The sequence below is a fragment of the Chryseobacterium scophthalmum genome (assembly GCF_900143185.1).
Taxonomy (GTDB): Bacteria; Bacteroidota; Bacteroidia; order Flavobacteriales; family Weeksellaceae; genus Chryseobacterium; species Chryseobacterium scophthalmum.
In genome coordinates, this window is the sequence record NZ_FSRQ01000005.1 from 230,686 (window position 1) to 288,356 (window position 57,671).

Annotated in this window: 50 protein-coding genes (2 of these 50 only partly in view); 32 read left to right on the forward strand and 18 right to left on the reverse strand. The window is 33.3% G+C overall.

Annotation, left to right across the window (positions count from 1 at the left end):
* From tsf to BUR17_RS19320, 12 genes are all read left to right on the forward strand, one after another.
* Nucleotides 1-131, forward strand: the 3' end of a protein-coding gene (gene tsf / locus BUR17_RS19260) for a translation elongation factor Ts (protein ID WP_074232109.1). 694 nt of this gene lie to the left of the window's left edge; only the last 131 of its 825 coding nucleotides appear in the window; the start codon falls outside the window, past its left edge; it ends in the stop codon at nucleotides 129-131.
* A 200-nt stretch (nucleotides 132-331) separates the two neighbouring features.
* Nucleotides 332-4,234 (forward strand): T9SS type B sorting domain-containing protein, encoded by a 3,903-nt coding sequence (locus tag BUR17_RS19265; RefSeq protein WP_074232110.1) that lies wholly within the window; start codon nucleotides 332-334, stop codon nucleotides 4,232-4,234.
* A gap of 347 nt (nucleotides 4,235-4,581) precedes the next feature.
* Entirely contained in the window at nucleotides 4,582-7,638 is a 3,057-nt protein-coding gene (locus BUR17_RS19270; RefSeq protein WP_074232111.1) for a T9SS type B sorting domain-containing protein, read from the forward strand.
* Nucleotides 7,639-7,781: 143 nt separating this feature from the next.
* The gene (locus BUR17_RS19275) at nucleotides 7,782-10,619 is read left to right on the forward strand and encodes a T9SS type B sorting domain-containing protein (protein WP_074232112.1); all 2,838 of its coding nucleotides are present in this window, start codon (nucleotides 7,782-7,784) and stop codon (nucleotides 10,617-10,619) included.
* A gap of 114 nt (nucleotides 10,620-10,733) precedes the next feature.
* Complete coding sequence (locus BUR17_RS19280; protein ID WP_074232113.1) at nucleotides 10,734-14,153, forward strand: T9SS type B sorting domain-containing protein; 3,420 nt, start codon at nucleotides 10,734-10,736, stop codon at nucleotides 14,151-14,153.
* A 137-nt stretch (nucleotides 14,154-14,290) separates the two neighbouring features.
* Nucleotides 14,291-15,079 carry a hypothetical protein gene (locus BUR17_RS19285; RefSeq protein ID WP_074232114.1) on the forward strand — a complete coding sequence of 263 codons (789 nt, stop codon included), beginning with the start codon at nucleotides 14,291-14,293 and terminating at the stop codon, nucleotides 15,077-15,079.
* A 155-nt stretch (nucleotides 15,080-15,234) separates the two neighbouring features.
* Nucleotides 15,235-16,020, forward strand: a complete 786-nt coding sequence (locus BUR17_RS19290; RefSeq protein ID WP_074232115.1) for a DUF6759 domain-containing protein — start codon at nucleotides 15,235-15,237, stop codon at nucleotides 16,018-16,020.
* 119 nt (nucleotides 16,021-16,139) lie between these two features.
* Entirely contained in the window at nucleotides 16,140-16,955 is an 816-nt protein-coding gene (locus BUR17_RS19295; RefSeq protein WP_074232116.1) for a helix-turn-helix domain-containing protein, read from the forward strand.
* A 270-nt stretch (nucleotides 16,956-17,225) separates the two neighbouring features.
* Nucleotides 17,226-17,696 carry a hypothetical protein gene (locus BUR17_RS19300; protein WP_074232117.1) on the forward strand — a complete coding sequence of 157 codons (471 nt, stop codon included), beginning with the start codon at nucleotides 17,226-17,228 and terminating at the stop codon, nucleotides 17,694-17,696.
* Nucleotides 17,697-18,427: 731 nt separating this feature from the next.
* Nucleotides 18,428-19,105, forward strand: a complete 678-nt coding sequence (gene trmB / locus BUR17_RS19310) for a tRNA (guanosine(46)-N7)-methyltransferase TrmB (protein WP_074232119.1) — start codon at nucleotides 18,428-18,430, stop codon at nucleotides 19,103-19,105.
* A 104-nt stretch (nucleotides 19,106-19,209) separates the two neighbouring features.
* Nucleotides 19,210-19,665, forward strand: coding sequence for a DUF6759 domain-containing protein (locus tag BUR17_RS19315; RefSeq protein ID WP_074232168.1), 456 nt, complete (start codon nucleotides 19,210-19,212; stop codon nucleotides 19,663-19,665).
* 82 nt (nucleotides 19,666-19,747) lie between these two features.
* A complete protein-coding gene (locus BUR17_RS19320) occupies nucleotides 19,748-20,455 on the forward strand; it encodes a DUF6759 domain-containing protein (protein ID WP_074232120.1) in 708 nt (235 codons plus the stop codon).
* A gap of 75 nt (nucleotides 20,456-20,530) precedes the next feature.
* On the opposite strand, the gene rpsB is transcribed toward BUR17_RS19320, so the two are convergent.
* The 4 genes from rpsB to BUR17_RS19340 all read right to left on the reverse strand — a co-directional run bounded on the left by rpsB (nucleotide 20,531) and on the right by BUR17_RS19340 (nucleotide 22,902).
* Nucleotides 20,531-21,295 (reverse strand): 30S ribosomal protein S2, encoded by a 765-nt coding sequence (gene rpsB / locus BUR17_RS19325; protein WP_074232121.1) that lies wholly within the window; start codon nucleotides 21,293-21,295, stop codon nucleotides 20,531-20,533.
* 187 nt (nucleotides 21,296-21,482) lie between these two features.
* Nucleotides 21,483-21,869, reverse strand: coding sequence for a 30S ribosomal protein S9 (gene rpsI / locus BUR17_RS19330; RefSeq protein ID WP_034678948.1), 387 nt, complete (start codon nucleotides 21,867-21,869; stop codon nucleotides 21,483-21,485).
* Between the two features lie 6 nt (nucleotides 21,870-21,875).
* Complete coding sequence (gene rplM, locus BUR17_RS19335; protein WP_066674809.1) at nucleotides 21,876-22,331, reverse strand: 50S ribosomal protein L13; 456 nt, start codon at nucleotides 22,329-22,331, stop codon at nucleotides 21,876-21,878.
* A gap of 238 nt (nucleotides 22,332-22,569) precedes the next feature.
* Nucleotides 22,570-22,902: a hypothetical protein gene (locus tag BUR17_RS19340; protein WP_074232122.1), complete on the reverse strand. Its 333-nt coding sequence runs from the start codon at nucleotides 22,900-22,902 to the stop codon at nucleotides 22,570-22,572.
* A 288-nt stretch (nucleotides 22,903-23,190) separates the two neighbouring features.
* Here BUR17_RS19340 and BUR17_RS19345 point away from each other — a divergent pair, with 288 nt between their 5' ends.
* Both BUR17_RS19345 and BUR17_RS19355 read left to right on the forward strand, forming a co-directional pair.
* The gene (locus tag BUR17_RS19345) at nucleotides 23,191-26,538 is read left to right on the forward strand and encodes a methylmalonyl-CoA mutase family protein (protein WP_074232123.1); all 3,348 of its coding nucleotides are present in this window, start codon (nucleotides 23,191-23,193) and stop codon (nucleotides 26,536-26,538) included.
* A 407-nt stretch (nucleotides 26,539-26,945) separates the two neighbouring features.
* Nucleotides 26,946-27,659 carry a Dph6-related ATP pyrophosphatase gene (locus BUR17_RS19355; protein ID WP_074232125.1) on the forward strand — a complete coding sequence of 238 codons (714 nt, stop codon included), beginning with the start codon at nucleotides 26,946-26,948 and terminating at the stop codon, nucleotides 27,657-27,659.
* A 51-nt stretch (nucleotides 27,660-27,710) separates the two neighbouring features.
* Here the strand turns inward: BUR17_RS19355 and BUR17_RS19360 are convergent, their stop codons facing one another.
* Nucleotides 27,711-28,649 carry a LamG-like jellyroll fold domain-containing protein gene (locus BUR17_RS19360; protein WP_074232126.1) on the reverse strand — a complete coding sequence of 313 codons (939 nt, stop codon included), beginning with the start codon at nucleotides 28,647-28,649 and terminating at the stop codon, nucleotides 27,711-27,713.
* A 230-nt stretch (nucleotides 28,650-28,879) separates the two neighbouring features.
* On the opposite strand from BUR17_RS19360, the gene BUR17_RS19365 reads away from it, so the two are divergent.
* Nucleotides 28,880-29,971 carry a serine hydrolase domain-containing protein gene (locus tag BUR17_RS19365; protein ID WP_074232127.1) on the forward strand — a complete coding sequence of 364 codons (1,092 nt, stop codon included), beginning with the start codon at nucleotides 28,880-28,882 and terminating at the stop codon, nucleotides 29,969-29,971.
* Here BUR17_RS19365 and BUR17_RS19370 read toward each other — a convergent pair.
* Genes BUR17_RS19370 through BUR17_RS19385 form a run of 4 tightly spaced genes read right to left on the reverse strand, consistent with a single transcriptional unit; the run spans nucleotide 29,964 to nucleotide 32,324 of the window.
* A complete protein-coding gene (locus BUR17_RS19370) occupies nucleotides 29,964-30,668 on the reverse strand; it encodes a hypothetical protein (protein ID WP_074232128.1) in 705 nt (234 codons plus the stop codon). The genes BUR17_RS19365 and BUR17_RS19370 overlap by 8 nt on opposite strands.
* Entirely contained in the window at nucleotides 30,665-31,279 is a 615-nt protein-coding gene (locus BUR17_RS19375) for a hypothetical protein (RefSeq protein WP_074232129.1), read from the reverse strand. Before BUR17_RS19375 ends, BUR17_RS19370 begins: the two co-directional genes overlap by 4 nt.
* Before the next feature lie 5 nt (nucleotides 31,280-31,284).
* Complete coding sequence (locus BUR17_RS19380; protein ID WP_074232130.1) at nucleotides 31,285-32,004, reverse strand: hypothetical protein; 720 nt, start codon at nucleotides 32,002-32,004, stop codon at nucleotides 31,285-31,287.
* A complete protein-coding gene (locus BUR17_RS19385; RefSeq protein ID WP_074232131.1) occupies nucleotides 32,001-32,324 on the reverse strand; it encodes a PadR family transcriptional regulator in 324 nt (107 codons plus the stop codon). Before BUR17_RS19385 ends, BUR17_RS19380 begins: the two co-directional genes overlap by 4 nt.
* 90 nt (nucleotides 32,325-32,414) lie before the next feature.
* Here BUR17_RS19385 and BUR17_RS19390 point away from each other — a divergent pair, with 90 nt between their 5' ends.
* Nucleotides 32,415-32,942 carry a 2'-5' RNA ligase family protein gene (locus tag BUR17_RS19390; protein WP_074232132.1) on the forward strand — a complete coding sequence of 176 codons (528 nt, stop codon included), beginning with the start codon at nucleotides 32,415-32,417 and terminating at the stop codon, nucleotides 32,940-32,942.
* Between the two features lie 41 nt (nucleotides 32,943-32,983).
* A complete protein-coding gene (gene ruvC, locus BUR17_RS19395; RefSeq protein ID WP_074232133.1) occupies nucleotides 32,984-33,541 on the forward strand; it encodes a crossover junction endodeoxyribonuclease RuvC in 558 nt (185 codons plus the stop codon).
* Here ruvC and BUR17_RS19400 read toward each other — a convergent pair whose 3' ends face one another.
* Both BUR17_RS19400 and BUR17_RS19405 read right to left on the reverse strand, forming a co-directional pair.
* Complete coding sequence (locus tag BUR17_RS19400) at nucleotides 33,542-33,991, reverse strand: hypothetical protein (RefSeq protein WP_143747626.1); 450 nt, start codon at nucleotides 33,989-33,991, stop codon at nucleotides 33,542-33,544.
* Between the two features lie 53 nt (nucleotides 33,992-34,044).
* A complete protein-coding gene (locus BUR17_RS19405) occupies nucleotides 34,045-35,934 on the reverse strand; it encodes a zinc-dependent metalloprotease (protein ID WP_074232135.1) in 1,890 nt (629 codons plus the stop codon).
* 212 nt (nucleotides 35,935-36,146) lie between these two features.
* On the opposite strand from BUR17_RS19405, the gene BUR17_RS19410 reads away from it, so the two are divergent.
* Nucleotides 36,147-37,217, forward strand: coding sequence for a DUF4407 domain-containing protein (locus BUR17_RS19410; protein WP_074232136.1), 1,071 nt, complete (start codon nucleotides 36,147-36,149; stop codon nucleotides 37,215-37,217).
* Between the two features lie 638 nt (nucleotides 37,218-37,855).
* On the opposite strand, the gene guaB is transcribed toward BUR17_RS19410, so the two are convergent.
* The 7 genes from guaB to BUR17_RS19445 form a co-directional block, all read right to left on the reverse strand.
* Entirely contained in the window at nucleotides 37,856-39,316 is a 1,461-nt protein-coding gene (gene guaB / locus BUR17_RS19415) for an IMP dehydrogenase (protein ID WP_074232137.1), read from the reverse strand.
* Between the two features lie 147 nt (nucleotides 39,317-39,463).
* Complete coding sequence (locus BUR17_RS19420) at nucleotides 39,464-39,964, reverse strand: DUF4252 domain-containing protein (protein ID WP_074232138.1); 501 nt, start codon at nucleotides 39,962-39,964, stop codon at nucleotides 39,464-39,466.
* 12 nt (nucleotides 39,965-39,976) lie between these two features.
* Nucleotides 39,977-41,230: a DUF4252 domain-containing protein gene (locus BUR17_RS19425; RefSeq protein WP_074232139.1), complete on the reverse strand. Its 1,254-nt coding sequence runs from the start codon at nucleotides 41,228-41,230 to the stop codon at nucleotides 39,977-39,979.
* Between the two features lie 56 nt (nucleotides 41,231-41,286).
* Nucleotides 41,287-41,961: a hypothetical protein gene (locus tag BUR17_RS19430; protein ID WP_228418858.1), complete on the reverse strand. Its 675-nt coding sequence runs from the start codon at nucleotides 41,959-41,961 to the stop codon at nucleotides 41,287-41,289.
* Nucleotides 41,936-42,445 (reverse strand): RNA polymerase sigma factor, encoded by a 510-nt coding sequence (locus tag BUR17_RS19435; RefSeq protein ID WP_074232140.1) that lies wholly within the window; start codon nucleotides 42,443-42,445, stop codon nucleotides 41,936-41,938. The genes BUR17_RS19430 and BUR17_RS19435 overlap by 26 nt, the downstream gene beginning before the upstream one ends.
* Nucleotides 42,446-42,542: 97 nt before the next feature.
* A complete protein-coding gene (locus tag BUR17_RS19440) occupies nucleotides 42,543-43,703 on the reverse strand; it encodes a GlmU family protein (protein ID WP_074232141.1) in 1,161 nt (386 codons plus the stop codon).
* A gap of 239 nt (nucleotides 43,704-43,942) precedes the next feature.
* Nucleotides 43,943-44,194 (reverse strand): type B 50S ribosomal protein L31, encoded by a 252-nt coding sequence (locus BUR17_RS19445; protein ID WP_034678914.1) that lies wholly within the window; start codon nucleotides 44,192-44,194, stop codon nucleotides 43,943-43,945.
* A gap of 275 nt (nucleotides 44,195-44,469) precedes the next feature.
* Here BUR17_RS19445 and BUR17_RS19450 point away from each other — a divergent pair, with 275 nt between their 5' ends.
* The 14 genes from BUR17_RS19450 to BUR17_RS19510 all read left to right on the forward strand — a co-directional run.
* Nucleotides 44,470-45,873, forward strand: coding sequence for a hypothetical protein (locus tag BUR17_RS19450; protein WP_084550812.1), 1,404 nt, complete (start codon nucleotides 44,470-44,472; stop codon nucleotides 45,871-45,873).
* Nucleotides 45,874-45,953: 80 nt separating this feature from the next.
* The gene (locus BUR17_RS19455; protein ID WP_074232143.1) at nucleotides 45,954-46,280 is read left to right on the forward strand and encodes a nucleotide pyrophosphohydrolase; all 327 of its coding nucleotides are present in this window, start codon (nucleotides 45,954-45,956) and stop codon (nucleotides 46,278-46,280) included.
* Nucleotides 46,281-46,364: 84 nt separating this feature from the next.
* The gene (locus tag BUR17_RS19460; RefSeq protein WP_074232144.1) at nucleotides 46,365-47,585 is read left to right on the forward strand and encodes a 3-phosphoshikimate 1-carboxyvinyltransferase; all 1,221 of its coding nucleotides are present in this window, start codon (nucleotides 46,365-46,367) and stop codon (nucleotides 47,583-47,585) included.
* 6 nt (nucleotides 47,586-47,591) lie between these two features.
* Entirely contained in the window at nucleotides 47,592-48,086 is a 495-nt protein-coding gene (locus BUR17_RS19465; protein WP_074232145.1) for a hypothetical protein, read from the forward strand.
* Nucleotides 48,087-48,258: 172 nt separating this feature from the next.
* Entirely contained in the window at nucleotides 48,259-48,429 is a 171-nt protein-coding gene (locus tag BUR17_RS21300; RefSeq protein ID WP_407919825.1) for a bacteriocin-like protein, read from the forward strand.
* A 256-nt stretch (nucleotides 48,430-48,685) separates the two neighbouring features.
* Nucleotides 48,686-49,363 (forward strand): hypothetical protein, encoded by a 678-nt coding sequence (locus BUR17_RS19470; RefSeq protein ID WP_074232146.1) that lies wholly within the window; start codon nucleotides 48,686-48,688, stop codon nucleotides 49,361-49,363.
* Complete coding sequence (locus BUR17_RS19475) at nucleotides 49,364-50,158, forward strand: SDR family oxidoreductase (RefSeq protein WP_074232147.1); 795 nt, start codon at nucleotides 49,364-49,366, stop codon at nucleotides 50,156-50,158. It abuts the gene before it with no gap.
* 166 nt (nucleotides 50,159-50,324) lie between these two features.
* Nucleotides 50,325-51,929, forward strand: coding sequence for a BamA/TamA family outer membrane protein (locus tag BUR17_RS19480; RefSeq protein ID WP_228418861.1), 1,605 nt, complete (start codon nucleotides 50,325-50,327; stop codon nucleotides 51,927-51,929).
* A 249-nt stretch (nucleotides 51,930-52,178) separates the two neighbouring features.
* Nucleotides 52,179-52,706 carry a phospholipase domain-containing protein gene (locus BUR17_RS19485; protein ID WP_074232149.1) on the forward strand — a complete coding sequence of 176 codons (528 nt, stop codon included), beginning with the start codon at nucleotides 52,179-52,181 and terminating at the stop codon, nucleotides 52,704-52,706.
* Nucleotides 52,707-52,931: 225 nt separating this feature from the next.
* Nucleotides 52,932-53,510, forward strand: coding sequence for a hypothetical protein (locus tag BUR17_RS19490; protein WP_074232150.1), 579 nt, complete (start codon nucleotides 52,932-52,934; stop codon nucleotides 53,508-53,510).
* Between the two features lie 145 nt (nucleotides 53,511-53,655).
* Nucleotides 53,656-54,405, forward strand: coding sequence for a WxL protein host-binding domain-containing protein (locus tag BUR17_RS19495; RefSeq protein ID WP_228418864.1), 750 nt, complete (start codon nucleotides 53,656-53,658; stop codon nucleotides 54,403-54,405).
* Nucleotides 54,398-57,118: a COG1470 family protein gene (locus tag BUR17_RS19500; protein WP_074232152.1), complete on the forward strand. Its 2,721-nt coding sequence runs from the start codon at nucleotides 54,398-54,400 to the stop codon at nucleotides 57,116-57,118. The genes BUR17_RS19495 and BUR17_RS19500 overlap by 8 nt, the downstream gene beginning before the upstream one ends.
* Nucleotides 57,115-57,645 carry a hypothetical protein gene (locus BUR17_RS19505; RefSeq protein WP_074232153.1) on the forward strand — a complete coding sequence of 177 codons (531 nt, stop codon included), beginning with the start codon at nucleotides 57,115-57,117 and terminating at the stop codon, nucleotides 57,643-57,645. Before BUR17_RS19500 ends, BUR17_RS19505 begins: the two co-directional genes overlap by 4 nt.
* A 10-nt stretch (nucleotides 57,646-57,655) precedes the next feature.
* Nucleotides 57,656-57,671: the 5' portion of a hypothetical protein gene (locus tag BUR17_RS19510; protein ID WP_228418871.1), read on the forward strand. It continues 509 nt past the right edge of the window; only the first 16 of its 525 coding nucleotides appear in the window; its start codon is at nucleotides 57,656-57,658; its stop codon lies off the right edge, out of view.

Here is a 57,671-nt window from a genome sequence, read left to right on the forward strand (position 1 = left end):
AGAGATTCTACAAAGACAATACTTTGGTACACCAAGATTTCATCAAAGACAGCTCTATTTCTGTTGCTGATTACGTAAAATCTGTAAACGGAGATCTTAAAGTAACAGGATTTGTAAGAGTTAGCTTATAATAACTTTTCAAATTTAAAATAATAATCCCGATGATTCTTTCATCGGGATTTTTTTTGTGAAAACTTCAATTTACGATATTAATAATATATGAAATTAGTTTTAAGTTTTCCACATTTCGTTAAATATTAAAAAAGTGTTAAAAAAATACTGTAAAAAATTGATTATTAATACTTAAATTTGTCGCCCCTAAAACTGAGGCATGAAAAGATTTCTACTTATTATCTGTACATTTTGGTGTTTTATCCTTAATGCTCAACTTGATACAGAGCACTGGTTTGCTCCAATGTCTGCAAAGGCCGGAACCGGTGGTCTTGAAGGATATTTATATTTATCAACCAATGAAACAGTGCCTTTTTCGGTACAGATCTTCAACAATAACACATTGTATACAACGGTACAGGTAAGTAAGAATAATCCGACACAAGTAATTATTCCCAATAATTTTTTGATCGCTTCAGCTCAAAACCAGTTGTTTACCCCGAATAACATGGGATTGAATGTGAAAGGTCCTAAAAAATTCTTTGCCAATTATAGGTTTGCAATGTCGAATCATGCTGAAATTCTTACTTCAAAAGGAGCAGCAGGTTTAGGAACAACATTTTATGCGGGAGTAGCTCCTATTTCAGGATCTGAAAACCACATGAATGCTACAATCGGAGTTACTGCGACTGAAGACAATACGGTCGTTACAATTTCCGGCTACAATCCGAGTATTACTTTTTCAGACGGAATATCTTCACCCACAAGAACATTTACGCTTAATAAAGGTAAATCTTACATCTTAGATGTTGTAAGTTCTACTTCTAATATCAATAAAACAGGACTAGTAGGAGCAAAAATTGTTGCTACAAAAGCTATTTCAGTGACCAACGGAAACTTTAACGCAGCCTATACTTCTCAAAACCTTACCAACAATGATATTTTGATGGATCAGGCGGTTCCTGTAGATCGTTTAGGAAAAGATTTCGTAGTAGTAAAAGGAAATGGAACGGTAACTTCTGAAATGGAAACCGCTCTGATTATTGCTACAGAAAACAATACGCAGATCACATTTAACGGAAGCGGAGCTGTAATAACCCTTAATGAAGGTCAACATTATTTAGTACCAAGTACAAGATACCAACATCAGGGAAATGGTCATTATAATATGAATATTTCTTCAACTAAAAATGTATATGTTTACCAGCTTCTTTCGGGTGCTACCAACGGAAACGAATATGCTTCAGGAGGAATGAATTTCATCCCGCCATTAAGCTGTTTTATGCCAAATAAAATTGACGAAATTGGATTTATCAACAGAATCGGAGGACAGACTTTTGCGACAAGATTAAATATTATCACTCAAGTCGGAGCTACCGTAACCTTAAACGGAGGTAATATTGCAGCAGGAAACGGACCTTATCCTGTAACAGGAAATCCGAATTGGGTAAGTTATTCTATCCAAAATGTGACAGGAAATGTAACATTAAACTCTACGAAAGCAATGACTGCAGGAATTGCTGCAGGAAGTGGCGCTGTAGGATACGGAGGATATTTTGCTGGATTTTCATCAGTTCCGGCAATTACAAAAACCGGTGATTGCTACGCAGGAATTATTTTGCAGGTTGATAATAATTACGATGGTTATCAATGGTATTTAAATGGTGTTGCTATTCAAGGCGCAACTACTTTTTCCATTAATCCTGAACTATATGGAGCGGGAGCTTATACTTGTTCGGTAACAAAGAACAATTGTGAAACAAAATTGACTACAATATACAATTACACACTTTGTCCGCCAATTTCAACAACAACTTTTACCATCGGGTCTTGTAATACCAAAATGAGTACTCCGGCATTTACTAGTTCTACACAAACCATTGTTCCATCATTAACTGCGATTATTTCTCAGCCAACGAATGGAACCGCAACAGTAAACCCAACCACAGGACAAATTACTTACACCCCCAATGCAACGACTGTAAATACTACAGACCAATTTGTTTATTATATTCAGGGAAATGGAAATCCTTTTGCTTTTGAATATTTTAGAATCATCATTAATACAGATGTTCTTCAGGTAAACAATGCCTCAATAAGCATTTGTAATAGCGCTGCAGGAAATGGAACCTATAATTTAACGACTGCAAGTGTTACATCAGCTGTTGGAGCCAATATTACTTATTTTACCAATGCAAATTTAACAGGGCAAATTACTGATCCAACCAATTATACAGGACCTGCAGGAATTATTTATGCTAATGTAACTTCGGCTTACGGATGTTCTAAAGTTGCACAGATTACATTGACAATGAATCCGGCTCCAAACATCAATACAAGCACTTATAATGCAGAGTTTTGTGATGATAATTCTTCTGGAGTTATCAACATCAATTTTGCAACAGTTACTCCACAAATTGTTACCAATTCAGCGAATTTTACTGTAAAATATTATTTAAATCAAGCTGATGCAACTGCAGGAAATAACAATACATTGCCAACGAACTGGAGCTACTCTACAAATACTACAGTTTATGTAAGAGTTGAAAGCATAAACGGTTGCCCTCCTGCTTTTGGGCAAATTAATTTTGTTATTAAAAACAAAGTTCCTTTGCTAACTCCAACGCACGTTGTAGAAATTTGCGATACAGATATGAATGGATCTGAAACAGTGAATCTAAATACTTATAAAAACATTTTCACTACAGATCCTGGAACCAGTGTTACTTTCCACAATAGTTTGGCAGATGCACAATCTGGTGCAAACGCAATTCCAGCAACGCAAACAATCAATAACGGAGCAACGGGAACTTTTTATTTAAGATTTACAAATGCAACACAGTGTTTTAACACCGCAAGTTTAGCAATCAAAGTAAATGCTATTCCTAATATTAATATCTCAAATTTTAATGGTAATCTTTGTGATGATAATTTTGACGGAATTGTGAATGTAAATTTCAATACTATTACTCCGCAAGTTGTAACAAATTCTGCCAATTTTACGGTAAGATATTATTTAAGTCAAGCTGATGCAAATGCTGGAAATACGAACACACTTCCAACTAACTGGACTTATACATCAGCAACAACCGTTTATATAAGAGTAGACGGTACAAGTACAATTTGCCCGACTGCTTTTGGACAAATTAATTTTACCATAGGTAATAAAATCACCTTACTTACTACAAACTTCACTGCTGAAATTTGTGATAATGATTTAAATGGTTCGCAAAGTGTTAATCTAAATGATTATAGAAATCAATTTACTGCAGATCCTTCTGTAACATTAACTTACCACGCAACTTTGGCAGATGCGCAATCAGGAATCAACGGATTAGCAGTAAATCAAATCATTACAACTCCGGCTACATTTTATATTAGATTCACGAGTAATAACGGATGTCCGAATACAGCAACTTTAAAAATCAGTTTAAGATCTCCAAAAAAATCTGAAGTTTTGAAAGACCAGATTATTTGTTCAAATGACAAAGCAGTTTTAAATGCAGGAGACGGATTCACTTCTTATTTATGGAGTACAGGAGCCACTACTTCTACCATTACTGTTGGCGTAGGAACTTATTATGTAGATTTAGGCTTTAATGGTTGCACATACAGACAAACTGTAACGGTAACTGCTGCACAATCCCCAACTATTACGAGCATTGTTGTTACAGGAACTACTGCCACAATTAATGTTACGGGAGGTAATGCACCATACCAATATTCATTAAATGGTTCAGATTATCAAAACTCTAATGTATTTACAGGTTTATCGAGAGGACCTTACAAAGTTTATGTAATTGGAAGAGATGGTTGTCAACCAGTAATCAAAGATTTTTTAATTTTAAATTTAATTAATACCATCACTCCAAACGGAGACGGAAGAAATGATGTTTTAGATTATTCTGATTTAAGAATAAAAGATCAGGTAAGCATTGAAGTTGTTGACCGTTATGGTGCAGCAGTTTACAAATCCTCAGGCAACAACTACAAGTGGGACGGAAAATCTGGCGGAAGAAATCTTTCAACAGGAACTTATTGGTACATTATCAAATGGATTGAGCCTGACACAAAATTACCGGTTTCTAACTCTGGTTGGTTATTAATAAAGAATCGAGAATAGATTTCAATTTCGTTACTAATACATCATATCTTTTTATATATTAACCTACCAACTAATAACAAAAAAAAAAATAATCTTACAGTGGAGTTTTGTAAAAAAATACACAAAGTAAGTAATCAAATTTAAAAAAGGAGAATTCATAATGAATTTTCCTTTTTTATTCACACAATAATATCTAAAAAACATGTTTAAGTACGTTCTAAATGGTTTAATTTTAATATCATTAATTTGTAATTTCAACAGGTCACACAATAGAATCGAGAATAAATTTTAAATTTTGTTTATGATTTATTAACAATATATTAAATATTATTTTAATTTTGTAGAAATCCTAATTCCATAATTTTATGAAAAGATTTCTACTCAGCTTAGCATTAATACTCGGCATGTTTACGTCTCTGTTTGCACAGAGAGATACAGAACATTGGATCGCACCCTATTATGCTACCGCTGGAGGGTACACAAATAAATTATATTTGTCTACCGACAATGCAACACCTTTTGCAGTCACTGTCTATAGCAATAATGCAGTTATAGGAACGGTAACAATTAGCAAAAACAACCCAATGACCTTCGACATTCCGGTCACTACAATCTCAGCTAATCTTGCTGCGGATGCATTTAATGTTATTACTAAAGGAGTGTATCTACAAGGAAGTAAACCATTCTACTGTACGCTAAGAATGGGGCAGTTCTCACATGGAGAAATTGTTACCAGTAAAGGTAAAGCAGGCCTTGGAAAGGAGTTTTACGTAGCTAATACTCCATCTCTTGCAACATTTAATAACTTTACAGCGGGAGTTTTAGCAACAGAAAACAATACAGTAGTTACAGTAACCTGGAATGGTAGCGTCACATTTTTTGGAGCGCCTACAAACCCAGCACCAACAAACACCCATACTTTCACTTTAAACAAAGGGCAATCTTTTATTTTTGCAGGAAACACCTCAGGAACAGCACCTTTTATGGGAGCTAAAATTGTTTCAGATAAACCGATTACATTAACCAACGGAAACGTTAACGGAAATTTCGGAGCTACAGGAACTGCGGGCGGATCTGACGCCATTTTAGACCAATCTGTTCCCGTAGAAAGACTAGGTAGTACTTTTGCAATGGTGAGAACTAAATCTACCACCTCAGATTTAGAAGGTGGAATTGTAATCGCTACAGAAAATAATACAGACATATTTTTAAATGGTGCGGGAGCCGCCGTTGCCACTATCAATCAAGGGCAATGGTATAGAATTCCGGGAAGTGCTTATCAATTACAAGGGACTAATAACCATTACAATATGTTGGTTACAACTTCCAAAAATGCATATTTATATCAGTTGGTTTCTGTAAACGATAATAGTGCAACTTGTGGGTTTAACTATATTCCCCCATTGAACTGTTTTTTACCTAGAAAAATCGATGAAATTGGAAAAATCAACGAAATGCCTGGTTATACCGGTACGATTAATCTAAAATTAAATATCTTAACAGAAGCAGGAGCTACAGTATTAGTAAACAATGTCCCTCCAACTCCAGCACAAGGGCCTTATCCTCTCACAGGAAATACAACATGGGTAACCTATGCTATTGAAGGAATACCAGACAATTTAACCATTACATCGACCAAAGCCGTTACAGCAGGTATTAACGGCGGATATGAAACAGCTGGATACGGAGGATATTTTGCAGGATTCTCTTCAATTCCGGTAATTTCAAAACAGACGGGAGAATGTATTCCCGGAATTATTTTAGAAGTTGATGATGGTTATGACAGTTATCAATGGTTTTTGAACAACGTCGCAATTCCTGGAGCAACTGCTCACACAATAACTCCTGCGGTTGCCGGAAACTATACTGTTAAAGTAACGATGGGAACTTGCCCACCAGTGACAACACCAATATACAAGGTATTTACTTGTTTGGCGCAAACCACTCAAAACATAAATATCTGTGGTACAAAAGCAATTGTTCCTACATTTACAAACTCAACTCAAACACCAGTTCCAGGAACTGTTGTAATTGTTACAGCACCAACAAATGGAACTGCAACACCTAATCCAGCTACAGGAGTAATTACTTATGTTCCAAACCCTGGATACTTAGGACCAGATAAAATTGTTTATAAATTCTGTGGTAATGCTACCGAATTTGTAGATTGTGAACAGATAACTTTAAATTTAAATGTGGTTCCTTTTGTACTGACAGACAGAACTATTAAAGCTTGTCAATACGCAGGAAATGGATTTTTTGATTTAACAACAGCAAATGTAACAGACAATGCGGTACCAACAACAAAAAAATTCTATCCTACTCTAGCTGATTTAAATGCAAACACCAATCAGATTACTAATCCAACTAATTATTTCTCAGGATTAGGCTCAGTATATGTAAGAGTTTTAACGGCTGAAGGTTGTGTAGGAAATGCTAAAATTACTTTAGATTTCTTCCCTACTCCAGTAGTTAAGGAAGCAACTTTAACAGAATGTTTCATAGAAAACAATGAAACTAAAGGTAAATTTAATCTACTAAACGCAAATATAACGGCTGAAGCACCGGTTACAAAAAAATTCTATCCTACTTCCACGGATGCAAGTAACGGAACTAATGAAATTTTAGGAGTTGATGCATATATTTCAGGAAACGGAGCTGTATATGCAAGAGTTTTCAACTCAAATGGTTGTTATGCAATAGCAAAAATCAACCTTAAAGTAACTCCTCCGAAACGATCTCCGTTATTGGTTGATAAATACATCTGTATTGACGACAGAACTACTTTAGATGCAGGTCCTGGATATCAATCTTACCGTTGGAGCACTGGTGCAACTACCCAATCAATAGTAGGAGTGGCAGTAGGTGATTACTGGGTAATTCTTCAGGATTCAGGATGTTCTGTGAAACAGTTTGTAAGCGTGAAGAAAGCACAAGATCCTGTTATTACTTCAATTGAAATTTCTAACAATACAGCAACAGTAATTGTAACTGGAGGAATAGCACCATATAAATTCTCTGCAGACGGAGTAACTTGGCAAGACTCTAATGTGTTTACCAATCTTACAAGAGGACAGCAAACATTCTATGTAAAAGATTCTTTCAATTGTAATCCTATTTCAGTGGAGGTTACTATTCCTAATTTAGTAAATGCAATTACACCTAATGGAGATAACGTAAATGACTACATAGATTATAGAGAATTAGCTTATAAGGATAATCTTATCTTCGTAATTTATGACAGATATGGTAACAAAATATTCACAGGTGATAAGTCTAATAATTACAGATGGGATGGAACCCATTCTAATAAAAAGATTGTAACAGGAACATATTGGTATCACATCAACTGGAATGAACCCAACGCAACAAAAACTCCAATTAAATATACAGGTTGGATTCTTGTTAAAAACAGAGAATAAAACTCACTACTTAATACTAAGCCACAACTTAACGGTTGTGGCTTTTTTTAGCTATTCATTACTTATTTTTTAGTTATTTTTAATATTTTTTATAATACTTTTAAATTATTCTATTATTTTTGTACAAATCCTAATTCTATATTATGAGAAAACTTTTACTCACATTTTTATTGATGCTTTTTAGTAGCAATATACTCTTTGCACAAAGAGATACAGAGCACTGGATAGCACCCTATTATGCATCCACAGCTGTTACAGCACAATCACTTTATCTTTCTACAGATTCGGTAACACCTTTTATAGTAACTGTATACAGCAATAATGTTGCATTGGGAAATGTAACAATCAGCAAAGGAAGTCCTCAAACCTTTATTGTTCCTATCGCAAATGTTTCCGCTACTATGGTTTCGGAAGCTTTTACTGTAATTAATAAAGGATTATATATTAAGGCAGATAAACCTTTTTACTGTACCCTTCGATTAGTAAATTCAACTCAACATGCTGAAGTAGTAACCAGCAAAGGTAAAGCGGGCATTGGTACAGAGTTCTTTGTTGCAAGTACTCCTTCTACTCAGCTTGATTCCAATAATTTTACTGCGGGGGTTTTGGCAACAGAAGATAATACTATAGTTACTGCCACCTGGAGTGCTACAGCAGTTTTCACATTTTTTGGAGCTACTCCGACAACTAATACTCATACATTTGTTTTAAACAAAGGGCAATCTTTTATTTTTGCGGGTCCAATATCTGCTACTGTTCCATTCATGGGAGCAAAAATTGTTGCCAACAAGCCCATTACTCTTACCAACGGAAATGTAACTGCTAATTTTGGAATTAACACTGCTTCCGGAAGAGATATTATTTTAGACCAGTCAGTACCAACAAGCAGACTTGGAAGCACTTTTGCAATGGTAAGAACGAGATCAACCTTCCCAGATCTGGAAGGAGGAATAGTGATTGCCACTGAAAATAATACAGAAGTATATTTAAATGGATCTACAACTCCCGTTGCAACTTTATCCCAAGGACAATGGTACAGAATTTCTGGAAGCAGCTATATTGTACAGGCAGGAGGAACACATGCCAATATGCTAATCAGTACTTCAAAAAATGTTTATTTATATCAATTAGTTTCGGTAAATAATGACAGTGCTACTTGTGGTTTTAATTATATTCCACCTTTAAACTGCTTTTTACCAAGAAAAATTGATGAGATAGGTAAAGTGGGCGAAATGCCTACAGGTACAGGAGGAGCAAGTGTTGTCCCTACTGGTACCATTGTAAAGCTTAATATTTTAACTGAAGTGGGCGCTACGGTTACTTATACTGTTAATGGAGGAGCACCAATAACTCCAACAGCTGCGCAGGGACCATTTCCATTGACAGGAAATGCTAACTGGGTAACCTATGCAATACAGCCTATTGCTGGCAATATAGCTATACAATCTAATAAAGCAGTCACTGCCGGAATTAACGGGGGACATAGTACCTCAGGATACGGAGGATATTTCGCTGGATTTTCTTCAATCCCACTTATTGCAAAACAGACCGGAGATTGTATTCCGGGATTGGTTTTGGAAGTAGATGATAGTTATGATACATATCAGTGGTTTAGAAATGACGTTCCAATTCCTGGAGCAAATAGTAATTCTTATACACCAATCCAATCTGGAAATTATACCGTAAGAATTACCGTAGGATCTTGTATCCCGGTAACAACTCCTGTATATAAAGTATTCACTTGTCTTGAAGAAACTACTAAAGCAAAAACTGTATGTGAAGGATATTTAAATATCATTCCACAATTTACTACATCTCCGCAGACATTCTCGCCAAGCAGTGTTCAAATAATTACACCTCCTACAAATGGTACAGCCATCATCAACCCTATAACAGGTGTTATTGGATATACTCCAAACAATGGTTTTGTAGGTACAGATACTATCGTTTATAAATTCTGTGGAAACGATCCTGAATTTGTAGATTGTGAGCAGATTACTCTTACATTAACTGTAGCAGAAAGCCCGGTAGTAAATGATGCAATATTAAGAACTTGCTTCTTAGAAGAAAATATTGCGACAGGATTATTTAATCTTACCAATGCAATTGTAACTACTCAACCTGGTATTACTAAAAAATATTATCCTTCTGTAACTGATGCTCATAATCAAACAAATGAAATATTGGTTCCAGATAATTATATTGCTCCAAGTGGTGTTGCTTACGTGAGAGTCAGTAATGCAAATGGATGTTATCGTGTGGCAAAAATAACATTGGTTGTTTTAGCACCTGTAGAATCTGCTGTATTAGTAGACAAAGTAATATGTGTTGAAGACAAAACGGTATTAGATGCAGGACCAGGATTTGACGGATACGAATGGAGCACAGGAGCTACTACACAAACTATTTCTAATGTAGGAGTAGGAACTTATTGGGTAAAACTGAAAACAGGAGACTGTATTACTAAGCAAGCTGTAAAAGTTTATGCTTCTGAGCAGCCGGTTATTACAAACATTGAAGTTACAGGAACAAGCATTACAGTATTTGTTACCGGTGGTGTTGCACCTTATGAATATTCTATAAACAATATCAATTGGCAGTCTTCAAACGTATTTACAGATCTTCCGAGAGGTGATGTAAAAGTGTATGTAAGAGATACATTCAGTTGTGTACCAATTGAAGTAAAAATTACAATTCCTAATATTGTGAATGTAATTACTCCAAATGGAGACGGGGTAAATGATGTTTTAGATTATTCTGCTCTTGCCAATAAGCCAAATTTGGTATTAGGAATTTTTGATCGTTATGGAGTACAAATCTTCGAAGGAAACAAAGACACTGGTTACAAATGGGACGGAACAATAAATAAAACTAAAAAAGTTTCTACAGGAAATTACTGGTTCAGTATTACTTGGAATGAAGCAAAAACCAAAACTCCAATCAAATTCTCAGGCTGGATTTTAGTGAAAAACAGAGAATAATTAATTTTCAAATAAAATATTATTAAAACCACGATATCATTATCGTGGTTTTTGTTTATTTTTAAAACTATTAACGTATTTTATTATTAAATTTGTGGTAAAATCGAGTTCAAAATGAAGAAAATTTTATCTTTTTTCCTTATTTTTTATATATTCTCTACTTCGCTAGCTCAGCTGGATCGAGAACATTGGTTTGCTCCTATGGTAGATCGTACAGGAAACCCAAATCCTTATCAAAAACTTTATCTTTCCACAAACCGTACTACTCCATTTGCTGTTACTATTTACAATAACAATGTTGTGATTGGTACAGTTACGATTAGCAAAAACAATCCTCAAAAATTCGATGTTCTTCGGGATTATATTATTACAACTCAGCAGACAGATTTGTTTACACCAACCTCAAAAGGTTTATATTTAAAAGCTGACTTTCCTTTTTATGCCAACTTAAGATTTTCGGTATTTAACCATGCCGAAATTATTACTTCAAAAGGAATCGCTTCCACGGGTACAACTTTTCACGCAGCTTCTGCTCCTATTACGGTAAATAATGACATTCTCAATTTCATGACCAGTGTTTTGGCTACTGAAGATAATACAACAGTTACGATCTCCGGGTACAAAAATACCGTACAGTTCTCAAACGGAACATCAGGAGCGACAAATCCTACTCTAACTTTTACATTAAACAAGGGACAATCTTATATTATTGACGGTATTGGAAATATCACCGAAAATTTTGATGGATTTATTGGAGCTAAAATTGTCGCCACAAAACCTATAAACATTACCAACGGAAACTTCAACGGCCAATATGCAGGAAACAATCCTACCAGTTCTGATATTTTGATGGATCAGTCAATACCGGTAAGTCAACTTGGGACTACTTTTGCTCTTGTAAAAGGGAACGGAAATATCGGCAGCAATATGGAAGGCGCAATGGTAATTGCCACTCAAGATAACACAGCAGTCTACGTAAATAACGAATTGACACCTATTGCTAACCTGAATACCGGGCAATATTTTGTAATTCCTGACACAAAATATCAGCTTCAGGGGACCACTCATTATAATCTTTATTTGGTAACAAGCAAAAATGCTTACGTGTATCAAATATTGGCAGGTGCAGCAACTACAGGAAATGAAGTTGCAACGGGCGGTTTTAATTTTATTCCGGCACTTAATTGCTACCTTCCAAAGCAGATTGACGAGATTGGACTCATTAATGAAAACTTTGTACATACCAATAACAATCCTACAGGAATTCTTGCCATTCCAACCAAATTAAATCTTATTACAGAAAGAGGAGCAACCGTTTTTGTCAACGGAAACCCTCCTCCTCCAGGAACAGGACCGTTTGATATGACCGGTACAACCAACTGGGTGACATATGGCATTCCCAATACAACAGGAACAATTACGGTAACTTCAACAAAAGCAATCACTGCAGGAATTACTGCAGGAAGTGATGCTGTAGGATATGGTGGTTTTTTTGCAGGATTCTCTACGCAACCCGTTATTTTAAAATCTGGTGGAGACTGTGTTCCGGGAATTGTACTTACTGTAGACCCAGTTATCTACGACTCTTACCAATGGTATGTAGGCGGAGTTCTTATTCCAGGAGCTACGTCACCCACTTATACTCCTACCGGATCAGGAAATTATACCTGTTCAGTGACTATGGGGACTTGTGCACCACTTATAACAGCACCTTTCAAAGTTTTAAACTGTATGAAACAAACTGCTGTAACGTACAATATTTGTGATACTAAAGTGATTACTCCCGCATTTACAAGTTCTACGCAGACTCCGGTAGCTTCAACTGTTGCCATTACTACTGCTCCAACTTTGGGAACGGCAACTATTAATGTTGCAACAGGAGTTATCACCTATACAGCGACCAATCCTTCAGCTGGAGGAACCGACACGTTGGTATATACTTTCTGCGGAAATGATCCCAACTTTACAGATTGCGAAACCGTTACAGTAACTATTAATATTCACCCTGTAACCGTAAACAATGCTACTTTAAACGCTTGTAATATCAACGGCAACGGAACTTTTAATCTTACAACGGCTGTTGTTACTACAAACACACCGGTTACGATTACTTATTACCCAAGTTTATTTGATGCGCAAAACGAAAATTTAGCAGCATTAATAACTGTTCCCACAACATATTCAGCACCAAATGGAACTATCGTTTATGCCGTTGTAAAAAATCCTACTGGATGTAAAGGCATTGCACAGATTACTTTAAATCTGTTTCCTCTAGCAATTGTTACTCCCGCTAATATGGGAAATCAGTGCGACGAAAATATGGATGGAACTGTGAATGTTGTACTTTCAGATATTACCCAACTAATATTAAATAACGCGGCTTATTTTACCAACGTAAGATATTATGCTCAATTAGCAGATGCCAATTTAGGAAACGCAAATACCCTCCCAAATAACTGGAGCTACAACATCAATACTACTATTTTTATTCGTGTAGAATCTCCTAATGGATGTGCTCCTGTTATTCAACAAGTCAATTTTACAGTGGGTACGAAACTTACTTTAATTAAAAATACTTTCAACACCGATTTCTGCGATGACGATTTAGACGGAATAAAACCGATGAATCTATCATTTTTCTTAAATCAGTTTACTGTAGATCCACTTGTTACCGTTACTTATCATGCAACTCTTGCAGATGCACAGAATGATGTCTCACCAATTAGTGGTGCAGTAACTCTTACCGGATCTCATACTTACTATATAAGATTTGAAAAAAGTGGCTTCTGTCCGGATGTAGCAACCATAAGAATTAATCTTAAAGTTCCTAAAAAGTCTGATATCTTATCCAATAAAATAGTTTGTCCTAAAACCAAAACAAACTTAGATGCAGGTCCAGGATTTGACGCTTACCTTTGGAGCACAGGCGAAACAACGCCTGCAATTTCTAATGTTTCTGCAGGAAATTATTGGGTTGAGCTTAGTTTTAACGGATGCGTTTACAGACAGTTTGTAAATGTTTCAGAATCTACTTTACCGATAATTACCTCAATTGAGATCAACGGATCTACAGTCACAATTGGAGTAAGCGGCGGTACACCTGCTTACGAATATTCTCTTGACGGTTTTATTTGGCAGACTTCTAATATATTTAATAATGTAGGAAGAGGAACTCACACGATCTATGTAAGAGACTCTTTGAATTGCGAAATTGTGAAAAAAGATTTTGTAATCATTAATCTGATTAATACCATAACACCAAATGGTGACGGCAGAAATGACGAAATAGATTATTCTGCATTGATGGGCAAAGACAATCTTGAGTTTAGAATTTTTGACAGATATGGTGCAGAAGTTTTCCGTGGAACGCCTTCCAACAAATTTACCTGGGACGGAAACATGAAAGGAAGACCGGTTTCTACTGCAACGTATTGGTATTTTATAAGTTGGACAGAACTAGGCAATGTAACCAGCGTAAAATATTCGAGTTGGCTATTGGTAAAACACAGAAACAATAGCCTTTGGGATAAATAATTTAAAAATTTTAAGCCTAATAATCCTTTCTATAACATACATTAACAGTTTATTATAAAGTTTAATATAACTTTAACCACATATTGATAAATCTCACATAAAAACTGACGTAATTCTTATGTAATTTTGCACTACATATGAAGAAACTCTTATTAATTATATTGTTGGTTTTTATAAGTAAGATTAATGCGCAGAATTATTCCGGTGAAGTCTTTTTACGAGACAATTCGGTACTGTATCTTAATCAGGTTTATGTGACCAATCTTACAACACTCAAAACTGTTCTTACAAGCTATAGTGGAGAATTTAACATAAAAGCAGAACCCGGAGATGTTATACGCTTCACATCAATTATTACAGAAAGAAAAGATGTAAAGCTGAACCCGCAAATGTTCAGTTCTAAAAATTTAGTAGAATTAAAAGTAGCGTATTACGATATTCAAGAGGTTGTGATCAGCAGATTCAGACCTACAGGAAACCTGAGATATGATGTAAACTCTATTCGTAAAGAAGATAAAACACTTGCTTTGAAAAAAGTAATTGGTCTTCCTGAACCCAAAGGTGATGGTACTTCTCCTGTACTTCCTGTTGCAGGTTTAAGAGACGGCGGTCTTACCTTCAGTTTAGAAAGTATATTTGATATTCTTTCCGGTGACCGTAAGAAAAAACAACGTTTAGTAGCTTATGAAAGAATGAACAGCTCTGTAACCAACATCAAAAATTATTTAGGAAATGACTATTTTACAAGGCTCAAAATTCCTGAAAACCTGATCGATAATTTCCTTCAATTTGTTTATACTTCAGAAAATATAGAAGTCTATGTACAGACCGGAAATTTTGAAGCCATTAAACTTCCTATCGAGAAGTATCTTCCTATTTACCAAAGAAGATTAAAAAATTCGCATCTTCAGGAGGTTGTAAAATAATTATTTTAAGTTAAAAAAATTCACCAGAAACAAATCTTAACACTTTAAAGAATACTCTTTTTTAAAAATTTGTTTAATTTTATTGAAACTAATAACACCAAAGATCTAAATAATTAAAAAAATTTATTTAGACCACATCATCAAATATTATTTCAATGAAAAAGGTAATTTCACTTTTCACCACTTTATTGTTTCTTACATTTTCGGCACAGAAGCAAGGTAAAGATTACAGCAATATTCTTAAAAGCAAGAATATCTATGAAATCAACGCCTTCCTGAGAGATGCACATCCGGATGATCCTCGAAGATCTGTTCTGAAACCGAGAGTAATGGATTTTATGAAAGATTATATCAAAAACGCTCCACCCGGTGATAAGAAAGTAAAAGAAATGCAGGATAACCTTGCGAGACTGAAGAGAGGTCCCTCTACAAAAGTTTCTTTCGAGGAGATGAATGCAATGATCAAACAAAAGCAAATCTTAAAATATCAAAAACAATTACAGGTCGGTCAGTCTGCGATAGTTTATACGCCAAGTTCAGCGCAAAATGTCTATGTAACCACTTCTTCTGCAGCAAAAAGCACCAAAGTAATTGCTGATACAGAAGCCTCTGAATTTAATATGTTGATGGGAGAAAATCCTATAGAACATAAAAATAAAACCGTAAAAATCCTGAACTCTTTATTTGACAATGATCCAAATTCAAAAGAGTGCATTGTGATGATTGAAAACAAATCTGACTGTAATATTATCGTAAGAATTGAAGGTGTCGGAAATACAAAGTACAGACTTCCTGTTCCGGCTCATGGCGACAACTCTATTGTGGTAGAAAAAGGAGATTATTTATTTACAAGTATAGTTTGCGGAGCGCAGTATGCTTCACAAAAAACAATCCAAAAACCATTAATGGTAGCATTGGGAAGCTCTAATAATAAAAATTAAATTCTCCCTTTGAAACATGTTCTCTTAATATTTTAAGATAACAACAATCATAATTATTTTTACATTTTCAACTATTTCATCTACGAAAGCATTAGTTTTGTAATAACATTTACAACACAATGATGAATTATATAAAGTATCCTCCACCAAAGGAATTAGAGAATTTTGTACAATACTTTTGGAGCTACGATTTTAATCGTCCAGATATTTCTATTATAAAATTAGAGAGTTTTGCTGATCGATTTCCTCGTTTGATTTATCAAGATATAAATAATTTCCAGTCGATATTTTATGAAAAAGGCAGAGATATGCCCAAATGTTATATAAGTGGTGTTGTATCTGAAAAATTATCTGCTTTTACTACAGGTACATATTCTCATTTTGGAGTAAGCTTTTACCCTCATGGTCTTTTTGCATTTTTCCCAATAAATAGTTTTGAACTTATCGATAAAGAATATGACATTAGTGACTTTGATAAAACCAATATTGGTAATATATTAGACAATTGTATTTCTCATCAGGACAAGGTTTCTAAAATGAGTCAGTATTTAATTGAAAAATTAAGACATAATAAAAGCAATCTTTCTCTTATGAATCAGATTATCCATTCTAATGTTATTGATTATGAGAAGAAAATACACGAATTGCAAAAAGAAAATAATATTTCTGAAAGACATTTAGAAAGAATATTCAAGACCATGATAGGAATTTCGCCTAAAAAATATCAGAGAATTATACGGTTTGAAAAAGCCCTAACTTTACTAAATGGTCTGCAATATTCTGAGCTTACCGCATTGGCTTATGAGCTTCATTATTCTGATCAATCTCATTTTATCAAAGATTTCAAACAATTTTCAGGTATTACGCCCTACGAATTTGTACAATCAAATATTATAGGGTCTGAAAGTTCTTCTTTTATTACACTCATAGAGTAAAAATTCCTCATAACTATATTTTGTCAGTGTCGTTTTTTTACAATTCTGATACATCTTCTTTGTATAATTTTATTCATGTAAACTAATTATAAAAAGCAAATGACTGTTATTTTTTAGCATATTTCAATTTTTTACAAAAAGCAAAAATAAGATTACAAATCAATCATTTACAGCTTTATAGAATCTTTACGCTATGCAATATAATATTAAACAAGCAGTCAGTTAATATTTATAAAAATTGCAAATATTATTAATTAAAAAAAAGAAATCATGAAAAAAATTATTGTATTCGGTATTGCATTTATTGCATTTAGTATTTCAACCGTAAAAGCTCAGGGTATTTTAGACAAAATTGACAATGTCGTAAATAAAGCCGATCGCGCGGCCAATTCTGCTGACCGTGCCAATAAAACAGGTAGCAAAATAGGTTCCATATTTGGAAAGAAAAACAAATCAAAAAAAACAACCGACACAAATGACGCAAGCTCTATTGTAACAGTAATTTCAGTTGAGAATGCAGATCTGTCCACTTTGAAAAAGCTTAATTCTATTGCTGAAGGAACATCTGGAGTTTCGGGAACTACGATGAAATTCAATGCTACTCGTTCTACCATTAAAGTAACTCATACCGGAAGTTCGGAAAAATTGCTCGATAAAATACAGACAAAAGCTGGAGGAATTTTTACGGATAAAAATGTACAGAGTATTGATGAAGGAAGTATTGCGATTAAATTAAAATAAACAAATTATGGGAAACTTTTCAGGAACCCAAACTGAGATTTTCACAATATGCAGAAGCCTAATTCAAAATTATATTGAAATTGCTTGTTCGGGTAAGAAACAAGAATGGTAATGCAATCCGAAATGAATATTTATTCATATTAATTTTAACAAAAAAACAGTCAACAAAATGAAAAATTTACGTCCAAATGCTTTATCGTTTAAAAACATAAAAGCTTTATCCAGAGAACAATTAAAAAATATCTCCGGTAATGGTATTAAAAACGATTGGTGTTCTTATGAATGTTGTAGTGGGAAACCAATGTGCCCAGATTCACCCCACCACTGCTTAGATGTGGTTTGTCAACCACTTCTTGAGTAGGTAAAATTTCTAACTTCAAAAGGTCAAAATCTCAATTGACTTAAAATGTTTGAGTTATATACATTTTAATTTTTTTACTATGGAAAATTTGAAAAAAGCAAAAGCACTCAATCGAAATGATTTGAGAACAATAAACGGAGGTGCATCTTCTTGTAATCGACCAGGAGGAGAGAGGCCTTGTTGCGAATATCGTGTGGAAGGAAATTCGTCATCTGGCTGTAGAGTTCGGGCTGTTTGTGCAGGAGGAAGCTTCCAGTGCCCGTAATTAATAAAAATATAATTTATGTAAATCGAGAGAATAGTTCCCCCTATTCTCTTTTTATATTGTAACTAAGCATTATTTTTTTATATTTTTGCTGAGATTAACATTATGGGCAAAAATAAATTAAGAAGATTCGCAGAAAACAAAACATTACCAATCGTTGTACAACCTACAAGAGAAGAAGCCCTCAATGGTTTTGAACTGAAAGGAAACTGGAGAAAAGATTTCTTTAAAAACGACCAACCTATCGTTTTAGAATTAGGTTGTGGAAAAGGTGAATACACAGTAGGTCTTGCAAAAACTTTCACAGATAAAAATTTTATCGGAATTGATATAAAAGGAGCAAGATTTTGGTTCGGTGCAAAAGAAGCAGTAGAAAACGGAATGCACAATGTTGGTTTTCTAAGATCACAAATCGAATTGGTAGAATATTATTTTGCTGAAAACGAAGTTGACGAAATCTGGATTACCTTCCCGGATCCGCAGATTAAATATAAGCGTACGAAACACAGATTAACGCATCCTGATTTCCTTGAAAGATATAAGAAATTTTTAAAACCTGGTGGAATTGTACATTTAAAAACCGATTCAGAGTTTTTGCATGGCTATACTTTAGGTTATTTACAAGGTGCCGGTTACGAAATTATTTCTGCGCATCACGATATTTACGGAGCTTTGGAATATGATCCGAATACGCCTCATTTAAGAGACATCCGAACATATTATGAAGAATTGTTTTCAGCAAAAGGAAAAACAATTACGTATATAAAATTTAAGATTAATTAAATCAATATTGAAGCTGTAAATTATTTGCAGCTTTTTTTATGGCAATAAAGCAAGCTTTTCTGAGTTTAATAAAAAGTTTAAATTTAAATCTGGAATATATTATTATGAAAAAGTTTCTTCTCTTTTCTCTTTTTATCACTTTGCTTCTGAATAGTTGTGGCAGCGTTAATCAGAATACCAGACAACCCATACGAAAACCTTTTCCAACAGCTTCAAATACAGGAACAACAACGAGTTCTGCAGCGCAAACTGAAAGAGAATATCAAGCTTTGTTAAAGACCTATAAACCTGAAACCGCAGAAGTTTTAAACAGCTTGTTGAATGATTCTTCAAACAGCCCAACCGTCTCGATTTCTGTAGAAAATAAATCAAATTGCAATATGGTTTTAACAATTAGCGGTAAAAACTATTTCAAAAAAATTCCGATTGGAGCTAATAAAATCGGGTCTGCCATGGTTCCTAAAAATCAGAATTACAATGTATCGGGAATGCTTTGCAATTCAGTTTATGAGAAAACAAAATACGTTACCAATTCTTTCAGTATAAAATTATCAAACTAAAAGAATCTTATTCATAATTTGATTAACTTTGTAATCAACAAAACTTCCGAATCATATTCGGAAAAATAAAAAACACAATTTGATGAAGAAAAAAACACTTACTTTTTTCTTCTTCGGTCTCATTCTTTCATCTTGTGCAAGTAATACGGTTGACAAAGTTGACGTTCTTAAGAGCACAAATATTAGTGAGATTGAAGAATATCTAGGGAAAGCACATCCCGAAGATCCCAAAACAAGAATTCTAAAACAGCGTATCATCGCATTGAAAAATGCCGAATGGACGAAAGGTGCAAAAAATGCAAGACCTGTTTTCATGGAGTTACCAGACCAGTTAAACAGCAAAAAAAAATCTGAAGCTAATCTGGAGGTTTTTAAAAAACTAATGTCTGAAACTTCAGAAGAACATAGGGAGAAGACCAAAAAGCTTTTAAACAATATGTTTAATGAAGATATTACTCACAATGAAGCCATTCTTCTGCTTAAAAATAATTCTGATTGTAATTTGGTTTTAGAAATCTCCGGAAAGAAATTTTACAATCTTGCCGTTCCGGCGAAAGGTGAAAATTTTATTGTTTTGAATAAAGATACTTATACTTTCTCGGGAAATGTTTGTGATGTAAAATATCAAAGCTCAAAAGAGATTAACAAAAGTCTGGTTGTTGTTTTACAGAATCCGGGATTCAAAGCAACACCCGAAAAAGAATTAATCGCAGAAAACAGGCTCAATAAAGATTCAGAAAAAGCAAAAACAAAACAGAATGTTTCCCCTAAAAGAAAGAAGAAAAAATAGTAGCTTTTTAAGCTATAACAAACAAAAACCGCTGAATAAATTCAGCGGTTTTATTATTTTAAGATAATCTTTAGATTATTCAGCAGAATCGAAATCTGCATCTTTATCAGCAGAAACTACTTCTCCTTCTTCTTTAGATTTTTCTTTATCAGCTTTTCTCTGAGACTGACCGTCTTTGATAGATTCTGAAACAACGCTCAAGATCATATCGATAGACTTAGAAGCATCATCGTTTCCTGGGATAACGAAGTCAACTTTTCTAGGGTCAGAGTTTGTATCAACAATACCGAAAACTGGAATACCTAATTTCTTAGCTTCAGTTACAGCGATGTGTTCTCTCATGATATCTACAACGAAGATTGCAGAAGGAAGACGCACCATGTCAGAGATAGAACCTAAGTTTTTCTCTAAGTTAGCTCTTTGTCTGTCAACTTGTAATCTTTCTTTTTTAGATAAAGTTTCGAACGTACCGTCTTTTTTCATTTTGTCGATAGAGTTCATTTTCTTTACAGCTTTTCTGATTGTAACGAAATTCGTTAACATACCTCCCGGCCATCTTTCTGTAATATAAGGCATATTAAGTTCAGCAGCGTGCTTAGCAACTACTTCTTTCGCTTGCTTCTTAGTAGCTACGAAAAGAACTTTTTTACCTGCAGAAGTTAATTTTTCTAAAGCGCTGCACGCTTCATCCAATTTAACAGCTGTTTTATGTAAGTCTACAATGTGAATACCATTTTTCTCCATAAAAATGTATGGAGCCATATTTGGATTCCACTTTCTAGTCATGTGACCGAAGTGTACACCAGCCTCTAGAAGGTCTTTTACATTTGCTTTTGCCATGTTTTCTGTTTTTGTTAGTTTACTTTCCGTTTCTTAAACAATCAACAACTTCTTTAGATGGGAGAAGCGTTTGGATGCTAAACGTAACGGGCAATTTTTGTTTAGATAATAGAGCCAAGAACCAAGAGCCGAGATTGAAGACTGAAAAAAATCTTGAATCTTGCGTCTGAAATCTTGAATCTCGAAATTAACGTTTTGAGAACTGGAATCTCTTTCTTGCTTTTTTCTGACCTGGTTTCTTTCTTTCCACCATTCTTGCATCTCTTGTAAGTAAACCTGCAGGCTTCAATGCTAATCTGAACTCAGCATTAATTTCGCAAAGTGCTCTAGAAATACCTAATCTGATAGCTTCTGCCTGACCTGTATTACCACCACCGAAAACATTTACGGTAACGTCATACTGACCAACAGTTTCAGAAAGGATAAACGGCTGGTTTAATTTGTAAACCATCACGTCTGTAGAGAAATAAGTTGCAGCATCTTTACCGTTTACTGTAATGTTACCAGTTCCTGGCTTTACATAAACTCTAGCTACAGAAGTTTTTCTTCTTCCGATTTTGTGAACTATAGACATAATTAATTATTTAAATTCGTTAACATTAATTGTTTTAGGCTGTTGAGCTTCATGCTTGTGCTCAGTTCCTTCATATAAATAAAGGTTTTTAAGCAATGCAGATCCTAATCTGTTTTTTGGAAGCATACCTTTTACAGATTTTTCCAATACTTTTAAAGAATCTTTTTTCTGAAGTTCAAGAGCTGTCATAGACTTCTGTCCACCAGGATAACCTGTATGCCAGATGTAAGTCTTATCGTTCCACTTGTTTCCTGAAAGAGTAACTTTCCCAGCATTCAAAACAATAACATTATCACCACAATCTACGTGAGGTGTAAAGTTTGCTTTGTGCTTACCTCTCAAAATCTTTGCAACCGTAGAAGCTAGTCTTCCTAACGGTTGTCCTTCAGCGTCTACCACAACCCATTCTTTATTAGCAGTAGCTTTGTTCGCTGAAACAGTTTTGTAACTTAATGTATTCACACGTTTTAGTTAAAGATTAAACATAATTTTTCCCTTAAAAGGGTGTGCAAAGGTACACATATTTTTCTAATCTGAAAACTTATTTTAAATTAAAGTATTGAAAATAAAGATATTTAATAAGTTAGCACTTTCAAAAGAATCAATATTTATCCATTAAAAGGTGAGAGCCAATCTTATATAAATTAAAAATCCGGCAAATATGTGCTCCGCCAATTTCTTTCCAAAAATGATTTCCTAATTAATTACGTAACGATTTACTTCCTTTGAAGCTTGCAAACAAATAATAAGCAACAAAAACAGTCGAAAACTTAATAATTGAAGGAATTGCCAGTTCTAAATTAAAAATAAGAGCTCCAACCACAACCAAAAGCGCCATCGCTCCAAAAGACAATCCCATTTTTTGGAAAAGAGAAAATTTAACATCATCTAAAAAATAAGCCAATCCCCATGCAAGACCGAAAGCAATAGCATAATAAAGTTCTAAACCAAGATCTTTGGTTTCCATAAACAAATAGTTGAACATAAAAATAATTCCGGTTCCTACTATAAAATAAATCAACGCTCTTTTCATACTATAATATAATAGTGCAAAAATAAAGAATTAAATTTTGCAATCATTTTAAACATATCGGTAAAGCTTATATAATTTTAGGCAAATATTTTTATAAAGAACATCAACCAAATATTTAAAAATAAAACCAATCTATAAATATCTAAACAACAGAACGAATGCTTGTTAAGTTGGAGAAAACCACAACACTAAAAACAGATTAATCATTTAAAAATCAAACAATTAATTACAGATTATCGGTTTTTAATTTATTGTTATATTTGGAATTCAGAAATTTCTAGATTTTTTATGGAAACCCAAAAATATACTCCAACAAATAAAGTAAGAATTGTAACAGCTGCGTCGTTATTCGACGGGCACGATGCTGCAATTAATATCATGCGTCGTGTGATTCAGGGAACGGGATGCGAAGTGATCCACCTTGGTCACGACAAATCTGCCGAAGAAGTTGTAAATACAGCTATTCAGGAAGATGCCAACGCAATTGCTCTAACATCTTATCAAGGCGGTCACAACGAATATTTTAAATATATCTACGACCTTTTAAGAGAGAAAAACTCTCCGCAAATCAAAATTTTTGGCGGCGGTGGCGGTGTAATCTTGCCTGAAGAAATCGAAGATATCATGTCTTACGGAATCGACAGAATTTATTCTCCGGACGACGGTCGTGAACTTGGTCTTCAGGGAATGATCGACGATTTGGTGAAAAGATCGGATTTCGCGACAGGAAAAGAAGTAACTGCAGAAGATTTAGATTCAATTAGTTTTGAAAATTCTACAAGTATTGCTAAAATTATTTCTGCTGTTGAAAACTTCTCAGAAGAAAAACCGGATTTAGTAAAAGCGATTGATGAAAAATCAAAAGACTTAAATATTCCAATCATCGGTATCACAGGTACAGGTGGAGCCGGAAAATCTTCATTGACAGATGAATTGGTAAGACGTTTTATCCGTTCAAATCCAGATAAAAAAATCGCAATCATTTCAATCGACCCTTCGAAAAAGAAAACCGGAGGTGCGCTTTTGGGTGACAGAATTCGTATGAATGCGATTAATGACCCAAGAGTTTATATGCGTTCGATGGCAACAAGAGAAAACAATGTTTCTGTTTCTCCGTTCATTCATTCAGCATTGAATGTATTAAAATTAGCTCATCCGGATGTAATCATTTTAGAAACTTCGGGTATCGGACAATCCGGTTCGGAAGTTTCAGATTTTGCAGATGTTTCAATGTACGTGATGACTCCTGAATACGGAGCTTCTACACAGTTGGAAAAGATCGACATGTTGGATTATGCAGATTTAGTAGCTTTAAATAAATCTGACAAACGTGGTGCTTTAGATGCACTTCAGGCTGTAAGAAAACAATTCCAGAGAAACCATTTGTTGTGGGAAAGTCCGTTGGATGATATGCCGGTTTATGCGACAAAAGCATCTCAGTTCAACGATCACGGAACGACAGAATTATACAACAGATTAATTTCAAAAGTAAACGATAAGTTTTCAGATTTAAATCTGCAAGGTTTTGTTGAACAGGAAATTACAGACGAAGTAACGATCATTCCTCCAAAAAGAGTGCGTTATCTTTCTGAAATTGTTGAAAACAACAGACAATACGATGCTAATATTGAAAAACAAGCAGAATTAGCAAGAAAAATGTATCATATTGAAGGGGTGAGAAATTTCCTTTCTAATGAAACTTTAGATGCCGAATATCAAAAGGCTGAAAAAGACCTTCAACAGGAAAATATTGACTTCCTCAAAACTTGGGATGACACAAAGAAAGCTTTCCACGCTGAGTTTTACTCGTATTTTGTAAGAGGAAAAGAAATTAAGGTTGAAACTTCAACAGAATCTTTATCTCACTTAAGAATTCCAAAGATTGCTTTACCAAAATATACCGATTGGGGTGATTTGATTAAATGGAAAGGTCAGGAAAATCTTCCGGGAGGATTCCCTTACACAGCCGGAATTTATCCTTTCAAAAGAACAGGTGAAGATCCGACAAGAATGTTTGCCGGAGAAGGAGGTCCTGAAAGAACGAACAGAAGATTCCATTACGTTTCTGCGGAAATGGATGCAAAACGTTTATCTACAGCGTTTGACTCTGTAACTTTATACGGACAAGATCCAGCTTTACCACCAGATATTTATGGTAAAATCGGAAATGCGGGAGTTTCTATCGCAACATTGGATGATGCAAAAAAATTGTATTCCGGATTTGATTTAGTGAATGCGATGACTTCGGTTTCAATGACGATCAACGGACCAGCTCCGATGTTGTTAGCTTTCTTCATGAATGCAGCCATCGACCAAAATGTTGAAAAATATATCGCTGAACATAAGCTTGAAGCTAATGTTGAGAAAGCTTTAAAAGCAAAATTCGATGACAAAGGTTTAGAAAGACCAAAATATAACGGTGAATTACCACCATCAAATAACGGATTAGGATTAAAATTATTAGGACTTACCGGAGACGAAGTAATTCCTGCGGAAGCTTATGCTGAAATTAAGGCTAAAACCATTGCAACCGTTCGTGGAACTGTTCAGGCTGATATTTTAAAAGAAGACCAAGCTCAGAATACTTGTATTTTCTCTACTGAATTTGCCTTGAGATTGATGGGTGACGTTCAGGAATATTTTATCACAGAGAAAGTGAGAAACTTCTACTCTGTTTCAATTTCCGGTTATCACATTGCAGAAGCAGGAGCAAATCCGGTTTCTCAGTTGGCATTTACCTTAGCAAATGGTTTCACTTATGTGGAATATTATTTATCAAGAGGAATGAACATCAATGATTTTGCACCGAACTTATCATTCTTCTTCTCCAACGGTATCGATCCTGAATATTCAGTAATCGGACGTGTTGCTAGAAGAATCTGGGCAAAAGCCATGAAGCTAAAATATGGAGCCGATGAAAGAAGCCAGATGTTGAAATACCACATCCAAACTTCAGGACGTTCGCTTCACGCTCAGGAAATTGATTTCAACGATATCAGAACAACTTTACAGGCGCTTTACGCAATCTATGACAACTGTAATTCACTGCACACGAATGCCTATGACGAGGCGATTACGACTCCGACTGAACAATCTGTAAGAAGAGCAATGGCAATTCAGTTGATTATCAATAAAGAATTAGGTTTAGCGAAAAACGAAAATCCGCTTCAAGGTTCATTTATTATTGAAGAATTGACGGATTTGGTTGAAGAAGCTGTGTATGCAGAATTTGACAGAATTACAGAAAGAGGTGGTGTTTTGGGTGCAATGGAAACCATGTACCAACGTTCAAAAATTCAGGAAGAATCTATGCATTACGAATGGTTGAAACACACCGGAGAATATCCGATTATCGGAGTAAATACTTTCTTAGGAAAAGACGGTTCGCCAACGGTTCGTCCGGGAGAAGTTATCCGTTCAACTGAAGAAGAAAAGCAGGTTCAGATCGAAACCCTTCATAATTTCCAAAAATCTAATGAAGACAAATCTGAAGAAGCTTTAAAAACTTTACAACACGCAGCGATCAATCAGCAAAACCTATTTGCCGTAATGATGGATGCTGTGAAATATTGTTCTCTTGGACAAATTACTAACGCTTTGTTTGAAGTAGGCGGTAAATACAGAAGAAACATGTAGTCCGGCCCGTGTCGGGCAGACAATTTTGAATACAAACTGTTTCAAGAATTATAAAGTAAACCTCAAGGAATTTTCTTTGAGGTTTTTTGTACTTTTGAATTATCTGTCTAATTTATTTTTAACTTAAAAAAACTAATTAATGAAACGATTTTTTTTGATAACACTTATAATTTTAGGTATAATATTCTTAAAAAGCTGCAATTCATATCCAATGGACAATAAGTATACAAGCGATATGAACAAGAACACGCAAGAATTACAAAAAAGGCAAGAGGCCGAAAAAAATAAAACCTTACCTAACGAACTAAATAATTTCGGAAAACCTGATAATAAATAAATCATTATTAGAAAGATTTAAACAGTTAAACCTTTGAATTTTTGAAAACCTTGAAGGTTATATTTGCAACATGAAACCAAAAGCCCTATTCAACTGGAGCAGCGGAAAAGATTCTGCGCTTGCTTTATATAAAATTTTAAAAGAAGAACAATTTGAAGTTACTACTCTACTGACAAGTATCAATAAAGAATTCCAAAGGATTTCTATGCACGGCGTTCATGTTTCGTTATTGGAAAAACAAGCTGAAAGTTTAGGCTTTCCGTTAATAAAAATGGAAATCCCGAAAGAACCTTCGATGGAAGAATACAGCGAGATTATGTCTAAAACCATGAATGACATAAAATCTCAGGGTGTTACTCATTCTATTTTCGGAGATATTTTTCTGGAAGACTTAAGGAAGTACAGAGAAGATCAATTACAATCCATCGGAATGAAGGGAGTTTTCCCGTTATGGAAACAAAATACAACAGACCTCATCAACGAATTTTTAAGTTTAAGCTTTAAAACCATTGTAACCTGCGTTAACGAAACTTATCTCGATAAGAGTTTTGCCGGAAGAGTTATTGATCAGAATTTCATTAAAGATTTACCTGATAATGTTGATCCTTGTGGAGAAAATGGTGAGTTCCATACTTTCACTTTTGACGGACCTATTTTCAACAATCCAATTCAATTTGAAATTGGTGAAATTGTAAAGAAAACTTATCCTAAACCAAAGTCTGATGAAAACGAAGAAGATGAAGAATATGCATTCTGGTTTTGCGATTTGATTTCAACAAAATAGTCAATAAAAAAGCCTCTTAAACTTTTATTTTAAGAGGCTTTAGTTTTTATTTTAATATTTAAATAGAGTTGATATATTGCCGTATTTGATAATATAAACTCCTTTTTGTATCGATTTTAGATTAATTGAATTAGAAGATTCATCACCCGACAGGATTTCTCTTCCCGAATAATCATAAATGCTGTATTTTCCGAAATTTCCTTTACTTAATATCAGATTTCCTGCTTTTACCGCAATCTTAGAATTGTTATTTTTTATCACCTCATCGGTACTCAATGCAGAACAGAAGTTATTGAGAGAAGCAATTTCCGCATCGGTAATCGCTCTGTTGAAAAGACCAAACTCATCCATTGTCATCCCGGCTTTCATACCAGTATTAGTAGCATATGTGCCAAGTTTAAATAATGCGCCATTAAAAACCAAAGGAACTGATTGGGCCGCTGTTGTTTTAAGAACCCCATTTACATAAGCTTTTATATTTTGTAAACTGCTGTCGTAAACAAATATTAAATCTACAAGCGACGACGTCGTAGAAAAAACCCCGGGAACATCCACATTAGACATTCCGTTAGCGGTTAACCTCACACCTCCTGTACCCGGAGCACCGTTTGTAAACATGCGGAAAGAATTTCCACCGGTTATAGCATCTCCCAAAAGGTAATATACTGTGGTTACATTGCTGGTGTAATTATTAAATTTTAAATGTATCGTCCAAGATCCACCTAAAGCGAGATTCCATTTAGTATTAAAATAATTTGAGCCTCCAGTAGAGCCACTGCCTACCAAACCATTACCTAAGCAAGTTGTATTGCTTCCTAAAGTTAAATTCCCCACAATTTCGCCTATCTGCGTTCCTGTAGGCGGACTGGTTGCAAGATTCGGAATATTGGATGCAGTTCCTTCAAATTTATAATATAAAAGTTCAGGAGTTTGAGATTGGGCTATAGAGAATGTAGCCATCAAAAGTAAAAGATAGATTTTGTTTTTCATAGGAATATTGGATAATTAGTAGCGCTAATTTAACAATTAAATTAACATAATTATATTTTTAATTTAAAATAAATCAAATATTATTAAATTATCAATAGTAAAATATCACAAAAAGAGGATTTTTACAAAAACAAAATAATTGGATGTAAGAAAAATATATCTAAAATTTGATTAGTAAATGATTTCACCTTTACAAGATTTTTTATTATTTTTAGTAAAAAACCAACTTCATGCTGAAAAAAACCTTGCTGCTTTCTATACTTTCTCTTTTACTCTTTTCATGTCAGAAAACAGAATCGGTACAACAACCAGTTAATAGAAAAGCAATTGCAGATTCTGCCGTTGTAATATTTCAAAAAAAATTATATAAAACACAAATTGATTCTGTTTTTAATCGATACAGCTTTAATGGTAGTGTTGCTGTTTTTAAAGATACAATTCAATTATACAGACGAAATAATGGCTTTGCAAATTTTGAAAATAAAACAGAAATCAACGATTCTACGGTTTTTTCTATTGCATCGATCAGCAAACAATTTACTTCTGTTCTTATCCTCCTTCAAATGGAGCAAGGAAAACTCGACCTCAACGATAAAGCTTCAAAATACATTAAAGATTTTCAGAAAAAAGAATATGAAAACATTACCATTCAACAGCTTTTGAATCATAGTTCTGGTTTAAATAATTTCGGAGAAAAACTATTGTTTAAAAGCGGTTCAGGATTTAATTATTCAAATGATGGTTTCAATGCTTTAGGCAAAATCGTAGAAACAGTTTCCGGGAAATCTTTTGATGAAAATATACAGGAGTTATTGAAAAAAGCAGGAATGAAAAGCTCATCAACAGGAACTACTTTTAAAGGAGGAAATTTCGCACAAACCTATGTTGGGAATTCAAAAACTCAAAAAAAGGTAGAAAATATGCCGAAAAGACTGAGCAATAAAGAAATCGGAATTCCTGCAGGCGGAGTTTTATCAACCATCAACGATTTACATATTTGGAACAACGCTTTATATGCGGGAAAGATTATTCAACCTGAAACGTTGAAAAAATTTACTTCTAAAAGTACAGAAAGACATCATCAAATTTTCGGAACGATGGGTTACGGATTGGGAATTATGATGAATGACAACAAGCCTATTTCTTATTTTCACAGTGGTTATGTGAAAGGTGCGCCTTCGCTCAATATTTATTATCCTGAAACAAAAACTTCAGTCATTATTCTTTCTAATATTGCAGACGAAGAAAAAGGTAAGCCTGCGTCTTTCAGACCTCATCTAAAGATCAAAGAAATTGCAGATATTTTGGAAAATATCAATTAGAAACTTTAAAATTCTCATGTAAATACGGAACGATGTTTTTAATCATCTCAAGATATTTTTGTTGAGCAATAATTATCGTCGCTTCAAAAAAGAAAAAGAAAGCAAATAAGAAATTGACCACAATTCCTTTCATAAAGTTTAAATCTAAAAAACCATCATTCACCTCAAATACAAACCGGAAAAGCCAACCCGAAGACATCGGCAGAATAAAAAACACCGTTACCAAATCCTGATACGCAGAAAGACGAATATTTTTATATTTTTTTGGAAGGTCAAAATATTTCTTTTCTTTAATATAAATAATCAACGGAAAAACCATGATTAATAAAATCAAAATACCGAAGCTAATTCTAAAGACATTAAAAGGAACTGTGCTATAACATAAAATCATCACAGCTTGGCAAAGCACAGCGACAACAAAAGATTTCTTTAAAATAGGATATAATTTTTGTCTCGTCGATTTTTTAATTAATACCGAAGTATCTTCCAAACTCCAATTCCCGTCCCAAGATAATTTCAAATCATCATACCACGAAATAATTGCGACATTAAAAGCTTCGTCAAAAGATAAGTTCTTTTCAGCCTGAACTTCATTAATTTGGCTTATAAAATGATCTTCCACCTCCATCAGTAAATCGACAGGAAGTTTCTTTGATAAAAGATATTGTCTTATTTCGTTTTTTTGTTCTATCGTCATGCCAGTAAAACATTTATTTTTTTAGCTCTGAAATAAAGCAATTGAATCTGAAGCACCACTGAAAAAGTTACTGCCATATGATTGAAAGGAAAACTCCATAAATTTTCAGTTGTAAAAAACATCGTATTTACAGAAAGAATAATTAACATCAACAATAAATTCCTCAGCAGCAATGGATGAAAAGACATTTTTCTGTATTCGGAAAACCTCATTTTTTTTAATATAAAATGATACATTAAAAAGAATAAATGGATGATGATCAAAACTCCCTGAACACACAGATAAATATTTTCATTACAATAAAATAGAGTTCCTACGATCACAGAAAACACAAACGATATCATCATCATTTTTCTGAACCTGTCTTGTAAAATACCCTTTTCAATTTTTGCAATTTTTTTAAAGGAAAACAAGTCTGCTTTCACCATTTCCAGTTCGCTTTGCCAATTGACCTTAGTCTGAAGAAAAGCTTCCTGAAAACCGATCTCTTGTTTATTGATCATTTCTGAGATCTGCATTACAAAATGATCATAAACCTCCGCAAATACAGCTGAGCTTAAGTTTTTACTTTTTAAATATTTTTCTATTTCTATAAGTTGATCTTTTTCCATAAAACTTAATAATTAGCAATTGCAGTTATGTCTTTTAGTGTCTTTTTATGTTCGAAAAAATTCATAATTCCGAAAATAACAAAGCATTGCACAAAAAGAGGTACAATAAATGTTAGAAGAGTATAAAAAATATTTGTGTGATTATCTGTTCTGAAAAACCAGTATGCATATTTTCCTTCTTTCATCGCAACCTGTACCATTGAGATCGTAGAAATAGCAAGTAGACCCACGTTTTTTTGATACATTGTATAAAAGATCCTCCCCTTGAATTTAAAGTCATATCTCATATATTTCAGAAGTTTATAGTTCAAAACTAAAATAATCGATGGAGCCACTACAAAAAGAGCATTCTGTAAATGGAAAAAAGTTTTATATTGCTCAACATTATCTGCATAAAAAACAAGCAATATGCTAATGAAAAAAGACACTAATGCAAACACAAATGCTTTTTTTAAAATCTGATAGTATTTTTCTTTAATGATTTTCTTAACAATGAGAGGTATCTTTTCATTCCCGTAGAACAGCCAATATTTTGTCAGCGAAAAACTTCCTCTCCAAGATAGCTCAACTTTTGAAAAAGCTTCTGCAAAACCAACTCTCTCATCATTCATACAATCTTCGATTTGCGAGATCATATGATCTTTCACTTCTAATAAAATATCTAAAGGTAATTTCTTCCAAATAAGATAATTCTCAACCTGCAATTTTTCTTCCGCTGAAATCATATATCAAAAATAGTTTTTAGATTAAACAAATAAGATCTCATTTCATCTTCCTGTGTTGCCTGCTGCTTTTTACCTTTATCGGTAAGCAAATAATATTTTCGACTTCTTCCGTTAATCTCCTGTACTTCAGACCTAATAATTCCATCAGCTTCCAATTTATGCAAAAGCGGATACAAAGCTCCTTCTGTCATTTCCAGTTCGCCTTCCGTTAATTCTTTTGCACGCTGGGTAATTTGATAGCCATACATTTTCACTTCTTTTGAAAGCAATTTTAAAATGATATTCTGAAGCGTTCCTTTGTAAAGGCTGTTTTTTTTCATCGTGAAGATTTAATACCTCACAAAGCTATGCATAATTTTCTTATGCATTGAAATTAATTTTAAAATCAAGAGAAATATTATATTTACAGAATGAAAAAAATGTACTTCATTGCTATTTATCCTGATCAGAAAATTATTGATGAGGTGAGAGTTTTTAAAGAAGATTTAGCTTTAAATTTCGGGAATTCCAAAGCTTTGAAAAATGATGCACACATTACATTATTTCCACCTTTTGAAAGAAAAATAGAACTGGAAGAAGACATTCATACCGCTTTTCAAAAAATTGACACCAACATCGCTCCTTTTGAAATTAGTTTAAATGGTTTCGGAAATTTTCCTAATCCCAAAAATCCTGTTTTGTTTATAAAACCTGAAGAAAATGAAAATTTAAAACAGCTTTATTACAATGTAACAGAAAAATTTAGTTTTGGAAAATATTCATTTAGTCCGCATGTAACCGTCGGTTACAGAGATCTTACTTATGAAAATTTTCTCAAAGCTTGGGAGATCTATAAAGGCAAAAATTACGAAACTAAATTCTTAGTTGATAAAATCTTATTATTAAGACATGATGGAAAATGGGTTTCTATTAATGAAAAGAAATTATCCCGGGAATAATAATTGAATTCTAAAATAAAGAAAGCCGTATCTTTGCCAAGATGGTTTCAGCAGAGAAAATAATTTTAGGAATTGACCCCGGAACAGCCGTGATGGGATTTGGTTTGATATCGGTAAAAAAAGGAAAAATGGAAATGATTTCCATTCATGAATTGATTTTAAAAAAATATCCGAATCATGAAACCAAGCTTAAATATATTTTCGATAAAACCTTAGCATTGATTGACGAGTTTCATCCAGACGAAGTTGCACTCGAAGCTCCTTTCTTTGGCAAAAATGTACAGTCGATGTTGAAATTGGGAAGAGCTCAAGGTGTTGCAATGGCGGCAAGTCTGCACCGAAATATTCCTATTACAGAATATTCTCCAAAAAAAATAAAAATGGCAATCACCGGAAACGGGAATGCCAGTAAAGAACAGGTTGCAGGAATGCTACAAAATCTTTTAAACCTGAAAGAATTTCCTACAAAATATCTGGATGCTTCCGATGGTTTGGCAGTTGCGGTTTGTCATCATTTTAATTCAGGAACGATTACAGACACAAAATCTTATTCAGGATGGGATAGTTTTCTGAAACAAAACCCTGATCGACTGAAATAATTATTTTTTCCGCTGATAATAGTCTTCAATTTCCGTCACTTTTCCATTAATAATATCACCGTATATAATTGAAAATTTATTCTGTGAATAGATTTTATAATGCTCTATTTTTTTAAGGTCATCTTCTCTGTATGAAAAAGAACCACCGGTAATCGTGACCATAAAATCGTCTGTTTTGCTTTTTACTTTACAATCTTTGCCTGTAGCAAATGTTTTCGTCATTATTGTATTTTGATTTTGACTTTTAAAAATAAGCTCATACTGTTTCATGCATTCATGAAGATCAAAAACTTTTGTTTCTCCACCTTCTTTATATTTTTTTTGTACAAACGTCCATGTTCCTAAAAAATATTTTGCGTTGTTTTCATTATTTTGCCTGTCAACCATTTTCTGTGATTGGCAACTGATAATTAACAGGCAGAAAAATAAAAGACTGAATGATTTTTTCATATTATTTTTAGAATGAAATAATAAAAGCCCTTTTTCAAGAGCTTTTATTGAGTTTAGTTATTTAAAAATTTCTTAGAAGCTTGTTGATCACCATCAGAATAATTAATGATATATGAACCTTTAATTAATGGTTGATTGATACGAACTTCATTGGTCTCTGAATTTCCTTTCTGTATCAGTTTACCACTCATATCATAAATTTGATAATTCCCGAATTTTAAATTCTTGTTACCGAAAAGCTGAAGTTTGTTTTCTCCTTTTAAGTAAACAATTTTGGTATCAGATTTATTTACTGTCTCAGAAGTAGATAATGCTCCTAATATTTTAACAGCGTAATCTTCTATCTGACCATACTGTAATACAGAACATGATGTAAATTCCGGTAAATTCACCGAGTTTCTTGTCGCTGCATCTACACCAATTCTTACTCTTAAATAGGTATTTTGTACTGCAGTTGCAGCAGGAGTTACATTTACTGTATAGGTACTACTCTGTCCTGATGTTATGTTATTAGAAAGATAGTTAGTAACTAATTCCGCATCTTCGAATGTCCCGTTATTATTATAGTCAACCCATGCTTTTACTCTGAATTTTTCTGTCTGTCCAAAACCATTCATAAAAGTAATTTTTAACGGAGTTGCAGTAAGAGCAGGTATTTCTGTAGCATAAGCTGGTCTTATACAAGTAGCATTAGCATAATCTGCATAATAAATAGGATTCGCCTCATCAGAATCATATCCATTGGTAACACTGTTGATATCTCCAAAAACTACTCTGTAAGGTCCAGTAGCAAAATTATTATTTGTAGGATTTGCAATACCTGAAGGGTTACATTGCGCATTAATTACAGAAACTGGTGATGGTATAACCGTCGCAGGATCTTTTCCGCCCAAAGAATTTATAAGATTCTTTCTGTATTCCATCATCATCAAAATTGCTCTGTCACGTTGCCCTGCAGTAAACTTACGGTTTGAATTGGTATAATTCATAATGTTATACTGGGTTCCGTCATAGTTCTGACTGGTACAAGGATCGGTTGCATTATTATTTGGAACAGAAACGCCATACATACTTCTTGATGGAGATGTATCACAAACTCTGTCACCATCTGTAGCACAATTGTTGTTCACAGGACAAGTTGTCTGGCTATTAGCTGAAATCCCTTGAAAAGTATGATAAAGCCCAAAAGCATGACCCAATTCGTGGGTTAATGTAGTATCATTTTGATTCTTTATCGTTGCAACTTTCATAAAACTTTCATAATCGTAATCATACGAACTAGGGAACGCAGCGTAACCCATAAGACCATACGATAATTGTTGCTGACCGTCGAAACCAATTACTACATAAATATTAAAATATGAGTTTTCTGGCCAGTGCGGAGCTAACTGATTCTTAATTTGTGTATCTGTAGCTCCGGTATCTGTTACTCCATTTTGGTCATAATCAGGAAGCGTACTTCCGTTATATCGTATAATACCTGTAGTAGGCATACATGATGGCGATCTTTTTGCCAAAACAAGTTTAAATGGTATTACATTTCCACCTGTAGCACCGGTTCCTTCAGGATAAAAGTTTCCACCATAAGTAGTTGCATACATATTGTTTGCTCTTGCTATCCAATTGATAATTTCCTGATCTGTAACTGCCAAGTTAGCATTTGCAGGATCCTGAGATTCGATTACATGAACAACTACGGGGATTTCATAAATCTGTCCCGTATAAAGAGCATTCTTTGAAGTTGTAGCACCTACTTTATTTAGAAAAGCCTGTTGATTCATTCCAAGAATCTTTTGCTCTCCTTCTTCTCTGTATCTTTTTAGACCAGGATGTCTGTCATCCAATTTTTTCATTACTTTATCAAAACCGCATTCTTTGTGAAAGTCCTGCGAGAATGCATTAATAAAAAACATAAGTACTAATAGGGTACTGAATTTTTTCATTTCTTTTTATTTTTATTTAATATTCGATTGCAAAACTATCAATTTATTATTAATTCCAACACATTAAAGATTAAAAACTTAAATACTGTTTATAATTTAACATATTTTAAAACCTTTTCTACAATTATCAATTTAAAATTACTTGGTAAAACATATTACTATTTGTAACAATGGTATGCTTTTTAATACTAATTTTGTATAAATTTTCAACAATGAAAAACACACAAGCAACTATATATCAAACGAATCACAAGATAAATTGGTTCCAAAAGTTTCTCTTGATTTGTTCAGGAGGGAACATTCACATTTTGAGAAAAACACCAAGTGAATGGAATAAATTCGCAGGAATTGGAGGAATTGTTCTTTTCACCGCAGTTTTCGCAACACTATCTGCAGCCTATGCAATGTTCACTATTTTCGATGATATTTGGGCATCAATTGGTTTTGGAATTCTTTGGGGTTTAATGATTTTTAATCTGGATCGATACATTGTTTCTTCCATTAAGAAAACAGGATCTTGGTGGAATCAGATCCTGATGTCTATCCCAAGATTGATTTTAGCAACATTTTTAGGAATTATTATTTCTAAACCTTTAGAACTGAAAATCTTTGAGAAGGAAGTTAACAAACAGCTGAATACCATTATTCAACGTAACAAAACAGACCTGCAAAAACAAATGAACGGCAGAATTCTTCAACAAAGCGGTCCTTTTGAAACTGAAAAAAAACAAATCACAGAAAAGATTGCCCAATATCAGAAGTCTTATGATTCTGCTTCTGTTGAACTTGAAAAAGAAATTTTAGGAAAGCAGACCAATTTAACCAGCGGAAAAGTAGGTTTTGGTTCTAATGCAAAAAGAAAGCAGGAATTAAAAGAACAACGCAGACAAGATTTAGAAAACTATCAAAAGCAGGTAGCGGCAAGACAAGAATATCTCGACAAAGAAATCTCTAAAGTCTACACCAATCTTGAAACAGAAAGAAAATCTACAGAAACGTTTGAAGATAAATTCAACGGATTTGCGGCAAGATTACAAGCTTTGGACGAATTAGGAAAAAACTCAGCAATCATTGCTACTGCAGCAGCTTTTATTATGGGATTGTTTATCACTCTTGAAATTTCACCTGTTTTGATTAAACTAATTTCTTCAGTGGGTCCTTATGATTACCTTTTAGAGAAAACGGAAAATGATTTCCGTCTCTATTCCAAAGAAAAAATTGAAAAAGGAAATGCATTGACTGATTTTCGGATCGATGATTTTAAAGATCAATTAAAAAACTGACGACTTAATAACAACAGATGGTATAAAATCAAAAAAAACTCGCAAACAAATGCGAGTTTTTTAATTTAAACAACAATAAAATTGAATATTCATTATTTATTTTATTATATAGATAAATATCTACAAACATATTGACATATATCTAAAGGAATTATTATGATTGTGTTTATTATGTTGATAAATTTACATTATAAAAGTTGAGAGAAAAACTTGATTGCTTTTAGCTCAGATTTTATAAAACACAAATGATGAAAATTTAATTATTCGGAGGTGAAAACTCAGTGATGAAAAAAATTAGATTGTATTTATTCGCAGAGCCTAAAAAAGGTTCTCGGGTAAATACTTAAAAAAGAAAAACACAAATGATGAAAATCTAATTATTCGAAAACGAAAACTCAGTGATGAAAAATTAGATTGTATTTATTCGCAGAGCCCCAAAAAGGCTCTCGGGTAAATACTAAAAAAAGAAAACACAATGATAATTTAAAAACACAAATGATGAAAAATTTTGTATTCTGAGAGCCAAAAAGCTCAATAATGAATACATCAATTTTTACTCACTCTTTTCATATTTAATTTTTGGTTCAAAAAAATACCTCCGAATTTTCGGAGGTATTTTATATATGTATCTTGATTTATTACAAAGAATAATTCGGAGCTTCCTGAGTGATAATCACATCATGTGGATGAGATTCTTTCAAACCGCTTCCTGTAATCATTACCATTTTAGTATCTTTCTGCAAAGCCTCAATATCTTTAGCTCCACAATATCCCATTCCTGCTCTAAGGCCTCCAGTTAATTGGAAAACAACTTCCTCCAGTTTACCTTTACTTGGAACTCTTCCTTCAATTCCTTCCGGAACGAATTTTTTAGCCTCACTTTGGAAATATCTTTCTTTTCCACCTCTTTTCATAGCAGAAAGACTTCCCATTCCTTGGTAAGTTTTGAATTTTCTACCTTGGAAAATAATTTCTTCACCCGGAGCTTCATCAGTTCCCGCTAAAAGAGATCCTAACATTACTGCTCCTGCTCCACTTGCAATTGCTTTTACGATATCACCAGAAAGCTTGATTCCTCCATCAGCAATTACCGCAACATTTTTAGTTTGAGCATATTCGTAAACGTTGTAAATCGCAGATAACTGCGGAACACCAACTCCTGCAACAACTCTCGTTGTACAGATAGAACCTGGACCAACTCCTACTTTTAAAACATTTGCTCCAGCTTCAATCAGATCTTTTGCGGCTTCAGCAGTTACAATATTCCCACCAACAATATCCAAATCCGGATAAGCTTTTCTTATTTCAGAAATTTTGTTTAAAACCCCGATAGAATGTCCGTGAGCAGAATCGATACCGATAATATCTACTCCGGCCTTTACCAAAGCTTCAATTCTGTCTAAAGTATCTTCACCCACTCCAACACCTGCTCCAACGATCAAACGACCGTTTTCGTCTTTATTGGCATTTGGATATTCTAATTGATTGTCGATATCTTTTATGGTAATTAAACCTACCAATTTATTATTCTTATCAACGATAGGAAGCTTTTCAATTCTGCTTTTAAGAAGAATTTCTTTTGCTTTTTCAAGGTTGGTATCTTTATCAGAAGTGATCAGATTTTCTTTCGTCATGATCTCTTCCACTTTCATATCAAGGTTTTCCTGATATTTTACATCTCTGTTGGTAATAATTCCGATCAAAGTATTTTCTGCATCCACAACCGGAAGACCAGAAATCTTATATTTTGCCATCGTTTCTTTAGCTTCAGCCAAAGTATGATCTTTAGAAAGCGTTACAGGATCAGAGATCATTCCGTTTTCAGAACGCTTCACTCGGTTTACCTGAGCAGCCTGTTCTTCAATCGTCATATTTTTGTGAATGAAACCCAAACCACCAACTCTTGCCAAAGCAATCGCTAAATCACCCTCTGTAACGGTATCCATTGCAGCGGAAACAATCGGAACATTAAGCGTAATTTTATCGGTAAGTCTTGATTTTAATGAAACCTGGTTAGGTAAAACTTCAGAATAAGCAGGGACTAGAAGCACGTCATCGAAAGTGATGGCTGTCTCTACAATTTTGTTATGAATAGACATCTTTACTTTCTTGCAAAATTAAGTCTTTTTGCTGGAATATGAAAATGCTTTTAAATAGTTTAAATAAAACTTAACAATACATGATATAAATCGAAAAAAGTCACCTAAAACAGTGACTTTACAAAATTAATATGGTTGAATATGAAGTTATTTATCTGATGCGATATTGATCATTTTAGAAATATCGTCTGCCGTAAAGCTGCCTTTAACATCTAAAAACACCATATCTTTTTTTGAATTTACGGTAATCAGCATATTATTAATCATCTCACCTTTTTGTTTTACTCTGATGTTTACATTATCACCATCGTGTTTGATGGTTGCCCAATCTTCGTAATGATTGTCTTTAAGATAATTGGCGTAATCTTTCAACATTTTTTCGCTTCCGTTGGCAACAGTCATCATTTTTATTTTTGAAACTTTCTTTACCATTGCAATCGCGGCTTCACTTTCTCCTTCTTCTCTTAACGCTTTTTTGATATAAGGTTTAGCTAAAAACAATGGCACATTGAAGCTGGCAAATTTCGCATCCTCGGAATCATATTTTGATTTTGAGAAAAAATCGATGTTTGGTTTGCTCGAAACAATACAAGACTGTAGTAAGAATAAAGCGCAACAAACGAGAAAAATGTTTTTTAAGATTTTCATGGCTAAAGATTTTTAGTTGATTTGATTTAGACTTGCTGCAGATGATTTGCTAATATTTGAATCAATTCTTGGATTTCCTTTATATCGTACAGATCCTGCAGAAGAAGCTTTTACAGTCAATTTGTCTTTGGCATTTACAGAAGCACTACTTCCGGACGTAGATTCCACAACTCCAACATTAGCTCTAAGTTGATCAGTTTTGCATGAAGCCCCGCTACTTGCGTCGATTGCTATGTATTCAGCATTTCCTTCTAAAGTTACACTGGAACCGCTTGAACTTTTTACCAAAACTTTATCTGAACTGATTGAAGCTTTTATATTCGAACCAGAGCTTGCCTCAAGATTTGATGTTCCAGAAATCTGAAATTTTCCAACAACAGCAGATCCCGAAGATGCATCCAAAGTCATCTCTTTTCCACTAATCTGATTTACTGTTGTAAAATTAGAGCCTGAGGAAGCCTTAATTCTTTCCATTTTTGGGGAAGAAACATTTACACTTAGATTTTTAAATCTTAAATTTTTTGTTCCTTTATTATCAATATAAACCTTCAAAACACCATTTTCAACTTTTGTAATCACATTATTAAGTTTATCGGCATCCGCAAAAACTTTTACACTTGTATTACTTTCTTGTGTGAAAATCACTTTTACTCCTGTACTTACATCGATTCCTGAAAACTGTCCCACATTTCTGTTTTCACCATTAAGATAGGAAGACGTATTTTCTGATGCAAAGCTGTTAGTTACTGAAGTTCTTGTCGTACTAGTTTTAGTTTCACTGGAATTAATAATTTTATTCACATCATCCATTGAAAGCTTTCCATCAAGCATTACCAAAATATTTTCTCCACCACCACTGTCGATACTTAAAAGCATATCATCTAGCGTTCCGTCACTTTTTGTTTCTGCTGAAAGAAATTTAATTTTACTTCCTGCATTTTTCACAGACATAATTTCATTGTAATTCAAATTATTTAAATACGATGAAATTTCTTTGTTCACATTAGCAAGCTCCCCTTTTGTTCCTTCTGTAATCAATACTTTAAGCCCATCAATCTTTGAAAGCAAAGGTTTAATTTGGTCTAATTCTGCATCTGCAATATTTAAATTACTGAGCATCCCAAACATTGGTTTTGCAATCTTAATAGAAGTTACACCTTCAACATCCTGATATTTATCAAAAAGTTGGTTCAATTTATTTTTCTGTCCGTACACATTGAAAAAATGTGAAAGTACAAGAGTGCATATAATAAGTATTTTTTTCATGAGTTTAATCGAATTTTTTGTTGGATTATAGGCCTGATCAGTTGCATAATCTGTTGTTAATAATCTACGTTGTCCATCACTTTCGGAGCCAATGCCTGATTAACATTGTTGGCTACAACCTGAAATGAATATTTTGTTATATTGATAGCTTCTTCCATGTTTTCGATACGCTTTCCGTTGACGATAACATAAGAATCTTTATATCCTGTGGAATCTTTTAATGTTTGATTTTTTAGTACTGAATTGTAAACATATCTCGGTTTAGATTCTTTTTTAATTCTGCTTTTTTTAGAGAGAATTTCATCCAGAACATCTTTTTCTGCAATCGAGTTTTCCACAAAAATAGAATCTTGCTTTGGTCCCGAAACAGAATCAGTAATATGAACTGCAACCTGCGTATTGGGATTATGATTTTCGTTAATAAAATCATTTTTCTGTTTCTGAATTTCGTTTTCAACCAATTTCGCCTGATCTGCAACCTCTCCGTTTTGATTATAGTTAAATAAAAAACCAACACTTAAAAGTATTACTGCACTTGCAGCCATCCAAAACCATTTTGGGAGCGAAGGTTTTTTACTCTGAATAGGAATTATTGGAGCTTCATTACCAGAAACCTCATCTTCATTTCCGTCTGCTTTTTTCAGGAAATCATCAAAATCCCAATTCATCTTTTCTTCCTTTAAACCTTGGAAGATTTCGTCGTATTTATCTTGAAATTTGTCTTTGCTCATAGCTCATCAGTTGTGAGATTTGTTCTTTTACTTTTTGTCTTGCTCGCATGAGATTTACTCTTACTGCGTTTTCTTCCATTTCCAGCATTTCAGAAATTTCCGACACTTCATACTCTTCTACATCTTTCAGGTGAATCACCGCTTTCTGTTTCTCCGGAAGCTGGTTGATAAACCCTATGATCTGCTCTTTCAGATTATTGACTTCCATACTGTAAAGTTCTGAACGATGAATCTGCATATCTGCGAAACCTAACTTTACATCGTGATGCTTCAATCGGTTGAGACATTCATTTCTTACAGATTTCAAAGCATAGGATTTAAAATTTCCGAGCTGCTCCAGTTCATCTTTCTTCTGCCAGAATTTAATCATCAAATCTTGTACTACATCTTCGGCTTCATCGCTGCTCATGACAAACCTTTTTGCAAAACGGAACATCTCATCTCTGAGAATAAATACCGTATTCCTAAAAGTTTCTTGGGTCATAAGTTTTGTTTCTATAAATAAGACAATCTGAAATCAAAATATATTACACTAAAAATAAAAAAACTTCAAAAAAAATTGAAGTTTCTCATTATTATGATTAATATTCATTAAAAATATGTTTCAAAATTGCTTTATCATCGTCTGTTAAAGGCAATTTTCTTCTTGCCATTACTTTTTCGGCAACTTCGTATGCTTTATCTAATTTAAATCGTTCATCATCTTTAAAACCACCCCACGAAAAATTTTCAATTAGATTCGGAGGAAAACCTTCTTTAAAAATATTAGATGCGACTCCAATTACAGTTCCTGTATTCAATTGGGTATTGATTGCCGTTTTAGAATGATCTCCCATAATTAAACCAGCAAATTGCAAACCTGTATCCTGGAAGTCTTTGGTTCTGTAATTCCATAGTTTTACATTTCCGTAGTTATTTTTTAAGTTGGATGAATTGGTGTCCGCTCCGAGATTACACCATTCCCCAATCACAGAATTTCCAACAAATCCGTCGTGACCTTTATTTGAATAACCAAAAATAATGATGTTACTCACTTCACCACCCACTTTAGAATGTGGACCAATCGTGGTTGCACCGTAAATTTTTGCTCCTAAATTAAATTTAGAACCTTCACAAAGGGAAATCGGACCACGAAGATTACAACCTTCCATCACCTCAGCATTTTTTCCAATATAAATTTTTCCAGTTTTGGTATTGATGGTTGAAAATTCTATTTCTGCGTCTTCTTCAATAAATAAATCTTCTTTATTTCCTAAAAACCCGTTGGTAGAAGATAATTCCTGAGAAACTTTTCCTTTTGTCAGCAATTCAAAATCAAAATCGATGGCTTCTTTATTATATGTAAATAGATCGGTCGGTTTTTTAAAGAAAACAAGCTCTTCTTTAATGTCGGTCATTTTCTCAATCTGGTTCAGAGAAAAACCTTCCATATTTATTTTTGCAGCAACCAATTCATCTTCATAAACCAAAGCTTCACCTTGCTTCAAATCTTTTATTTGCTGAATTACCGTTTCTGTTGGTAAAAAATTGGTTACCAAAAACAGACTTTCTTTTTTTTCAGGCTCTCTGAATTTTTGCTGAAGATACATTTCTGTAAACCAAGAAACTTCGGTAGTCTCTAAAATCTTCTGCCATCTTTCGGAAAAAGTAAGGATTCCGCATCGCATTTCTGCGACAGGTCTTGTAAAAGTAAGCGGAAGAAAATCTTCCCAATATTGTGCATCTGAGAATACGAGTTGCATGAGGGTTTCGGGTTTAAAGTTTTATATTCAATGTTTCGAGATTAACAAAAATACGAATCATTGAGAGAAGTTTGTTCTTTGAATTTAAAAATTTAGCCTTATACATATTTATTCCAAGTATGAAAATCTGCTCAATCTACAAAATCAGCGAGTGCTTTTTAACAAATTTAAAATAACATAAACCAATAAAAAAGTCTCCCGAAAATCGGAAGACTTTAAATATTTTTAATATCAAAAAATTACTTAGCGAATTTTTTGTATTTGTTCATGAACTTGTCTACTCTACCTGCAGTATCAACTAATTTAGTTTTTCCTGTGTAGAAAGGGTGAGAAGTAGAAGAGATTTCCATTTTGATCAATGGGTACTCAGTTCCTTCAAACTCGATTGTGTCTTTTGTGTCTGCAGTTGACTTACAAAGAAATACCTCGTCGTTACTCATATCTTTGAAAACAACAAGTCTATAATTTTCTGGGTGAATTCCGTTTTTCATAATACAATTTTTTAAAAAATTAAAGTTTTGCTTTCGAAATAGTAATGGTATTTCTTCTGCTAAATTTTAGGTTGCAAAAATACAATAATTTTTATAATATACAAATACCTTGTCAACAATTTTTAAAAGATAAGAAAATTAAAGTATTTTCGTTAAATTTGAAACTTATATAAATTTTAATTTCTATGAAATCGCCTAAACTGCATTTGATTACAAAAAACAATCATGACAAGCGATAGCATATGAGCTTAAATAGAACAAAAAAATTTCTACCTATGAAATTCAAATCATTACTTTTTTTATCATTCTGGATATTACTTCTTGCGGTTTCTTGTAATAAGGATGAAATCACTTTTGATGCTCCATCTCAGGAACTGAGATTTTCAAGAGACACCGTATTCTGTGATACCGTTTATCATCAGGTACGCTCAGAAACCTATGTAGTAAAAGTATTTAACAATGAAGATAAAGATGTAATGATCCCAAGAATCAATCTTGAAAAAGGAGCTGCATCATTATATAAAATTAATGTAGACGGAAAAACGGGACACGATTTCCAAAACGTTCCTCTAAGAAAAAAAGACAGTCTTTATATTTTTGTAGAAATTGCACCTCAAGCGACAGGTCCTGAAGCGATTGCTGAAGACAGAGTTTTGTTTACAACCGGAGCCGGGCAACAGCATGTCACTTTATTTTCTGTTGTTCAGGATGCTGAATTTTATATTAAAACGCCTACCAATCCCAATGTAATTACTTCTGATGTAACATGGTCCAATAATAAAGCTAAAATTATTTACGGAGATCTGAAGGTTGATACCGGAGTTCATTTAAATGTACAGGCGGGAACAAAAATATATTTCCATAAAAACAGCGGAATGAAAATTTCATCCGGTGCAACGTTGAATATCAACGGAACTGCAGATAATCAGGTAATTATTCGTGGTGACAGAAATGATACGTATTACGATACCATCCCAAGAAACTGGAATTCTATAAAAATGGAAGCTGCTTCTGTTTTAAATATGAATCATACCCGACTTTTCGGTGGAACAAGAGGTTTGGAAATGACTGAAACCAATGCCACAATAAGCAACTCATTCATCCATACATTTCAGGAATATGGTATTTATTCGGTAAGATCGAATATCAATGCAAAAAATCTGGTGATGAATAACTGTGGCGAATCTTGCGTTGGAATATTTAAAGGTGGAGTTTATGATTTTGTACATTCTACCATTGCTAATTATTCTGAAGTTTTAGGACAATTTACCCGCAACGGAATTTTTGCCACTAATGAATTTAAGGAGGAAAACGGACAAACCGTACAAGGTTCTCTTCATATCAATATCAGAAACAGTATTGTTTATTCTGATCGCGATAATGCCGTAAGTTTCGCACAGACTCCTGGTCAGCTTTTCAATTTCACTATTCAAAACTGTTTACTCAAATATTCGGGAATAAGCGCAGCAGGTTTTGATTTTACGAGTTCCAGCGTTACTCAAAGTATAAAAAATCAGGATCCTAGATTTATGAATTATTTTGCTGCTAAAATGAATTTAAGGGTAAAAGCAGATTCTCCCGCAAAAAATATAGGAGATGTAACGGTGGCCAATTCGGTTCCTACAGATATTGTAAATGTTTCAAGAACGACCAGTCCAACATTAGGAGCTTATCAGTAATATGAATGATGAATGATGAATGATGAATGATGAATGAAATTAACTTGATTCTTTAAACTTTTAACTTGGCTCTTAAAAAAATGGAAATTACAAATCTGCAGCAACAAGTCGACGAATGGATAAAAACCATCGGTGTAAGATACTTTAATGAATTAACCAACATGGCAATGTTGACCGAAGAAGTTGGCGAAGTTGCAAGAATTATCGCAAGAAGATATGGTGAACAAAGCGAAAAAGAAAGTGATAAAAATAAAGACTTGGGTGAAGAATTAGCAGATGTTTTATTTGTCACATTATGTTTAGCCAACCAAACCGGAGTCAATTTACAGGAAGCTTTCGATAAAAAAATGAAAATAAAAACTGATCGCGACAAAGACCGCCACCAGAATAATGAGAAATTAAAATAATGCCGGAAGATGGATGATGGAAGCCGGAAGTTTAGTGAGATATTAGACTTCCAGCTTCCAACTTCCAGCTTCCAACTAAAGAAGATGAAGTTAGAAAAATCAAAATTAAAAGGAAACAAAACCATACAAATCAGCGGTTCGAAAAGTATTTCGAATCGTTTATTGATTTTAGAAAGTTTGTTTAAAAACATAAAAATCGGGAATTTATCTAATTCTCAGGATACGCAATTATTAAAAAAAGCTCTTTCAGAAAATAGCGAGATTGTCGACATTCATCATGCTGGAACAGCGATGCGTTTTTTAACGTCATATTATTCTATTCAGGAAGGAAAAACGACCGTTATTACCGGTTCCGGAAGAATGAAAGAAAGACCGATTAAAAATCTGGTTACTGCTTTACAAAATCTCGGCGTTGAAATTGAATATCTTGAAAATGAAGGTTTTCCTCCTTTAAAAATCATTGGAAGAAAAATCACGGAGACAAAAGTAGATGTTCCGGCAAATATTTCTAGCCAGTTTATCACTTCCCTTCTTTTGATAGCCGGAAAACTGGAAAACGGTTTGGAAATAAACTTAATTGGTGAAGTTACTTCCAGATCTTATATTGAAATGACCTTATATATTTTAACCAAATTCGGAATAAAAAACAGCTTTGTTGGAAACACTATTAAAGTAGAATCAACTATCAACCATCAACTACCAACCATCAACTATGAAGTGGAAAGTGATTGGAGTTCGGCTTCTTACTTCTACTCTTTTGCAGCTTTAGGAAGAGAAACTATTCACCTGAAAAGCTTTTACAAAGAATCTACTCAGGGCGATTCTGCGATTGCCAATATTTATGAAAAGTTTTTTGGAATTAAAACCACATTCACTGAAGACGAGCACAAATTAATACTTCAGCCGATTGAAGATTTCATATTCCCGGAAAAAATTGTTTTGGATATGAATAATTGTCCGGATATTGCTCAAACACTTTGTGTAACCGCTGCAGCATTGAAAATTCCTTTTGAAATTTCAGGTTTGGGAACATTGAGAGTAAAAGAAACCGACCGACTTTTAGCTTTATACAATGAGCTGAAAAAGCTGGGAACAGAAACTGAAATCACAGATTTAACCATCAAATCAATCAGCTTTAATGAAGCTGAAGACAATATTTCTATTAAAACCTATCAAGATCACAGAATGGCGATGAGCTTTGCACCATTTTGTTTATTTAAAGAATTGAATATTGAAGATGAAAATGTAGTCGAAAAATCTTACCCGATGTTTTGGGAAGATTTAAATACTATTTTGACAAAATAATTTAAAATGAAAAAACTTGTATTCATTTTCGCATTTTTAATTCCAGTTACATTTTGGGCTCAATATCTTTTGCCCAATGAAGAAGTTATTTATTCTTTTGAAACCAAAAACGGCAAGAAAATGTCTTTGGTAAAGGATAAAACCAATAAATACATGCAGTATCGCTTCGGAACTAAGGCTAAAGTTGAAATGGAATTTCCTGCCGACAGAACCAAAGAAAGCTGGAAAAAATTTCATTACAATTCTTATTGGCGAGGTGGCGGAATACAAAATGCAGGAATGGAAGTCGATAATTTATCATTTAAAAATAACGGATATGAATATTTGTTATTCAGAACGTATCATGCGGAAGGTGAAGATTATTCTGCAGGAATTATTATTACAGACAGCAAAGGAAAAGAAACACGCATTAATGGAAATTATAAGACAGTAAAAGGTTGCATCTGTAATTTGGAAGAAACCGGAATGATTCAAAAAGAAGATATTGGCTTAAACTTTTAATGATTGATTACTTATAAACGTTTCTCACCATTTTTTTACAAAAACTTTTCATTCAAAATATTAATAAAAAAATAAAAGCATAAACTTCCCTCTAAGTTGATAAATAATTTATATATTTGATAGTGTGGATATTACATACCACAAATGTAAAAATCATTTAAAACTAATTACTATGAAAAATTTAAAAAAAATTTCAAGAAAAGAATTGAAAAGTATTAGCGGGGGAATCGAAGTGTGTATTCAAAATTGTATGGTAGGATATTATAAATGCTGCATTCCACGTCAACGTTATTATTGTACTCCTAATGGGAGCCAATGTGGAAGTATTATTATAGAACCTTAATTAAAACTGTTAAATACTAAAAAATTCCTGAAGCATGTCTTCGGGATTTTTTTTGAAATATCGTTTCATCTATTTTACATTGGTTTTGTGGATTTATTACATCGAAAGTCTTATTTTTTGGTTCTTTTACATAAATTTACCATTTATAAAATGAACAGCTTTAGGGAATTCAAAAATGATAAAACTCTTTATTTATAATTTTAAAACCACAAGAATAACCCAGAAGGAGAATATTTGTTTAAATTTTTAATGATTAATGAAAAAAATCTGTTCTTTTTTTACCCTTCTACTCTTTACAATTTTTAGCTCGCAGGAATTGAAAAATTTTGTAATCCCAAAAGGTTATACTAAAATTGTAGAAACAAAAGGAGATCTGGATAAAGACGGAAAAGATGAAACAGTAATTGTTTTTAATTCAGATAAAATGAATAATGAAGATTTTAACAGAGGTTTTCAAAGAGAAATTTTTATTCTAAAAAACAATAACGGACAACTGAAAATCTGGAAGAAAAATTCAACTGTCATTTTAGGATCAAAAACAGGATTCGCTCCGGGGTATAACACTTTACCTGAAGTCATTATAAAAAATGGAGCAATAATCATTTCGCAATCATATAATACAAATTCAAGACATACCTATACTTATAAACATACCTATAGATTTCAAAATAATGATTTTTATTTAATTGGATCAGTCGTTAAATTTGATGATACTTGCCAATTTAACAGACTTAGTGAAGTCAACTTTTCAACAAGCAAGGTTATTGTTGATGACCAGTATTATCCTTGTTTTGAAGATGATAAAGAACCTCCCGAAAAAGATTTCCATAAAGAATTCAAATATAAATGGAAAACACTTATAAAAATGGATAATTTTACACCGGGAGAAACAGTAATACAAATCCCAAATTCAAAACAATATTTTATTTATTAAATGTCAAAAACAATCATCATTACGGGAACTTCCTCAGGAATTGGTTTCGTATTAGCAGAATATTTCGGAAAAAAAGGTCACCACGTTTACGGTTTAAGCCGAAAATATACCGAAAGTCAGTATTTTAAATCAATTCCGACAGATATTACAGATAATGATGCTGTTCAGAACGCCATTGCTGAAGTTTTAAAAACAGAAACCAGAATTGATGTTTTAATTAACAATGCAGGAATGGGAATGGTAGGTTCTGTGGAAGATTCTACAAAAGAAGATATTTTAAAATTATTTAATCTGAATCTTGTCGGTTCAGTTCAGATGATGACCGCTGTAATGCCAAAAATGCGGGAAAATAAATTCGGGAAAATCATCAATGTTTCCAGTATCGGAAGTGAGATGGGACTGCCTTTCCGTGGATTTTATTCTGCCTCAAAATCTGCTCTCGACAAAGTTACCGAAGCAATGAGATACGAAGTTTACCCTTGGAATATTGATGTTTGCTCACTTCATTTGGGTGATATTAAAACCAATATTGCAGAAAACCGTGTAAAAACAAAAGTTTCTGAGCCTTATAAAAATGTATTCGATAAAGTGTACGCTTTGATGAATTCTCATGTTGGCGACGGAACCGAACCTTTGAAAGTTGCAGAATATATCGATCAGCTTTTAACTAAAAATAAGTGGAAAGCTCATTATTATTTTGGTAAATTCGGGCAGAAAATCGGCGTTCCTTTAAAATGGATTCTTCCACAGGGAACTTATGAGAATTTGATGAAGAAATACAATAAACTGCCGTAGTTTCAGTTATTAAAGGAAATTTTATTATAAAAAAGATTTGAACCATTAAGAAGACTTAAGAAGTTAAGTTTAATTAAGATCATCATTCTGATTTTTAAGCTTACAGCGAAGCTTGTCTTAATATTCTTAACAACTTAATAAACCTTAATGGTTTAAATAAATTGAATTGAAATTATTTTTAAACATATTTTTTATTCTGTTTTGCGTTTTTGTACAAGCGCAAAAGAAGCATTATTTTCTGATTGACACCGAAACGAAGGTCAAGAAAAAAGTAAAAGATTCGCTTTCTGCAGTAAAATTTCTCGATTCTTTAGCTCAAAACAATTACTTTTTCACCGAGCTGAAAGATGTAAAAATAAAAGGTGACAGCACAGAAATTTTCTACGACAAAGGCAAAAATTTCAACCAGACCTACGTTAATTTATCAGATTCTATTGTTGACCGTTTCAAACTTGAAAAAGAATTTTTTACTAAAAATTTAGATTCAGTTAAAAAAAACATCAACAAAAAATATATTGATGATGGGTTTGCTTTTAGCAGAATCAAGTCTCAGTTTAAAGGACAGAAAAACGGAATTCCTGTTGTAGAGCTTGATATTAATAAAAATAATAAAAGAACCATCGATGGTTTTGTAGCAAAAGGGTATACCCGAGTTCCTAAAAGATTTATAAAAAATCTTGAGAAAGAATTTAAAGGAAAAACTTACGAGGACAAAAACCTGATTGCCATCAATAAAAATTTCCAAAGCCATCCTTTTATCACTTTGGAACGGCAACCACAAACGCTTTTCACAAAAGATTCTACACAGATTTATCTGTTTATGGAAAAGAAGAAAACCAATACTTTTGATGGAGTTATCGGTTTTGGAAATGATAAAACTGATAAATTTACGCTGAACGGAACTCTGAATGTGAATTTTAAAAACATGTTTAACGGTTTTGAAGCCGTCAATCTTTATTGGCAAAGAAACCCCGACAAAGGTCAGACTTTTGATCTGCAGACTGATATTCCGTATTTATTTAACTCTAATGTAGGTTTGAATATGAAAGTAAATATCTTCAGACAAGATTCTACTTTTGCCAATGTAAAAGCCTTACCTGCGTTTTATTATCATCTCAACAGCAGACAAAAAATCGGACTTCGAGGAACTTTTGAGTCATCCGCAATTCTCGACAGTCTTTATATTCAGGGGAAAGATTACAACAAAAAAGGGATCGGTATTTTCTTTGACATGACCGAACCTACCGATATTGATCTTTTCCTTTACAAGTCTAAATTAAATGTAGGATACGATTTCTTAGCAACCAATTATACCGGTGAAAATATAAAAGCCAACCAAAATCAGTTTTACTTTTTTGGGGAATATAATTATCATATCAACGGAAATCACTTTCTCAATATAAAAGGAGAAGGTGCGATGATGGATTCTAAAATAGATTTCTCGGCCAACGAATTATACCGTTTTGGTGGCTGGAATTCTCTCCGGGGTTTTAATGAAAATTCTCTCGCCGCAGATTTTTATTATTATGGAGGATTAGAATATCGATATCTCATCGGAAATCAGGCATTTTTTGATGTCTTCGGACAATACGGACAACTCAATAACAAATCGCTCAACGTAAAGCCTAAATTATACAGTGTTGGTCTTGGTTTTAATTTCTTTATTCCAATAGGTTTGATGAGTTTTCAGCTTTCTAATGGTAACGAATTTGGCAATCCTTTTAAGTTTAATGATATAAAAATCCACTGGGGAATCTTAAGTAGATTTTAAGTAAATTTTAATTATCTTCTCTAATTCACAAAAAAATTCACATTCATATTATCATTATGTTAAATTTTAACACTATTTTTACCAAAATAATATTTCAATATTAATAAATAATTAAAAAACAGGTAATACTGTTCGTCTAAATTTGATATCAGAAATATTTTTTTTGAAAAACTAATTCTACACACCATATCTCAAATATATACTGAAAAAAATCAATGTAAAAACTATTGAAATTCAGGGAAAAGAGACATGAAACCACCTACTCTACTACAGTACAATTACGATGTCAATCTCAAACACAATAAGATTGTAATGACCAACCTTAAAGATACCTCTGTACCTTTAATTATCTACAATAAAAATAAATTTAATACAAAAGATTATTATTCTTCCTACGAGCTTAATTCAAATGACGAGATTTCGCATTTGGTAGATGTAGATTCATACAGTTATGAAGTAACAGGGCCAAATGGTTTTGTAAGAAAGTTTAAAGGCACAAAAAATCCTGAGCTTGAAGTAACCCTATTCTGCAATCTCTATAAAAATGAAGTTGATGTAACATTGATAAACATCTCAACAAATACTCTAAATATCAGTTTAGAAAATCAGTATGATGAAAACAAAAAAAATATCTCCCTTCATGTTTCTGAAGAAAAAATAACTATAAACTTAGACAAAACAAAAGGTTGGTACGATATTAAAATAAAATCTAACAATAACAGTTGGCATTTTGCGGGAAGAATAGAACCCGGAAGACCTGTTAGAAATCTTAATTAATCTTATATTAATTTGAAAACAAAAATCTTATACAGAAATCTGTGTAAGATTTTTTTTATATTGATTACAGTCATAAAATGGTATGTTTTTTATTAATAATTATGTATAATAATATTTTAAAACATATTAAAATATTGTAAATGAATATTTAACAATAAAATTCTATCATTAAGTATATCATATTATAATGAATTTTATTACCTTCACAATACAAAAACTAACACCATGAAAAAAACAACAATTACCCTAGCTATGTCTTTGGCTACATTTGCTCTTTCCTCAAATCTTAAGGCTCAAGATACAAACAAAGACAATCACACGGTAACGATCTCTGTGCCTGAAGTTGCACTAGTTGATATAGAGCCAGCCGCAACTAAAAACATTACTTTAGGATTCACAGCACCTACAGAAGCAGGAAATCCGGTAGTTCCAAACACTGCAAACAGTACACTTTGGCTCAATTATTCTTCTATTAAATCTGTTGCAGACCCAACCCGTAATGTATCTGTAAGTGTAAATGCTATTATCCCGGGGATTGATATTCATGTAACTGCAGCGGCAGCTACAGGTTCTGGAGGAGGATCATTGGGAAATCCGGCTGCTCAGCTGACACTGAGTGCTACAGATCAAACAATTATTTCAGGAATAGGAAGTGCTTATACAGGCAACGGAGCCAATAACGGTCATAATCTTACGTATGCTTTAGCTGCAGGAAGTGGTCCCGGTGGAGTTGCAGTTTATGAAGATTTACAGGCAACCGCAACAACTGTTGCAACGGTTACTTATACCATTTCGGATAATTAATCTGTCATACTTTATCTTTTACAGGTAAGAAGAAATTTCTTTCTCTTCTTGATCTTGTTTCATCAATGTTTTAAACACCAAACTTTACATTAATATGATAAAGCGCATTCTCCTATCGCTAATTTTCATACTACAATTCTCTTTCTTGAAAGCCGGAATTGTTGTTCTGAATGGACTTTCTCACTCTTATCAGGTAGAAAACGGGAAAGTTTACAAGGGAAAAATTGAAATAGAAAATACCGGCAATCAATCACAAAATGTAAAACTTTTTCTTCAGGATTACAGTTATCAATCTGACGGCACCATCTATTATTCTACTCCTCATACCAACAGTAAAACCAATACAGATTGGATTACAATGAATACCAATCTTATTACTCTCAAAGCCAAACAAAAAACAGAAGTTTACTACGAAATAACCGTTCCTAACAGTCTTTCTGTGCCAGGAAGTTATTGGAGTGTGATTATGGTAGAACCTTTAGAAGATATAAAACCTAATGACAGTAAGCAGGGAGTAAGTATTACCTCCATTATTCGCTATGCCATTCAGATAATCACAGATTTTGATTCAGAAAAAGCAAAACCAGATTTGAAATTTGAAGATGTGAAAATTGAAAAAGAAGAAGGAAAACAAATCTTAAAAGTTGCTATTACCAACAAAGGAAATCTTTATTGTAAACCAACCGCCAACATTGAAATTTACAACAAAAAAACAGGAGAAAAACTCGGAAATTTCTCAAGTCAGGCATCGGGATTATTACCGCAAACTTCAAAATATTTTTATATCGATATCAGCAAAATACCTCCCGAAAAATATAATGCGGTACTGATTGCCACTGACGAAGAAGAAAATGCATTCGCCCTAAATGTAGAACTAGAAGTAAAGAATGATTAAAAAATGGATAATTTATTTTACTCTATTATTCCCGGCATTTATTTTTTCTCAAAAAAAAGATAGTCTGAAACCGGGGACAACTACTTCTATTTCCTTCACCATAGAAAACAAAAATTCTGTAGCAAAAGCCTACAATCTAAAAGCAGAAACTTCTAACAATTTCATTATTCCTATTCTAAAAAATGGAGAAATAACCGTTTCACCGAATGAAAGTAAAATTTATATTGTTCCTTTACAAATAGCGACTGAAACTCCGCAAGGAAAATATTCTGTTTTACTACAGGGAACTGAAATTACAACAGGCGAAAATATTATTGAAACGGCTGAATTATTAGTTTCCGGAAACAGAAAACTTTCTCTTACTCTTTTAGATTCCCCGGAGTTTGTGAAAGCAGGAGAGACAATACAATCAACTTTTTTATTAAAAAATCATGGAAACGTTTCTGAAAATTTAATTTTAGAAAGCAAAAATGCCGTCATTGATCTGGGCGCAACTTTAATTTTGGCTCCCAGCGAAAGCAAAAAAATTACAGTAAGTAAAAGAACTCCATCAGATTTAGGGAAAAATGAATATCAGAATTTAAATCTTTCAGTTTTTTCAAAAGATAATCCTCAGGAAAATCAGACTGCCTATTCAAGTGTAAAAATCATTTCTGTAAAACCCGTCGAGGAAGATGTTTTCCACAGATTTCCAGTTTTGGCTTCTGTGTCTATGATTGGAATGCAAAATCGGGGGCGTTATGACAGTGGTTTCCAGGGCGAATTGTATGGAAAAGGAAGTTTAGATGACGAAAATAAAAACCTTTTAGAATTTCATGCAGTTACCAAAAATCCGGTAGAATTTAATTCTTTTACTCAATATGAAGAATATTTTGTGAATTATAAACGAGAAAATTTCTGGGTTCATTTAGGCGATAAAAATTATTTTGCCTCTTTTTTAACTGAATACGCAAGATACGGTCGAGGTGCAGAAATCCGTTTCGACCTAAAAAAAATAAGCTTTGGTGGGTTTTATAATCATCCACGATTTTTCAGAGATATTAAAGATGAATTTAATGTTTATTCAAAATTAAAAATCGGGAAACAATCTGAAATTACAGCAGGATATTTATATAAAATTCCAAGAACAGAAAGTACAGATGTAATCCTTACTAATATGAGAATAGATTCAAATGCGTATTTGCCTTATCTCACAGGAAAATTTAATATCAATAAAAATCTTGAGATTTCAGGAGAAACATCGTACAGTAAAACAGCAAAAACAGACGGCACTGCTTTTATGATTCAAACCATTGCCAATTATGAAAGAGTAAAAGGAAATGTAATGTATATGAGAGCAAGTCCGGAATATGCAGGATATTTTAATAACACGAGCAATATCAATATTAATCTTCAGTATCAGTTATCAAAACAGATTCATTTTATTGCCAACTATGTACAGGATGCTAAAAACTTTCAGCGTGACACTTTGTTTCTTGCGGCTCCTTATCGCAAATATTTGCAGTATGGAATTCAATATAAATATTCTAAAAACGGAAATGTAATATTTTACGGAGGCACCCAAAGATATGAAGACCGATTAATGCCCAAAGAATTTGATTATAACGACCGTTTTTTTAAACTTTCCGTTAACCAGCAAATCGGAATTTTCCAGTTGAATGTTGAAGGACAGTTGGGGAAAACAGAAAACTATCTGACCGGAGTTTCGGGAAATTCAAGTTTTTATACTGCAAACATAAGCTTTGATAAATTTAAAACTTCATTTAATATCTATGGAAGTTATGCACTTACTTCCCGTTATCAATTACAGAATCAACGGCAGTTTTATTTTGGAGCAAGAATTTTAAATCGGTTTTCAGATAAAACACAGTTCAGTCTTTTTTATCAGAACAATTATATGCCTGAAGATTATTATACTGACAGAAATCTTTTTGAACTCCTTTTTCAGCAGCAAATTTTTTCTAAACATGAGATTGGCGTTTCTGCGAGATATAATTTACAGCGTGGAGAATTGGGGAATAAAGATTTTATTTTTTCGTTGCGTTATACTTTAAAAATGAATATTCCGACTCAGAAAATTGCAGAATACACTACTTTATCCGGAAACATAAAAAATTTAGGCGTAAAAAAGGTTGACGGAATCCGACTGATTATGGGAAATCATCTTTCGATAACCGACAGAAATGGAAATTATTTATTCAAAAATGTTAATCCAGGTGATTATGTTTTGGAAATTGACAGATCAACAACAGACATTAATGATATTGCCGATCAAAATGTTCCTGCCTCTTTAGTTTTAACTGATAAAGAAAATATTTTCAACTTTGGATTGACAAGTGCTGCAAAGATTCAGGGAAAAATTGATTATACAGAAAACGAAAATAGATTGAGCTTCGCCCAGCTTTCAACCAAAAAAAAGAAAAACGAAAATGTAATTGTTGAAGTGAGTAACGGTAATCAGACATTTAGAAAAATAGCTCTATTGGGAGACTCTTTTGATTTCACTTATTTGCGTCCCGGAGATTGGAAAGTGAAAGTTTACAGAAACGGCTTAGATAAAAGATATAAAATACCAATTGATCATTTTGAATTTAATCTACAATCTGCCGAAACAAAAAATGTAACAATTAATATCATCAAGCAGTCATCCGAAATAAAATATCAACAGGAAACCATTAAAGTAAGTTATAACCAAAACAAAAAACAAAAATGAGTTACTTCAAATTAGTTTTCTTGATCTGTTTTATCATTTCTTCTCATCTGTTTTCACAACTTTCAGGAAACAGTACTTTGAGCGTAAATTTACCCATTGTTACTTTAATGGATATTGAACCAACCGGAGCAATTTCAATGAATTTTACAGCTCCTACAGAAGCTGGGGTGGCAATTGTTTCGCCTGCTACAAATACAACAAAATGGATTAACTATACATCAGCAATTACCTCTAGTGGAGCAACACGGAAAATAACAGCCTCCGTCAACCCAGTAATTTCTGGAGTTGATATAAAAATTCAAGCTGCAGCAGCTTCGGGAGCTGGAGGAGGAACATTAGGAACTCCAACTTCTCAAGTCACTCTCAATACAACATCACAAACGATAATCAGTGGAATAGGCGGCGCATTCACCGGAAATGGAGTAAATAACGGGCATCGATTGACCATAAGTTTATCAACAAATACTTATGCCAATCTATCAAGAACCAATACACCTGTAGTAATTGTGTATACCATCACCGAATAAATAAAAAAATATGAGAGCAAATTATA

Bases quoted from the DNA above. Each gene is read 5' to 3' on its own strand.
- BUR17_RS19270 (WP_074232111.1), top strand. From the start codon at position 4,582: ATGAAAAGATTTCTACTCAGCTTAGCATTAATACTCGGCATGTTTACG.
- BUR17_RS19425 (WP_074232139.1), bottom strand. From the start codon at position 41,230: ATGAAAAAAATACTTATTATATGCACTCTTGTACTTTCACATTTTTTC.
- trmB (WP_074232119.1), top strand. From the start codon at position 18,428: ATGGGCAAAAATAAATTAAGAAGATTCGCAGAAAACAAAACATTACCA.
- BUR17_RS19315 (WP_074232168.1), top strand. From the start codon at position 19,210: ATGAAAAAGTTTCTTCTCTTTTCTCTTTTTATCACTTTGCTTCTGAAT.
- rpsB (WP_074232121.1), bottom strand. From the start codon at position 21,295: ATGGCAAAAGCAAATGTAAAAGACCTTCTAGAGGCTGGTGTACACTTC.
- BUR17_RS19450 (WP_084550812.1), top strand. From the start codon at position 44,470: ATGAAATTCAAATCATTACTTTTTTTATCATTCTGGATATTACTTCTT.
- BUR17_RS19300 (WP_074232117.1), top strand. From the start codon at position 17,226: ATGAAAAAAATTATTGTATTCGGTATTGCATTTATTGCATTTAGTATT.
- BUR17_RS19465 (WP_074232145.1), top strand. From the start codon at position 47,592: ATGAAAAAACTTGTATTCATTTTCGCATTTTTAATTCCAGTTACATTT.
- BUR17_RS19280 (WP_074232113.1), top strand. From the start codon at position 10,734: ATGAAGAAAATTTTATCTTTTTTCCTTATTTTTTATATATTCTCTACT.
- BUR17_RS21300 (WP_407919825.1), top strand. From the start codon at position 48,259: ATGAAAAATTTAAAAAAAATTTCAAGAAAAGAATTGAAAAGTATTAGC.
- BUR17_RS19345 (WP_074232123.1), top strand. From the start codon at position 23,191: ATGGAAACCCAAAAATATACTCCAACAAATAAAGTAAGAATTGTAACA.
- BUR17_RS19505 (WP_074232153.1), top strand. From the start codon at position 57,115: ATGAGTTACTTCAAATTAGTTTTCTTGATCTGTTTTATCATTTCTTCT.
- BUR17_RS19370 (WP_074232128.1), bottom strand. From the start codon at position 30,668: ATGACGATAGAACAAAAAAACGAAATAAGACAATATCTTTTATCAAAG.
- BUR17_RS19445 (WP_034678914.1), bottom strand. From the start codon at position 44,194: ATGAAAAACGGAATTCACCCAGAAAATTATAGACTTGTTGTTTTCAAA.
- BUR17_RS19290 (WP_074232115.1), top strand. From the start codon at position 15,235: ATGAAAAAGGTAATTTCACTTTTCACCACTTTATTGTTTCTTACATTT.
- BUR17_RS19405 (WP_074232135.1), bottom strand. From the start codon at position 35,934: ATGAAAAAATTCAGTACCCTATTAGTACTTATGTTTTTTATTAATGCA.
- BUR17_RS19410 (WP_074232136.1), top strand. From the start codon at position 36,147: ATGAAAAACACACAAGCAACTATATATCAAACGAATCACAAGATAAAT.
- BUR17_RS19500 (WP_074232152.1), top strand. From the start codon at position 54,398: ATGATTAAAAAATGGATAATTTATTTTACTCTATTATTCCCGGCATTT.
- BUR17_RS19380 (WP_074232130.1), bottom strand. From the start codon at position 32,004: ATGATTTCAGCGGAAGAAAAATTGCAGGTTGAGAATTATCTTATTTGG.
- BUR17_RS19400 (WP_143747626.1), bottom strand. From the start codon at position 33,991: ATGAAAAAATCATTCAGTCTTTTATTTTTCTGCCTGTTAATTATCAGT.
- BUR17_RS19275 (WP_074232112.1), top strand. From the start codon at position 7,782: ATGAGAAAACTTTTACTCACATTTTTATTGATGCTTTTTAGTAGCAAT.
- BUR17_RS19440 (WP_074232141.1), bottom strand. From the start codon at position 43,703: ATGCAACTCGTATTCTCAGATGCACAATATTGGGAAGATTTTCTTCCG.
- BUR17_RS19390 (WP_074232132.1), top strand. From the start codon at position 32,415: ATGAAAAAAATGTACTTCATTGCTATTTATCCTGATCAGAAAATTATT.
- BUR17_RS19320 (WP_074232120.1), top strand. From the start codon at position 19,748: ATGAAGAAAAAAACACTTACTTTTTTCTTCTTCGGTCTCATTCTTTCA.
- rpsI (WP_034678948.1), bottom strand. From the start codon at position 21,869: ATGTCTATAGTTCACAAAATCGGAAGAAGAAAAACTTCTGTAGCTAGA.
- BUR17_RS19375 (WP_074232129.1), bottom strand. From the start codon at position 31,279: ATGGAAAAAGATCAACTTATAGAAATAGAAAAATATTTAAAAAGTAAA.
- BUR17_RS19265 (WP_074232110.1), top strand. From the start codon at position 332: ATGAAAAGATTTCTACTTATTATCTGTACATTTTGGTGTTTTATCCTT.
- BUR17_RS19485 (WP_074232149.1), top strand. From the start codon at position 52,179: ATGAAACCACCTACTCTACTACAGTACAATTACGATGTCAATCTCAAA.
- BUR17_RS19420 (WP_074232138.1), bottom strand. From the start codon at position 39,964: ATGAAAATCTTAAAAAACATTTTTCTCGTTTGTTGCGCTTTATTCTTA.
- BUR17_RS19470 (WP_074232146.1), top strand. From the start codon at position 48,686: ATGAAAAAAATCTGTTCTTTTTTTACCCTTCTACTCTTTACAATTTTT.
- BUR17_RS19430 (WP_228418858.1), bottom strand. From the start codon at position 41,961: ATGAGCAAAGACAAATTTCAAGATAAATACGACGAAATCTTCCAAGGT.
- guaB (WP_074232137.1), bottom strand. From the start codon at position 39,316: ATGTCTATTCATAACAAAATTGTAGAGACAGCCATCACTTTCGATGAC.
- BUR17_RS19475 (WP_074232147.1), top strand. From the start codon at position 49,364: ATGTCAAAAACAATCATCATTACGGGAACTTCCTCAGGAATTGGTTTC.
- BUR17_RS19355 (WP_074232125.1), top strand. From the start codon at position 26,946: ATGAAACCAAAAGCCCTATTCAACTGGAGCAGCGGAAAAGATTCTGCG.
- BUR17_RS19340 (WP_074232122.1), bottom strand. From the start codon at position 22,902: ATGAAAAGAGCGTTGATTTATTTTATAGTAGGAACCGGAATTATTTTT.
- BUR17_RS19285 (WP_074232114.1), top strand. From the start codon at position 14,291: ATGAAGAAACTCTTATTAATTATATTGTTGGTTTTTATAAGTAAGATT.
- BUR17_RS19455 (WP_074232143.1), top strand. From the start codon at position 45,954: ATGGAAATTACAAATCTGCAGCAACAAGTCGACGAATGGATAAAAACC.
- BUR17_RS19460 (WP_074232144.1), top strand. From the start codon at position 46,365: ATGAAGTTAGAAAAATCAAAATTAAAAGGAAACAAAACCATACAAATC.
- BUR17_RS19490 (WP_074232150.1), top strand. From the start codon at position 52,932: ATGAAAAAAACAACAATTACCCTAGCTATGTCTTTGGCTACATTTGCT.
- BUR17_RS19385 (WP_074232131.1), bottom strand. From the start codon at position 32,324: ATGAAAAAAAACAGCCTTTACAAAGGAACGCTTCAGAATATCATTTTA.
- BUR17_RS19435 (WP_074232140.1), bottom strand. From the start codon at position 42,445: ATGACCCAAGAAACTTTTAGGAATACGGTATTTATTCTCAGAGATGAG.
- BUR17_RS19295 (WP_074232116.1), top strand. From the start codon at position 16,140: ATGATGAATTATATAAAGTATCCTCCACCAAAGGAATTAGAGAATTTT.
- BUR17_RS19360 (WP_074232126.1), bottom strand. From the start codon at position 28,649: ATGAAAAACAAAATCTATCTTTTACTTTTGATGGCTACATTCTCTATA.
- ruvC (WP_074232133.1), top strand. From the start codon at position 32,984: ATGGTTTCAGCAGAGAAAATAATTTTAGGAATTGACCCCGGAACAGCC.
- BUR17_RS19365 (WP_074232127.1), top strand. From the start codon at position 28,880: ATGCTGAAAAAAACCTTGCTGCTTTCTATACTTTCTCTTTTACTCTTT.